This is a genomic window from Gilliamella sp. Fer1-1 (assembly GCF_001690825.1).
Classification (GTDB): domain Bacteria; phylum Pseudomonadota; class Gammaproteobacteria; order Enterobacterales; family Orbaceae; genus Gilliamella; species Gilliamella apicola_C.
This window is the reverse complement of sequence record NZ_LZGX01000028.1, coordinates 57,672-99,855: the sequence shown is the minus strand read 5'-3', so window position 1 is coordinate 99,855 and position 42,184 is coordinate 57,672. Positions and strand designations below refer to the sequence as shown.

Genomic DNA, 42,184 nt, shown 5'->3' with positions numbered 1-42,184 from the left:
ATTTAATGTTTTATAATCGATTGGTTTTTTTATAACCAGAAATAATTAAAGAAAAGGAAATAAAATGAAGAAAACATTAATTGCACTTACAACATTTGCGTGTTTCTCAAATTTTGCTTACGCTGAGACCAATGGATTTTATTTAGGCGGGCAATTAGGTGCTACTATTTTAAAAGTGAGCGACATTGAAGATACTTTACATTATAGAAGTCGTATAGTAAAAGACGATATTTTCGACTCAATGCATAAAACTAAATTAGCAGGTGCTTTAAATTTAGGTTATAACCTTTATAATTATGATGTACCAGCTCGAGTTGAATTATCTTATACTTTACGTGGTAACGCAGAGAAAACAGAAAATAGATATAGCACATATGAGGATTATCGCCTTCGCACTACGCAAAAAGTAAAAGCACGTATGAATACGTTAATGTTAAACGGTTATTATGATATTGAAATAGACTCACCAATTATTCCATTTGTTGGTGCAGGATTAGGTGTTGCATTCACCAAATTAGAGCATAATCATAAAGAAAAATGGAATGTTTCTGTTGATGGTGTTGATTATGAACGTTCATTATCAAAAACAAAAACTAAATTTGCATGGAATGTTGCTGCAGGGGCTGCTTATAAAGTTAATAATAACCTAGCTCTTGATTTCACCGCTCGTTATGTAGATGCTGGTAAAGTAACCATTAAAGAATATAACGAATACTATCGAACTAATGCAAGTGGTAAATTAAGATCAATTGATCTATTAGCAGGTGTTCGTTATAACTTCTAATCAATTGATTAAACTAAAAAGGGCTGTAGTCCTTTTTAGTTGATTAACAAGTGTTGCATCAAAATTAGTTACAAAAAACCTCATAGTTAGTATAAAGCTCATTTAAAAGATTACGCTACCTATGTCAATGCTTCATGTTCAATAGGCGTCATATTTTATAAATTTGTAAAAATATTTAAGAGTCTATGTCGCTTAACCGTAAAGATGATTTATTACAGAGTATTCATATTGCAAATCCTAATAAGAAATATCAGTATTGATTTTCCACATGCTTGAACTGCTAAGCTTACAATGAGTTGGTTATTTACTAAACTATTTGATTAGGTTTTAGTAGTTTGAAAACAATCTTTAACTCTATTTTTCAATTTGTAAACAGCAGATAAGTTTACTTGTCGATATATTTTCTACTTTTCGTCGGGCAATACGTTTTTTACCTTTAGATCAAACTTTAACTCGTAATATGCTTGATATACTCGCTTATAATGCCATTGATATCCTTGCTTTCTGATATACGATTAAAGTCAGTAAAAAAGTGTCAACATAAGCTTATTTTAAAATAATTATAATTTAGTGCTTGGTCATTTTAATGACTGAAGCTTGTATTATAGAGAATTTTATACTTATTGCTGTGCTATTTTAGTCGATAGTTATATTTTTAATAGCCATCTTCGTCGATGAATTATTAACAGTATTTACTATAAATAAACCACAGAAAAATATAAATCAATACAATAAATACATTCTCAAAGTAATAAATGCAAAAAATGTCAATAAAGCTATATGTTTAGGGAAAAATCTGATAATATTTACAAGGATAAGCGATAAGGGAATAAAAATGATTTATGAACTCGCACCAACCGAATTGCATGATGAATTTAAAGCTTTTCATCATAATCTAGAAAAAATAGCATCACAACATGTAGAAGTTTGCCCATTTTGTAAAAATACTAAATTTTATAAAGTTCGGTCAAAACCAACTAAAACATACCGCTGTAAAGCTTGTCATAAATATTTTACTGCTTCAACCAACACCCCTTTCCGTCGTTTAGTGCCATTTAATGAATTAGAAGTTATTTTTATTAACCGTATAAAAAATATCAGTTATAACAATATTGCTAAACAGCTTGATATTTCACTGGCAAAGGTTATTCGTCGGGAATGTGCAATTATTAATTATCTTCAAAACAATTATCCATCATTACATAATTGGTATACTCATAAAAAACAAACAACATTAATTCCAACTTTAGAACAACAATATAAAATAATTAAAGACAAAGTAACGAATTTATTGGGTGAACAAAATCAAACCTGCATATATTGTGGATCTAACGAAACAACTAAAGTTGGAAATCGTGCTTGCTATCGTTGCCGATGTTGTCGACATAGTTTTAATATTTTAAGAGATACCAGCTTAAACCGTATTCCGAAACCTGAATTATGGTTACAATTTATTGATTTGATTGTTTCTGGAGCAAATAATTTGCAAATAGCAAAAACACTTAACTTACACAACGATACCGTGCGTAAATGGCGATCTAATTGGTGCAAAATGATGAAGTATTGGCACTGTGATGCGCTTGCCATTTGGTGTAAATATAAAGAAGAAGGTAATAATTAACAATTAATTTGATAATTTGACGTTTTATTATAAATTTCTCAAACAATAACATAAATGGATATCAGTTCTATGAAAAAAAATAATTTATTTTTATATATGTGCTTAATTAGCAGTGCATTCTTAATCAATGGTTGTGATGGTAAAAAAACACCTGACGATACCCGATTATCACAATTACCAACTGCGGTTATTAATAGTTATCTTTTTCATACTGAGCCAGAACTTTTACCGTTTAGTAAAAAAATTAAACAACAACAAATCCAAGGTTCATCAAATAAAACGATTAACTATAATGAACAAGGCTTTGTCACTAATTATGATTTAGAAGGATTACATGGTGAAATAAACTATGATACGGCTAAATATAGCTATGGCATGAACGACACCAGAAATGTTTATGATATTGTTTTTGATTCATCAAAAAATATTCTTGGTATGAAGAATAATGATAATGATATCGTTGCAAGCACAGAATTTGATGAGCAAGGTCGTTTGGTTGAGACAACCTTATCACATTTTTCCGAAAATAACGTGATATTTAGCAGTAGAATTATTTATGATAATGATCATGTAGAGCTTGTATTATATAATGCTTATGTTCCTGTCGATGCAAACACGAAATTCCCAGTATTATCACAAGAAAAAGATGTCATATATAATGATAACGAGCAAATAGAAAAGACCATTACTAAAACATTTAAGTTATCATCAAATGGTGACATCATCATTAATGAGAATAATGAGCAAGAGGTTGAACTAACAGAAACTTGTACTTACTCGGAATATAATCAAAACAACGACTGGACTAAAGCTGTTTGTATTACTGCAGGTAGCGAATCAAAAACCGTTAATCTAACCAGAACAATTCAATATGATTAGTCACAGCCATATTCGTCATATTGGCGGCAAAGTATAATTGTATCTTCTATTAACCGCCTAGCAATGGTGCCATACTCAGGAATTTTAGGTAATTGCGTGTAATGGTACCAATTTGCTTCAATAAGTTCATTTTTGTCTACCACTATTGCACCACTATCATAATCAGCCAAATAAGCCATCATTAATGAATTTGGAAATGGCCAAGGCTGTGATCCAACATAACGAATATTCTTAATTTTTATTTTTGACTCTTCAAATACTTCCCGTTCAACGGCGGTTTCCATTGTTTCGCCAATCTCGGTAAAACCCGCCAATACGGTGTACAAGTTATCCCGATTATGCCTAACGTGCTTGGCTAATAAAATTTTATTTTTATGGCGAATTGCTACGATAATAGATGGTGAAATTTGTGGGTAGTAACGTTCTTTGCAGTGATCACACATACAGCACCATTCGGTATTACTGATATACATCTCATATCCACAATATCCACAATATTTATGGGAGCGATAAAACTCAGAAAGCTGCACAGCTCGTCCAGCCATATTAAATAAGGATTGATCTGCATTATCAAGTAATGGACGGATTGAACTCATCGCATTTTTTATTTCACTACAAATGAGCCAAGCAGTTTGTCCATTCAACTCACCTATTGGTTGGGCTCGTTTATTCGTAAAACCAAGTTCATCAGCACGCCCTACAGGAACTTCACCATCAGGCAACCATAATCGTCCATTAGTACTTACAAACCAATAACCTATTTCACTGCCAGTTAAATTAAATTGTTGTTGTATATTCATATTATAAATACCAAAAGTAAAAACGAAAAAAGGAGGGGTTCCCTCCTCCTTTTTTAACAATATTATTTTTTTGTTTTCTCGTGAAGCCCTTTTTTCTCAAGTTCCCAGTAGATAAGGCGTTGCTGGACAATTGTGAATAAGTTACTGACGATATAATATAAAACTAAGCCTGATGGGAACCATAAAAAGAACACAGTAAAGATTAATGGCATATAAGTCATTAATTTTTGTTGTAATGGATCGGTAGCCGGAGTTGGTGACATTTTTTGAATTAAGAACATGGAGCCACCCATTAATAAAGGCAAAATATAATAAGGATCTTGCGCAGATAAGTCATAAATCCAAAGTGCAAATGGTGTATGGCGTAATTCAACTGCGCTACTTAACATATAGAATAATGACAAGAAAATCGGCATTTGAATAATTATTAGTAAACAACCGCCTAATGGATTGACTTTCTCTTGTTTGTAGAGAGCCATTGTTTCAACGCTCATTTTTTGTCTATTATCACCATAACGCTCTTTCAAAGCTTCTATACGAGGCTGTAATAATTTCATTTTTGCCATTGAACGATACTGTGCTCGCGTTAATGGGAATAAAAGACCTCGAACAATAAAAGTAATAACAATAATTGAGAAGCCCCAGTTACCAACAAAACTTTGTATAAACTTCAACAAATAAAAAAGAGGTTGTGACAAGAACCATAACCAACCGTAATCGACAATTAAATCAAGATGATTTGCAGTTTCTTTAAGCTGATTTTGAATTTCAGGTCCTAACCATAATTTGGCACTAATGGTTTGTGTACTACCTGCAGGAATAACGGTTGGCTCACCTTTGAAGCCAATTGTTGCTTGTGAGTTATTCGCAGTTGCACGAGAGTAAAATAGATTATTTGTATCCTGTGCTGGCACCCATGCCGAAGCGAAATAGTGTTGCAGCATCGCAATCCAGCCTGTTTGCGTCTCGACCGATAAAGCTTTATCTTTGATATTGTCAAAACTATATTTGCTGTAGTTGCTACTAGAACTAGAGTAAGCTGCACCACGGAATGCACTTTGCCCTAACCCACTACCGCCTTCAGTTGGAATATCATCAGGTAATTTGATAGTTTGTTTTAGTTGTCCATACATAGAAACATCAATAGGCTGGCTACTTTGATTGTTGATGTCATATTGAACATCAATAGCATAATTATTACGATGTAATATGTAATATTTAGTATAGCTTACCCCATTGACTTGATACGTTAATGGAACACGCAACTCATCTTGGCCATCAGCTAAAACATATTCTGATTTCTCAGTTTTATATACTGGGCGTTTTGAACCTTGTTTAGCATTATCTGGGCCATCTTTACCAGTTAAACCACTTTCAGCAATATAGATGAAATCAGGACGTGATGCTAATAACTGAAAAGGCGTACCAGAATGCAGTGTTTGCTCATATTTTAATAATTGTGCAGCTTGTACATCACCACCATAAGTATTAATAGTGAGTGACAACACATCTGATTTTACAGTAATTATTTTACCCTGTGCCAAGCCATCTGTTGAATTATCATCACCTATTTGTTGTGTTAATTGGTTTGTGATCGGCGGCTTAGGTGCGTGATCTTCCTCCCACGCTTTCCAAATAAAAAAAGATACAAAAAGTAAAGCAATGACTAAAATATTACGTTGAGATCCCATTAGTGTTTTTCTCTATTGGTTTTAGTTTTTGGAGGAACAAAATCTTCTCCTCCGTCATGTAAAGGATGACATTTTAATACACGTTTAGCTGTTAGCCAACCACCTTTTATGAATCCAAAGCGTCTTAGTGCAATTATTGCATATTGTGAACATGTCGGCGTAAAGCGGCATTTTGGACCAAATAAAGGACTAATAAAACGTTGATAAATACGCACAAAAAAAACAAAAGTATTAACTATCATGTGGTTACATGCATAAACGTGCAGCTTAATAATTGATATGAATTTATTTAAATATCGATCTTGGCTATGATTCGTTGACATAATTTATTGAGTGTTTCAACGATTTGTTGATTATCTAAATCTATAACAGGCTGTTTAGCCATCAAAATAAAATCAATATTAGGAAGTTGATGTTGATGATGTCGAAAATACTCTTTAGTCAATCGTTTAATACGATTACGCTCATGCGCTCTTTTTACCTGTTTTTTCGCTATAGCAAACCCTAACCGTATATGGTTACAGTTATTTTTACGGGCCACTAAAGTTAAAAACGGCGACCCAGCCCGCACGGACTCTTGGAAGACATGATTAAAATCAAAGGGAGTTAGCAATCGTAACTCCCGAGGAAAAGTGAACTTAATCACCCAACTTTAAATCAGCTAGCAACAGTTAAACGAACACGGCCTTTAGCACGACGGCGAGCAAGAACTTGACGACCGTTTTTAGTTGCCATACGAGCACGGAAACCGTGAGTTCTATTGCGTTTTAATACTGATGGTTGAAATGTGCGTTTCATGACGATTTATATCCAAATCTAATTTATCAACAGGTTGCAGAGTCTAAACTCCACAGCATTAATTAAAGAAGTCGGAATTATAGAGACTATTTTATTTTTCGTCAATGAGATTTTCACCGATTTATTTGAATAAAAACCATTAATAGTTCATTATGGCACAATTGAATAAAATTAAACAAATTCTTATAACATAATAGGTTAAAAAAACAAAAATAAATCAACTAATCCATAAAAGCAAGTACACGCTTACTTTTTTCGCCACCGACTTCGCGTGCTAATTTAGGTACCAAATAACCCGATATCTTTTCGGCTAACTGTTTCATTATGATTTTTGCAACATCATCTTCGACTAAAAAATGGGCGGCGCCTTGCACTTTATCTAACAAATGGATGTAATAAGGCAAAATACCAATATCGAAAAGCCGATTACTTAACTGTGCTAAAACCTTGGCGTTGTCATTAACATTTTTCAATAACACGCTCTGATTCAGTGTTGTCACATCACTTTGTTTTAAAAGTCTAATTGCATTAGCAACATCATTATCAATCTCATTGGGATGATTAATGTGAGTAACTACTACAATTTGCAACCTGCTTTCAAAAAATAATTTGCAAAGCTCAGATGTTACTCGTGAAGGAATAACAACGGCTAAACGGGTATGGATACGCAAACGTTTAATATGTGGGATTTGTTCTAAGGCATTAATCAAAAATGCTATTTCATGATCTTTAGCCATTAAAGGATCACCACCTGATAAAATAATTTCATCAAGTTCTGGATGGTTAGCAATATATTCAAGTGCAAAAGCCAGGTTTTTTTTATTGCCTTGGTTATCGTGATAAGGGAAATGTCGCCTAAAACAGTAACGGCAGTTAATTGCACAGGCTGTTTTCGTTATTAACAATGCTCGGTTATGATACTTATGTAATAGCCCAGGGATAACATTATCTTGCTCTTGTAATGGGTCATTGCTATAACCCTTTACTTTTAATAATTCGTTATCATCGCAAAGCACCTGCAATAAAAGAGGGTCGTTATTGTCGCCTCTTTTCATCCGGTTGATGAAAGCCATAGGTACACGAAGTGGAAACTGCTTTTTTGCCAATTGCATAGAGCTTGAAATGGTTTTTGGGTCTAGATCCAAATAAGCATATAAAACATTGATATCTGTCACAACATTGGCAAGCTCTATAATCCATTTATCTTTATTATTTGGTAGTTCAATTTTTTGCTGTATAATGTGGCTCATTTTTTGTAATTCAGAATTTTAGTTGGAGCTTTTATGGCATCTTATAGTACTAATGAGTTTAAAGCGGGTCTTAAAATAATGCAAGATGGCGAGCCATGTGTCATTGTTGAAAATGAATTTTACAAACCCGGTAAAGGTCAATCAATTAACCGCGTAAAAATTAAAAAATTACTTTCAGGAAAAACTGTCGATAAAACTTTCAAATCTGGCGAATCAGTTGAAGCCGCTGATGTTGTGGATATGAATTTAACTTATCTTTATACCGATGGCGAGTTTTGGCATTTCATGAATAATGAAACATTTGAACAACTTTCAGCTGATGCTAAAGCAGTTGGCGATAATGCCAAATGGCTAGTTGATCAAGCTGAATGTATTTTAACTTTATGGAATGGTCAGCCAATTGCAGTAACGCCACCGAACTTTGTTGAGCTTGAAGTGATTGAAACCGATCCAGGTCTAAAAGGTGACACAGCAGGAACGGGTGGAAAACCAGCAACGCTATCAACTGGTGCTGTCGTACGTGTGCCACTATTTGTACAAATTGGCGAAATTCTAAAAGTTGATACACGCTCAGGTGAATATGTTTCACGCGTAAAATAAAGTAACTTATGATTAATTTTAATTTATCATAAACAAGAGAGGTTTCTTGACCTCTCTCTTACTTACCCAAATCCTGTTGCTTACCTTTGGGAGAAGTCCAACTTTCTACTCGAAAGTTATCATCAATGGTGAATTTTATCCACAAAACTTAAAAAGTGCTAAATTAAATAAGCCCCAAAACAATACATCTAGCACTTAAAAATCATTCAGAAAACCAATTGATTTTATTGGGTTTTTTTATTTTTTACTGAATCTAGTATGTGATAAGGGATCTATATTTTGCAGCTTTTATCTTTGGATGATGGCATGTGGTAAGTATTAATTTTCAAAATACTACTCAATTTTAAATACAATTTGAATAAATTCTAAAGTTTTGTTACGAAGTCGAAATAATCAAATATTTCCCATTAAACCATATTGTTATTAATTTTTATCGTATATTGCCAATAAAAATTAAGCAACATATTGATGTCGTTTTCAATAACCAGAATTGTAGCGTGGTTTTGTTTGTTGCCGTTAGTCGAGTTAGCAAGCTATCAGTGAAAATATTTAGGCAGTGATATAGCCTCATATTAGAGGCTATTATCGTATTTATTAGGCTATATTTCAATTTAAGCGAATTATAAATAAACCATATGAGTACCTTTTTCTGGTTGAAAGGTAGCTTTACCAAATTCATCTAAGAAGTAGGCGATATGATCGGCTTTATCCCCCACTAAACGTCCTTTGACTTTGTTCCATGTCATCAGAGCTATCATCGAATCAGGTTCACAGCAAATTAACATGGGTTGTTCAAACTCTTCATTCCAATAAAACTCACCACCATATAATTTATGGGCGGTGAGTAATAAATAACAGCCATATTCTTGTGAGATCATGTTTAATTGCTCTTCTGAAATGCTGAAGTTCTTTTCAGCCAGTTCACTAATAATCATTTCAACAACGGTGATGCTTTTTTCTGAGTAATCAAGCTGATTAATGCTCCATGTTGGGCTATTCAATATGGCGTTTTGCGCCCATGCTTCAATTTCTTGATATAATTCATTTTTTTGTTCAGTCATTTTTATTCACTTCGCTATTGAGTTTAATCTGTTCTAATTGCTTAACACTTTGCCATGCGGCTTCCATTTGTTCAAGTGTTGCATCAATTAAAGTTATATTTTTTTGTTTGAGTATTGATTCGACTTGTTGAAATCGTCGAGTAAATTTTTTATTGGCTTGCTTTAAGCACTGTTCCGATTTAATTTTTAAATGCCTTGCTAAGTTGACGGTAGCAAATAATAAATCGCCAAGCTCTTCTTCTATTTTTTGTGGATCTTGTCTTGGGTGTTCTAACTCTTGCTCTACTTCGTTAATTTCTTCTTTTACTTTATCAAGTACCGCAATGATATCATTCCAATCAAATCCAACCGAGGCGCACCGTTTTTGAATTTTTTCTGCTTGCATTAGGGCTGGGATTGCCTTAGGGATATCATCTAGTAACGAATATTGCGCTTTTTGATCGCGCTCTTTTTGTTTAAGTTGTTCCCAATTCGGTTTTTGTGTTTGGTTGTCTGTAAAAATATGAGGATGGCGATAAACTAATTTATCTGCTACAGATTGGCAAATATCATCAAAATTAAACAGCTCTTGATCATTGGCCAAATCGGCATAAAAGATAATGTGAAACAGTAGATCGCCCAGTTCTTTTTTTAGTTCATCTGTATCTTGTTTATCAATGGCATCAAGTACTTCGTATGTTTCTTCTAGTGTATAAGATTTTAATGAAGCAAAAGTTTGAACTCGATCCCATTGGCAACCATTAATTGGGTCGCGGAGTTGTTTGGTGATTGCTTGTAAACGCTGTAATTCCTTCACAATATTTCTCATAAAATGAATCATTGGTTGTACCATTGTAAATGGTTTGATAGTAAAACGGTTGTTCTTTTAAATATTAATTTCAATATATTTTGATGCTGTTGATAATAATTTCATCAAAAATCACCATAAAAACAGCTAAAATAAGGCTATTTACGGAACTTCTAGCCGATAAATGTGAATTAAGTATATAATACCCCCTTATTAAATTAACTCTATTAAATAATATGCATAATTTACGTGAACTTACTTTAAGAGGTACCATTCTTGGTGCTTTTATAACTGTCATTTTTACTGCATCAAATGTTTATCTTGGCTTAAAAGTCGGATTGACATTCTCGTCAGCCATTCCTGCTGCGGTGATTTCAATGGCAATATTAAAACTGTTTTCGGGCTCTACCATTTTAGAAAATAATATGATACAAACTCAGGCATCGGCAGCAGGTACATTATCTTCAATTATTTTCGTGCTTCCTGGCTTGTTAATGATTGGATATTGGCATAGCTTTCCATTTTGGCTAACCTTTGCGGTATGCTCAGCAGGTGGAATGCTTGGTGTTTTATTTTCCATTCCATTGCGACATGTCATGGTAGTAAAAAGTAATTTGCCTTATCCTGAAGGGATAGCCGCCGCTGAAATTTTAAAAGCAGGTTCTGAAACTAATAATAATGAGGCGAACGAGGGGTTAAAAGATATTTTATTTGGTGGTGTTATTGCCTCTATTGTTAGCCTATTTACTAATGGTTTTCGTGTGTTATCCGAAAATACAGCCTATTGGTTTTCAGCTGGCAAATCTATTTTTCAACTCCCGATGGGATTCTCATTAGCTTTGCTTAGTGCGGGTTATTTAATCGGTATTATGTCTGGAATTGCTATTTTAATTGGTACCATGATTGGCTGGGTCTTTGGTATTCCAATTTTAAGTGCAATAAGTGATTATGATGCTACTCAGCCTTTATCCAAAATCGCTATGGGGTTTTGGGCTAGTGATATTCGCTTTATTGGTGCTGGCGTAATCGCTATTGCAGCAGTTTGGACTCTACTAACACTAATCAAACCGATGATTGAAGGGTTAAAAATTTCATTTAAAACTATGCGTTCTGATGTGTCAGTAAACGACATCGCACCAACCGAACGAGATTTATCACCAAAAGCGATTTTATTAATTATGGGTAGTATGTTGGTCATTTTATTAGTGACTTTCTATTCATTTATTGCCGATAGTGGACTATCTGCTGGTATTGCATGGACATTAGTTTTTAGCGCTGTATTATTTGCTTTTATTATGGGCTTTTTAGTTGCCGCGGCTTGTGGTTATATGGCAGGACTTGTTGGCTCATCGGCCAGCCCAATATCGGGTATCGCCATTGTTGCCGTGATTGTCATTTCATTAATCTTATTAGGTCTTGGCGAAGTCAATGGTATGCTGGATTCTATTGAAGGTTCCAATTTTGCTACGGCTCTCGCACTGTTTACTACCAGTACTGTTTTGGCTGTAGCTTGCATTTCTAACGATAATTTACAAGACCTAAAAACAGGTCATTTGGTTAATGCTACACCATGGAAGCAACAAGTCGCATTATTACTTGGCTGTGTTGTTGGTGCTATTGTTATTGCGCCTATTTTAGAAATTTTATACAACGCTTACGGTTTTACTGGTGCCTTACCTCGCACAGATATGGACACAACTCAAGTTTTAGCCGCACCACAAGCAACGTTGATGACAACAATAGCTAAAGGTATTTTTGCACATAAACTTGATTGGACTATGATCTTAATTGGACTTGCTGTGGGGGCTATTATTATCGCAATTGATGTAATCCTTGCCAAGAATAAGTCTAATTTCCGCATACCTGCACTGGCTGTTGGTCTAGGTATTTATTTACCACCAAATATCACAACACCGATTATTATCGGTACTTTATTATCTTGGATAATTAAACGTAATGCTTATAAAAAGGCCAAAGCGCAAAATTTAGATCCAGAACAACAATTCAAAAAAGTGGATCGTAAAGCTGCATTAATTGCTTCAGGATTAATTGTTGGTGAAAGTTTAGTTGGTGTTTTATTAGCGGTTGTAATTGTGATTAGTATTACCAATGGTGGCAATGATGCACCACTGGCAGTACCAGTTAATTTAGGCATATTACCTGAACTTTTAGGTCTCTTTGTTTTTGTTAGTATATGTGCACTCTTTATTCGTCGTGCTTTATCGGCTATAAAAAAATAGTCATTTAAGTAACTAATTTAAGCCCTTTGTTTTTACAAAGGGCTTTTTTATCAACTTTTATTGTTTTATGTTATTTTTTATTTTTAATAATTAAAACAATATTTTTATTAACACATTTTTAATAATAGACAAGATATCATGATTGTATTTGATTCAATCCAAGTGCGTCGAGGCATTAATTTGCTTTTAGATAATGCTTCGGCAACCATTAATCCTCAACAAAAAGTGGGATTAGTGGGTAAAAATGGTTGCGGTAAATCCACTCTTTTTTCACTGATAAAAGGCGAAATTCAAGCTGATGCAGGTAAATTAAGTATACCACCTCAATGGCAACTTGCTTGGGTCAATCAAGACACGCCTGCATTGGGTATTCCTGCTATTGAATATGCCATTGATGGAGATCGGGAATACCGTCAATTAGAAAAACAGTTAGATATTGCTAATAAGCAAAATAATGGTGAACAAATTGCGGTTATTCATGAAAAGTTTGATACTATCGATGCATGGACTATTCGTGCTCGAGCTGCAACGCTGCTTCATGGCTTAGGGTTCTCTAATGAGCAATTAATGTCCCCAGTTAAATCATATTCAGGTGGTTGGCGGATGCGGTTAAATTTGGCACAAGCCTTGATGTGCCGTTCTGATTTATTGTTGCTTGACGAACCGACTAATCACCTTGATTTAGACGCTGTTATTTGGCTTGAAAAGTGGTTAAGTAATTATTCAGGCACGTTGATTTTAATCTCTCATGATCGTGATTTTTTAGATCCGTTAGTTAATAAAATTATTCATATTGAACAAAGAAATTTATTTGAATATACCGGCAACTATTCTTCATTTGAAACTCAACGCTCAACGAAGTTGGCACAACAACAATCGCTTTATGAAAGGCAACAACAAAAAGTTGCACATTTACAGAACTATATCGATCGCTTTAGAGCAAAGGCAACTAAAGCGAAGCAGGCCCAAAGTCGTATAAAAATGTTAGAAAGAATGGAGCTCATTGCGCCAGCGCATATTGATAGCCCATTTCATTTTCATTTTAAGCCAGCTGAATTTCTTCCTAGCCCTTTGTTAATGATGGAAAAAGTTGTGGCGGGTTATGATGATAAAATTATACTAGAAAAGATTAAACTTAATTTGGTTCCTGGATCTCGGATTGGATTATTAGGGCGCAATGGTGCTGGAAAATCAACATTAATAAAACTATTAGCAGGTGAGCTTTCTCCTAAAGAAGGACATATTAATCTTGCTAAAGGTATTCAACTTGGCTATTTCGCTCAGCATCAGTTAGAATATTTACGCCCCGATGAGTCGCCACTCTGGCATTTAACACAGCTTGCTGAGCCAAGAAATACCGAGCAAGAACTGCGTAATTATCTAGGTGGGTATGATTTTCAAGGCGATAAAGTCAGCGAACCGATCAAAACGTTTTCGGGGGGCGAAAAAGCACGCCTTGTTTTGGCTTTAATTGTATGGCAAAAACCTAACTTGCTACTATTAGATGAGCCAACCAACCATTTAGATTTAGATATGCGACAAGCATTGACAGAAGCACTGATTGATTTTGATGGAGCTTTGGTTGTCGTTTCACATGATCGTCATTTGTTACGTTCCACGACTGATGAATTTTATTTGGTTCATGATCATAAAGTTGAACCATTTGAGGGAGATCTCGATGATTATCAAAAATGGCTGACGGAAGAGCAAAAAAATGATCGCCAAACTAATGAAGAAAGTGATTTAGTCAAAAAAGAAAATAATAACGTTTCAGCTCAGGATCGTAAAGAGCAAAAGCGCAAACAAGCTGAATTACGCGCTCAAATGCAACCAATAAAAAAACAGTTACAAAAAGAAGAGCAAGTACAGGAAAATTTAGCAAAACAACTACAAATGATAGAGCAACAACTGTCTGATCCAATGATGTATGAAGCCAATAAAAAATCGGATTTAACAAGTTTACTTTTGCAACAAAGCCAACTGAAAAGCGAGTTAGAGCAAAGCGAGTTAAAGTGGTTGGACTTGCAACAGCAACTCGAAGAATTTCAAATAGAATAGATTATCTCGCTTGTAATACAATATTGTAATAAATAAGTTTAATTTTATTGGCTAGAATAAAAAAAATCACAGATTTAACTCTGTGATTTTTTATTTTATCAAATAATTTATTCTAATAAAATTGATTAGTTTTTTTCAACTTGACTAAAATCAAGCTCAACAGGCGTTGAACGACCGAAGATAGAAACCGATACTTTTAAGCGGCTTTTTTCATAATCAACTTCTTCAACAACACCATTAAAGTCAGCAAATGGACCTTCGTTAACACGAACAAGCTCACCTGGTTCAAATAAAGTTTTAGGACGTGGCTTATCGCCAATTTGTTGTAATCGATTCATGATAGCATCAACTTCACGCTGACTAATTGGGGCAGGTCTATCAGAAGTACCACCAATAAAGCCCATTGTTCTTGGCACACTTCTTACTAAATGCCAAGTCGCATCATTCATCGCCATTTCAACTAATACATAACCAGGAAAGAATTTACGTTCACTCTTACGGCGCTGACCGCTTTTCATTTCAACAACTTCTTCGGTTGGTACTAATACTTCCCCGAAAGAATCTTCCATATCATGTAATTTAATATATTCACGTAATGATTGTGCTACACGCGCTTCATAACCAGAATACGCTTGTATAACATACCAACGTTTTTGTTGTGTTTCGCTCATATTAACGCCCTATTGATGTTAAATAAAAGATGGCTGAACCGAATAAAGAATCCATTCCCCAAAGCGCTAAACCAACAATAACTGTGATAGCAGCAATCAGCATGGTTGTTTGTGTCGTTTCTTTACGAGTCGGCCATACAACTTTTCTTAACTCTTTTCGTGATTCTTGTAAAAACAACAAAAATGATTTACCTTTAGCTGTTGTGATCGCAATGAATAAAGTTAATAGCGAAAGCACAACAACCGCTATAATCCGAACGATCGTATTAGGTTGATATATATCATTAGGTTCAGCAAAATAAAAATTTCCCCAAACAACAAACGCAATCAATACTAAAACTAAACACCATTTCAATTTGTCTAGAGCAGTATTTGTATTTTGACCCTCGTTACTTACTAGCATATAAAACCCATGATTATGTTATATTATAATAATATCTACTTTCCAAAATGCTCTTTTAAATAAAAACATTTTGCTAAACAGACTAGATAAGAAAGGGCATCAAATGACACCCTCATCTCATAATTGCAAGCCTTTAAATTATTTAATAACTTTAGCAACCACACCAGCACCAACAGTACGGCCACCTTCACGAATCGCAAAACGTAAACCTTCAGCCATCGCGATAGGGTGAATTAATGATACTGTCATTTTGATGTTGTCACCAGGCATTACCATTTCTACGCCTTCTGGTAATTCAATAGTACCCGTTACGTCAGTTGTACGGAAGTAGAACTGTGGACGGTAACCTTTGAAGAATGGAGTATGACGACCACCTTCATCTTTACTTAAGATATACACTTCTGATTCAAAATCAGTATGTGGAGTGATTGAACCTGGTTTTGCAAGTACTTGACCACGTTCGATTTCTTCACGTTTTGTACCACGTAGTAATACACCAACGTTTTCACCTGCACGACCTTCGTCAAGTAATTTACGGAACATTTCAACACCAGTACAAGTGGTTTTAGTTGTTGGTTTGATACCAACGATTTCAACTTCTTCACCCACTTTGATGATACCGCGTTCAACACGACCAGTTACTACTGTACCACGACCTGAAATTGAGAATACGTCTTCAATTGGTAATAGGAATGGTTTGTCAATATCACGCTCTGGCTCTGGGATGTAGCTGTCTAATGCTTCAGCTAATTCAACAATTTTGTCTTCCCACGCTGCTTCGCCTTCTAATGCTTTAAGCGCTGAACCACGGATTACTGGTGTGTCATCACCTGGGAAATCGTATTGAGATAGAAGTTCACGGACTTCCATTTCAACTAATTCTAATAACTCTTCGTCATCAACCATATCACATTTGTTTAAGAATACGATGATGTAAGGAACACCTACTTGACGACCTAAAAGGATGTGCTCACGAGTTTGTGGCATAGGACCATCAGTTGCTGCTACTACTAAGATAGCACCGTCCATTTGTGCCGCACCAGTGATCATGTTTTTAACATAGTCAGCATGGCCTGGGCAGTCTACGTGCGCATAGTGGCGAGTTGGTGTATCGTATTCAACGTGTGAAGTATTGATGGTGATACCACGTGCTTTTTCTTCTGGTGCGTTATCGATTTGATCGAATGCACGAGCTTGACCGCCGTATTTTTTAGCAAGAACAGAAGTAATTGCTGCAGTTAAAGTTGTTTTACCATGGTCAACGTGGCCGATTGTACCAACGTTAACGTGGGGTTTTGTACGTTCAAATTTTTCTTTAGACATCGATTGTCCCTCAAATGTAATACAAATCGGTGGCGATTCACCACATTAACCAAGTATCATATTTAATATCAACATAATACTAACTTAAAATTAGCTCTGAATAATAACAGATAAAGCTATCTAGTGACAAGCATTAAAAGCAGTCAAATTTGATATTTTTAGAAGTTTAGGAGAATAACAAGAATGGTGCTGATAGGCAGATTTGAACTGCCGACCTCACCCTTACCAAGGGTGCGCTCTACCAACTGAGCTATATCAGCAATTGGAGCGGGCAGCGGGAATCGAACCCGCATCATCAGCTTGGAAGGCTGAGGTAATAGCCATTATACGATGCCCGCATGTTCAAACTCGGCTACCTAAATGCTTCAATTAGCTATTGCTAATATTAGATGATGGTGGTGGGGGAAGGATTCGAACCTTCGAAGTGTGACACGGCAGATTTACAGTCTGCTCCCTTTGGCCGCTCGGGAACCCCACCCCGAATCTTTATAAATTTGTCTACTTAGGAAAATGGTGCCGGCTGCCGGAATCGAACTGGCGACCTACTGATTACAAGTCAGTTGCTCTACCTACTGAGCTAAGCCGGCCTAAGTGCTGCGCATTATGTACTAGAACACTCAACCTTGCAAGCAAAAAAAACAAATTTTATTTTGTTTGATTAAAAAAAAATCAAAAACATAAAAAAGACCTGAAATATGAGCTATTTCAGGTCTTTTTTTAATCAATAAATCAAAAAATTAATTTATATTAATTTTTTGAAGTTAGTTTTTTTTTAGACGTTTGTACACCTTTAGCGGCGGTATTGATAGCAACATCTTCGCTAATATCGCCATTGTCTTGATATGCACGTCCATAATAGGTATCAAGCAAAATTTGTTTTAATTCTGCAATTAAAGGATAACGTGGGTTTGCACCTGTACATTGGTCATCAAAAGCATCAATCGCTAGTTGATCAACTTGTGCTAAGAAAGTGTTTTCATCCACGCCAAATTCTTTAATAGAAAATGGAATATCAAGATCTTTTCTTAGTTGATCTAACCAACCAATTAATTTCTCGACTTTCTTTTCATCTTTGTCAGTAGCTAAGGTTAAACCTAAATGATCAGCGATTTCTGCATAACGGCTAATGGCTTTAGGATAACCATATTGACTAAAAGTACCTTGTTTAGTTGGTTTATCCGTTGCATTAAACCGCACCACATTGCTAATTAACATTGCATTAGCCACACCATGAGGAATATGGAATGCAGCACCAATTTTGTGTGCCATAGAGTGACAAACACCTAAAAATGCTTGAGCAAATGCAACACCAGCTAATGTGGCAGCACTATGCACTTTCTCACGTGCTATTGGATTTTTAGCCCCTTCTCTATAACTTGCAGGTAGGTACGTTTTAAGCATGCTTAGCGCTTGCAACGCTTGCCCATCAGAAAACTCACTAGCCATCACAGATACATAAGCTTCTAAAGCATGAGTAACCGCATCATAACCACCGGCGGCACAAAGTGATCTTGGCATGTTCATAACTAAATTAGCATCAACAATAGCCATATGCGGAGTAATTGCATAATCCGCTAATGGATATTTTTGACCAGTTGCGTCATCAGTAACAACAGCAAATGGCGTTACTTCAGAGCCTGTACCCGATGTTGTTGTGACACAAATTAATTTTGCTTTTTGACCCATATTTGGGAAATGGCAAGCACGTTTACGAATATCCATAAAACGTAATGCTAATTCTTCAAATTTTGTTTCAGGGTGCTCATATAAAACCCACATAATTTTAGCCGCATCCATTGGCGAACCGCCACCTAGCGCAATAATCATATCTGGTTGGAATGATTGCATTGAGTCCGTACCCTTACGAACAACGCTTAAAGTGGGATCAGCTTCAACATCAAAGAAAGTTTCACAAATAACACCTTGTGCTTCTAATTGATCAGTGATTTGTTTTGAGTAACCGTTGTTAAATAAAAATTTATCGGTTACCAAAAATACACGTTTTGCGCCTTGCTCAATCACTTCATTTAAAGCAACTTGAAGCGAGCCACGTTTAAAATAGATAGAACTTGGTAATTTGTGCCATAACATATTTTCTGCTCTCTTAGCGATTGTTTTCTTATTGATTAAATGCTTCGGTCCAACATTTTCAGATACCGAGTTACCGCCCCAAGAGCCACACCCTAATGTTAAAGATGGCGCCAAATCAAAGTTATACAAATCACCAATACCGCCATGAGCTGCTGGTTGGTTAATTAAAATACGGCAAGTTTTCATTTTACTACCAAAATAAGCAATACGTTCACGGTTGCTATCTTGATCAGTATAAAGCACAGAAGTATGCCCCATCCCACCCATTTCAACTAATTTTTCCGCTTTATCAACCGCTTCAGAAAAATCTTTAGCTTTAAACATAGCAAGTGTTGGCGAAAGTTTTTCATGAGCAAATGGTTCAGACAAGTCAACCTTATTCACTTCGCCAACAAGTACTTTCGAACCAGCTGGAACTTTGAAGCCGGCCATTTCAGCAATTTTGGTCGCTGGTTGACCAACAATATTAGCATTTAACGCGCCTTTATCGTTTAAGATAATACCTTGTACTGCTTTAGTTTCTTTAGCGTTTAATACATATGCGCCATATTGGGTTAATAAACTGCGCACTTCATCATATACAGAATCAACCACAACAATTGCTTGTTCTGAAGCACAAATCATACCATTATCGAATGTCTTAGACATAAGAACAGAAGCCACAGCACGTTTTAAATCTGCTGTTTCGTCAATAACAACTGGCGTATTACCCGCTCCAACCCCTAATGCTGGTTTGCCTGAGCTGTAAGCTGCTTTTACCATACCCGGACCACCTGTTGCTAAAATAGCCGAGACATCATCGTGATGCATTAACGCATTTGATAACTCAATGGATGGTTCATCAATCCAACCAATAATGTCTTTTGGTGCACCAGCTTTAATTGCGGCATCTAATACAATTCTAGCTGCTTCAATCGTTGATTTTTTTGCTCGAGGATGAGGGGAAAATACAATTGCGTTACGAGTTTTTAAACTAATTAATGATTTAAAAATCGCAGTTGAAGTAGGGTTAGTGGTTGGAACAATTCCACAAATAATACCAAGTGGTTCTGCTATAGTAATAGTACCAAATGGTTCATTTTCAGCCACTATACCACAAGTTTTATCGTGACGGAATTTGTTTAAAATATACTCTGCAGCAAAAAGGTTCTTTATGACTTTATCTTCAACAATTCCCATTCCTGACTCAGCAACTGCCTGTTGTGCTAGTGGGATACGTGCTGCCGCTGCGGCTGTTGCGGCTGCTACAAAGATTTTGTCGACTTGCTCTTGAGTATAAGTTGAATAAGTCTCCTGTGCTTTTTTCACTCGAGCCATTAACTCATTTAACTCATTCATATTAGTTACTGCCATAGATTTCTCCTTGAAATTAAAAAATAAATCGGGATCGTTTGGCGTCTTCCTTGAAACTATTTAATGCTTAAGCATAATAACAAAACGAAATTAGCACTATCCTAAATCAGATTTTTAATTTATACAATAAGATATTAAACAAAAAAGTAGTTTAATAATAGAACAATGATTTTTAAGAAGAGAAAAAAATTGAATAATAAAAATAGCAACAGATAAACAACTATTTCTAATAAAAAATAGTTGTTATTGAAAGTAACTCATATATAAAAAAGAAGCTGTTTGCTTAGTTCAAAATATAAATCATAAATGACATAATCTATTTAATACATAACTCACAGCAACAAAACCAAAAGTTGCTGTGACTGTGGTAATTGCCCCAAATCCTGATTCGCAGTCCATTTTTTTAGGGCCGTCTGCGTCACTTTTGGTAAAACATATTTGCCCATTTTTAGTTGGATAAGTTAGTTGTTCGGTAGAATAAACACATGGAATGGCAAATTTACCTTTACTGTCCTTATTAAGTTTATAATGATTTTTCAATTTTTCGCGTAATTTAGCGGCTAATGGGTCTTGAATTGTTTTTGCTAAATCAGCAATTTTAATTTGAGTAGGATCTTTTTGCCCACCAGCTCCACCGATGGTAATCACCTTTAATTTCTGTCGCTTACAATATGCAAGTACAGCCGCTTTATCATTTACACTATCGATAGCATCAATAATATAGTGATAACGCGGTGATTGTTTTGTGCCCAAATATTCACTGACATTATCTCCATTAATGAAATCATCAATTTCATTCACAACACATTCAGGATTGATTTGTAAAATTCGCTCAGCCATAACCGATGTCTTTGCTTTACCGATATTGGATTTTAATGCATGAATTTGGCGGTTAGTATTTGTAACGCAAACATCATCCATATCAATTAAGGTGATTTGACCAATGCCACTACGCGCTAGCGATTCAGCAACCCAAGAACCCACGCCGCCAATACCAATCACACAAATATGCGCTTGCGAAAAGCATTGTAAAGCTGATTGTCCATAAAGCCGTGCAATGCCACTAAAACGTTGAAGATAAGATTCTGTATTCATAGATAATTCTTGATGATGGTTATACTCAAATATCAGCTTTTTTGAAAACTTTACAAATTATAACTGCAATATTCTTTTATAAACAAGTTATTAATATGTATTGGTGCTATTATGTTCTTTCAAGAATAAACAACTAAATTTCTAGCTCTCATAAAGATCAACTAAATCATCCCGATGATGCACAATAAGTAGGATATTATTTGTCATTAATTGTATTCGTTTGAGTTATTAATTTTTCCTACAATAAATAATGTTAACAATAATTAATAGAGAGGAAATAAAGAATGCGCAACCCCAAAAAACTGCTTAATGATCCCAATAATGTAAGGCAAGAAGTCATGCAAGGGTTGATCTATGCTTATCAGGGAAAGCTAACAGCAATTTCAGAGCATTGTGCTGTTTATGGTAACCATATTGCCAATGATCAAGTTGTCATTGTATCAGGCGGTGGTACAGGTCACGAGCCGACTTTTGCTGGTTTTATCGGTAAAGGAGGTATTGATGGCTGTGCACTTGGAGAAGTTTTTACATCGCCATCGCCCGATCAAATTATTGAAGTGACCAAAGCTATAGAAAAAGGGAAAGGCGTCCTTTTTTTATATGGCAACTATTCTGGTGATGGCATGAACTTTGATATTTCAGCTGAAATATTAGCAGAAGAAAATATTGTTATCAAAACGATTCGAGCAACTGATGATATTGCTTCGGCACCATTATCTAAGATTTCTGATCGCCGTGGCGTCGCTGGTATTATGTTTTTATACAAAATTGCTGGCGCTGCCGCACAATTTGAAAAATACGACCTTGAAAATCTCTACCAAGTTGTATCGAAAGCAAACAACAATGTTCGTACCATCGGTGTCGCCCTAGATGGATGCGCATTACCTCAATCAAATCATTTCAATTTTGAATTAGATGATAACGAAATTGAAATTGGTATTGGTATTCATGGTGAAGCAGGGTTGCGTCGACAAGCTATAACATCATCTGATGAAGTTGTTAAAGAGATGATAGACAGCCTGTGTAATGATTTACCGTTTAAAAAAGGCGACCGCGTGTGTGTATTAATTAATAATTTAGGCGCACTGAGTAATGCCGAACTGTTCATTGTAACACGTAAAGTCGGTATTGAGCTGGATACACGCGGCATAATCAGCCACGATGTCGTTGTTGGCCATTTTTGTACATCCCTTGAAATGTCTGGTTTTTCAATTAGCTTAATGAAATTAGATGAAGAATTACAACATCTTTATGATTTACCTTGCCAAACACTAGGATGGAGAAAATAGAATGAATTTATTACAAGTTCGTAAAATGATGTTATTTACCGCCCAAAAAATGATCGAAAGTGAACCAACATTAACCGCTTTAGATCAATTAGTCGGCGATGGCGATCACGGCATCGGTATGAAACGTGGATTTACAGCTATCATGGTGCTACTACAAGACGAAAAATTTCAACCAACTAATATAGGTGATTTTTTTACGCAAATTGGTACAAAATTAATGATAAGTATGGGCGGAGCTTCTGGCGCTATTTTTGGTACTTTATTTAGAGCGGGCGGAAAAAGTATTACAGGCGTAACAGAGTTTGATTCTGATGTATTATCAAAACTCCTTAACGAAGGTTGGCAGGCAGTCTATCAACGCGGAAAAGCCAAACCAGGGGATAAGACTATGGTTGATGCCTTAGCCGCTAGCGCAACAACCGCAAGTCAATTAACATCTACGAAGTTAATCGATGCGCTACCTAAAATCGCACAATCTGCTATGGAAGGCGCAGAAAAAACGAAACAGATGATCGCTGTATTTGGACGAACTAAAAATTTAGGTGAACGCGCAATTGGTCACATGGATCCGGGAGCGGCTTCAATGGCGTATATCTTAAAATATATGAATGAATATATCCAAACCCAATAAAACAATAAATCCGCCGATATCATCGGCGGACATCATCATCACAATATCGATAAAATAATATTCTAAGTATCATTGATAAAATGTCTAAGTATTCAAACAACATCTAATTTTTTAATATAAAATTTTTTACTGATTCACTATTTTTCTATTAATTGACTAGGGGCTGTTGATCTTTGCTGTACATAAATTACTCAACAATACATTGGCAGCCACATTAACATAAATGCCAGTGATACCATACTGGCATAATTCCTTTCTAACTTATCGTATCTAGTTGATATTGAACGATATTGCTTGATTCTAGCAAAGGCATTCTCGACTAAATGACGATAGCGATAAAGGCACCTATCCATACTGCTTTTATCTATATCCTTACCATAATTACGTTTAGCAATCACCGTTCGTCCGCCTTTTTGACGAACAAAGCACCGAAAAGGCTCGCTGTCATAACCTTTATCGGCTATCACTGTATTCACTTCATCGAGCTTTTCAACTAGGTTTTCTGCATAAGTGATATCATGTCGTTGTCCTTCAGAAAGCTCAAAAAAATAGGCAAACCACCACTATCAACCGCAAGATGAATTTTAGTTGAATGACCGCCACAGCTCTGACCTATTTGCTCGGAATGCTCCGTTGCAGCGCCTGTACTATGTTGATGAGCCCTGATCCTCGCCAAAAAAGTGGACAAAAGTCGCCTCTATGATATAAACAAAAATCATAGGAGACAAATATCATGGTCAAAAAATTTAGTATCGAATTTAAACAACAATCAGTGGATTATGCGTTATCTAATGCACACCTTTCTATCAGCGAACTTGCCAACCATCTAGGTGTGGGTAAATCAACCCTAGATAAATGGATTAGGCAACTTTCCCCGAATAAAACTAGCCGTCGAGAGTTAACCGCTGAGCAACAGCGGATTATGGCGTTAGAAAAAGAGATTAAAGAACTGAAAATGGCCAATGATATACTAAAAAAGGCGCATGTGTACTTCATCAACAATCCAAGTCGGTGAAGTACGCTTATATGAAAAATCATTTAACTAGCTATCCCGTTACTAGGATATGCTCATTACTTGGTGTCAGTTCATCAGGTTATTATGCTTGGTTAAAAAGAGCAAACAAATCCGCCAAACTCAGCGAGTATATCCAAAAACAGTATTGGCAACATAAAGCCCGTTTGGGTGCACCAAGCCTGCTTCATGATGCAAGGGAAGCGGGCTATCAAGTTTCAGAAAGGACAATTAGCCGTGTTTTGCAACAATTGGGATTACGAAGTAAAGCAGCACGTAAATTCAAGTATAAAACAGACACGGCTCATCACAATATTGTGCCCAACACGTTAGATAGGCAATTTAACCCTGATAAGCCGAATACGACATGGGTAACCGATATTACTTATATCAAAACGGGGGAAGGTTGGTTATATTTGTCGGTGATTATCGATTTATATGGACGAAAAGTGATTGCTAGGCAAACCAGTCGCTACATAGACCGTCATTTAGTGTGTAATACATTAAAACAAGCCTTATTTCGGCGTCACTTTCCTAAAAATGTACTCATTCATAGTGACCAAGGAAGCCAATATTGCAGTGCTGATTTCAAGCAATTATTGTTACAATATGGGCTAAGGCAAAGCATGAGTCGAAGAGAAAACTGGCTAATAAAGCACTATTTGAATATATTGAAATCTATTATAATCGGATACGCCGTCATTCAGCCAATGGCTGGGTATCACCTGAACAATATGAACAACAATATTACCAAAATGAAAAAATGATAGAGGTGGGCACTGTCTAATATTTTGGCGAGGATCACCCTGATAATCGAGCCATCTAGGAACACCCATTCAAAATCCGCTAGTTGTGATAAATGTTTGAAAATATCAACTAATATTCCTTTTTAGACCACAAATTAAATCGCCTATAGACGGTGCTCCATCCACCAAATTCTTCTGGCAAATCTCGCCAAGGAATACCGGTTCTCATTCGGAAAAGGATCCCTTCAAACGTCATCCGATGCTCGGATTTATTATAAACTCGGCCGGTATTTTTCATTATTTGTAGTAGCTTTTCCCACCGTTTATCTGTTAGCATTGTTCTTGGCATGATGAATCGAGTTAGGGTTGTTTTTTGCAGAATTATTATAACTCACATCATGCCGTCTAAAAAACAATCACGAAAGATCAATACACCCTAATTCTTTGAATTATTTGAATTATTTTTGATAGAAAGTTGTAACTAATTTTCCATCCGCTTTAGCAACTACAAAAAGTAAAAACTGAATTCTAAATTGTACCGAATTCAGTCTTAAAAAAGGATAGAAAAGTCATTTATTTTTAGCAAAGAAAATCCCGACTACAACAATAAATATTCCTAGAATCTCTTGGAGAGATAGATTTTCATGAAAAAGAATATAAGCATATAATGCGGAAATAACAGGCTGCATAAGAACTAATATTGATGCAAGGCTAGCAGATATTTTTCCTAGAATATAGCTAAGGCCACCTTGCCCTAGTATTTGGGAAAAAATAGCTAACCCAATAAGAGGCCATAGTTCTCTCCAACTTGTAGGGTAACTAACTCCCTCCATAATTAAACTGGCTAATAAAAGGACAACAACTGAGCCAAAGGCACTATAATACATAACTTGTACGCTAGATACTCTAGTTCTTACTTTGTAAACAATGAGTAAAAATAAGGCATAAAAAATAGATGTCATAAATGCAAGAAAATCACCAAAGACATTTCCTTCGTTAGTATTTTGTTTACCGGTGATCAGGATAAAAAGCCCTAATAAAGCTAAAAACAATCCTAGTAAAAATTTTTTTGATATTTTTTCTTTATATAAAAAATAGCAGGCCGGCACTATACTAAAAGGGACTAAATTTGCTAATAAATTTGCATTTGCGACTGTCGTATATGAGAAAGATATATTCCACAGTATTAAATCCCCTGCTAGAAATCCTCCAGAAATATAGAGTAAAAGTTTATCTTTACAGATCACTTTATTCCTTTTTTCTATTTTAAAAAAAGGATATAGTATTGGAATGCTAAACAGTACCCTATAAAAACCTGTACTAATAGGTCCTAATTCACTTAATTTGACAAAGATCCCTCCAGTGGCTAAAAATGACACAAAGAGTAATGTAAGGAAAAAATATAAATATCTCATTGAACGGCTACCTTAATATATTGTTTAGTATTTTTTATTGTTACAATGTGTAACTATCCCCTAAAATAGTACAGCAAAAAAGTAGAAAATTCTCTATGATACAAGTAAAGGGGATTTAATTATGAAAAAAATGACTGACCATCAAATCGTCGCTATTTTAAAAGAAGCTGAAGCGGGTATTCCCGTTAAAGAACTGTGCCGTAAATAGGGCATGGCAAATTCAACTTTCTATAAATGGCGTGATAAATACGGTGGTATGGAAACCTCTGATATTAAACGTTTAAAGGAGCTTGAGGCCGAAAACCGTAAACTTAAACAGATGTTTGCTGAGCTCAGTTTAAAATCTCAGCTTCAGGAAGAAATCATAAAAAAGCTTTAGTGCCAACTGGGGCACGTAAAACGTGGGCACAGCAACTACAACAAAATCATTCAGTTACTATTGCTATGAGTTGTGCCATTGTTGGCTTAAGCTGTTGTGCTTACTATTATCAACCTAAGTTACAGGATGATTCGGTGATTGTTTCGGTGTTGAATGCTATCACAGACCGGCATTTACGCTGAGGCTTTCCTAAATGCTTTAATCGTATCAGAAAGCTCGGCTATAAATGGAATCATAAGCGTGTTTATCGGGTGTATTGTGAGTTAAAACTTAATATTAGAGCTAAACGTAAAAAACGTATCCCCCAACGAACACCAGAAAAGCTATTGGTTCCTAATAAACAAGGTGAATGTTGGTCAATGGATTTTATGAGTGATAGTAGCTGTAATCAACGTCGCTTTAGGACATTCAATGTCATCGATGACTTTAATCGTGAGGCGTTAGGTATTGATATTGCAGTAAGCTTACCGGCAGGGATAATTACCCGTTACTTAGATAAACTGGCCGAATATCATGGGTATCCATTAAAAATACGAGTCGATAATGGACCAGAATTTACAGGAAAAACCTTTATAAACTGGGCTAAATCCCATGATATAGCCATTGATTATATAGAGCCCGGTAGCCCATATCAAAACGGGTATATTGAACGATTTAATCGCACCTATCGCACAGAGGTATTAGATTTATATTTATTTAATAATCTGGAACAAGTAAGAAAGGTAACCGAAGAATGGCTAACCAGTTATAACACCGAAAGACCGCATGAGGCATTAAATAACATGACACCGCTCGAATATAAAACATTAAAACAGGCAGCTTAATTTTCTACGTAAGTTGTGTACTAAGTTTGGGGTATTTACAAAGTGAACACTTATTTGTTAAAACGTCCCATAGCCATCGTATTAATCAAAAATTCACCAAACCCGCCTGCCCACAAACGAATGGGAAAGCCGAAAGAGTGATACGAACTTTGAATTGCGATGTGGTATAATCAGCATATATTTAGCGATTCACAAGATAGAAAACAAAAACTGAAACGCTTTATTAATTTTTATAATACCGTTAAACCGCATAAAGCGATTTCAGGGAAAACGCCTTATGAGTTTTTAGAGGATTATTTTAACCATGAAGTGTAAACAACTCGGCGTTTTCCTACAATTAACGTATTAAAATAAATAGACTAAAAATTATTTTTTAAATTTAATTTGTGAAGGATAGGCCCAACGCTGTAACTCCTCTGACGGAAATCCACCCGGATCTTTACCGCCATTAATCAGTAAAGCGTGATAGTATATTTCAGCCATTTCTTCAATATATGCAGCTTTTAATACAGCTTCATAAGGATCTTTGTCTACGGCAATAGCACCATGCTTTTCCATTAAAATGGCATCAGCTCGTTTTATGGGTTCTATAACGCTATTTGAAAGGTCTGGTGTACCCGGTCGCCCATAGGGTGCAACAGGGATCACACCATCTTTTAAATTAAGAATTGCACACTCATAAACAACGGCTGGAATAGGTTTTGCTAATACAGCAAATGATGTTGCAAAAATAGAATGCGTGTGTGAAATAGCAAAAACATCTGGACGAGCTTTATAAATTGCAAGATGCATTAAACACTCACTGGTTGGTCTCAATCCTGAATCGGCTTCAATAACGTTAGCATCAAGATCCATCACAACAATATCCCGAATTGTTAACAACTTTTTATCAATTGTTGTTGGCGTGACAAGAACATATCCTGACTCTTTATCACGAACGCTAGAATTACCTGCTTTATGTTTACAAAGTCCCCACTCACTCGATGTTTTAGCCATGTCGACCACATATTGTTTTTGTATCTCTAACATTGTGTAACTCCTATTTTGACAAGATATTCATTGATAATTGGCAAACAACTCCCAAATTTCATTGCTATTTTTGGCATTTCGTATGCGCGTTGCGCCTTCGTGAAATTCTAATAATTCATTTAATTGGGCAAGTGCTTTAAGGTGTTTTTGTGGATTATTTGTTGCTAAAACAACAATTAAATCCGCTTGCATATAACCACAAATAGTGATTCTTTCTGATAGTTTAAGTAAAGACATAGCGACTTTATTTACACCATCATCAATGCCAGCATGGGCAATAATTAACCCATCGACTAGCATAATGTAAGGTTGCTCAAATTGGATTTTATTCACCATTCTTTCAAGATAATCACTTTCTATGGATTGGTTGTTTAACAATGGCTGTGCGGCTAATGCCAATGCGTCCTCCCATGCTATATTCACTTTTTCTATAATGTTGATATGTTCTTTTTGCATTAAGTCGGCTAATGAGGGGATTTCTTGTTGTGTTATTAGTACGGGGTTATCATTCATTTCATCGTTATAAAGATATGCAGTTAACTCCTTTTGCAGTGCTTTTTGATCTTTGATATTGCTATATTTTTCAATAATAAACATCAGCTCATCAACTTGAATAATGCTAGGATCAATACCTTGTAAAGTGCCAATCACTTGATGACGAAAAGCATTTTTATGAAAATTATTCAGTGAAGGATTAACAATAAATAACAATTTATCGGTAGATAAATGTGAGGTAGAAAAAACAATATCATAATAATGATGATATTTTTCAAACTCACGTTTAGACATGGCATCAGAAAAATGTAATTCAGGAAGCAATACTTGTAAAGTCAGGTAAAGATAAGTTGAGACAGTTGCACTATTTTCGCAAACAAAAATTGCGATCTTCTTTGTTTTAATTCGGTTGATCAAACCTTCTCGAGTTAACCAACCGCCCAAAAGTACAGTAATAAAAGCGACTTCTTCATCTGGCATATTACAATGCAATATTTTTTCAAAAGGGGAAATCGCTTTTCGTACCATTTCATGTAAGTGACCAAACTCTTGCAATACAATGTCATATACACTGTTGATATTAGAAATATGATATCGAATACGATAATAAGCAGGTTTCCAATGCTGATAAATGCGTTCAATCAGTTCGCTCTTATCTTTAAAGGTGATACAACTAATCTGTTCAAAATTAGCAATAACCTCAACAACACTTTCTAATAGCACCGCATCTAAATGGAAATATTTATCGGATAGAGTTTGTATATTAGAGCTTTGCACTAATACCATTAAAAAAATTTGCTCATTAAGATCAGTAATACCAAATTTTTCAATGAGCTTTTTCAATAATTGAAAATCACGACCATTTGCAACTTCAGTATAATTTTCTGGCAAAAGCGCAATTTTTTTATCGGTTTCTATGCGCTGTAACATAAAACAAATAAAGTAAGTTAGCTCTTGCAACTGCTCATCAGTAAAAACAATTTTTAATTTCTTTTCTATTTCGCTAAATACCTGTCCTACTTGTTCTAAGCGGCCTTGGGTAATAATCTCATTTTCTCTAAAAATTTTGTCAGCTATTGGCATACTAATAATTCGACGAATTAATTTTAGCAACAAATAACGTTTGTCAATTTCATTACCGATAATACGATAACCATTCTCGCGGTCATAATTGATTTGTAAATGATATTGAACAATCATTGCTTGTACTTTTTTGATATCATTGATAACGGTGTTTTGACTGACAGTAAGCGATGAAGAAAGATGTATTAACGACATCCTTTCCGTTCTAATTAACAGAAAAAAGAGTAGTAAATGAACTCGTTCATCTTCAGAATAAATATAACGTCCAATAGCAAGCGATACAGGCTCATCCCTAAAGGTTTCGATCACTAATTTAGGAACACTAAACTTACCAGTTTTAAATCGTTTAATTAATTCAAGATTAGATGATTCAAGAAAGTCATTAATTTTCTTAATGGTATAACTAAGCTGTTTACGAGTTAACCCAAATTCAGATTGAAGCTCAACGCCACTCATATTTGGATTATGAATTAATGCTTTTAAAACAGCATGAATTCGCTTATCGACAACCATATAATAATTACCTTATTGTTCGTTGTCTGATGGTAACTAACCTTACCACCAGATTTACTGCAAAATATGTTCAACGAATACTTTAGAACTCATTTATTCATTATTTTTTTCTGCTATATCCTGCATAGCCTCTTTACGCAGTTCACGGGCATAAAAGCAATACCCCACACACCAATAAACAGCAAAAAATAATGGAGCAAAATAACCTTTTAAGCATTGCCAAATAAATGAAAATGCATAAGTAAAAATAGGCGCATCAATTGAACTATTTGAAATTAGCTGATTAGCTGGGATATCAATAGCCTTAGTTGTTAATCCTAAATCGGTAATAATCGGTGCAAATTGAGTTCCAACAAATAAGAAGAATGGCACACCAATGATGGCTAAAATCACCATTCTTAATGTGTTTCCTTTAGTTAAAATATATGCAGGAACAATAAGTGCCAAATTGATAATGCCAGCAAAAGGGAGAAGCTTGTTACCAGGTAAAATAACAGCCCAAATTAAGGTAAAAGGAATAGCTGCGATAACTGTAAACCAAATCTCACTTGAACCACCCATAAATGGCCAATCCAAGCCAACAAATAATTTACGTCCAGCAAAGCGTTTATTCATATATTCACTAATTGCTTCAGAAATTGGCGATAATGCCTGCATAAATAACTTAGAGATCATTGGAAATAACATAAGCGCTGTAGCGGCTTGCACACCCAGCATTAGGATAGCAGCAAGATCATAACCAGCAATAAGTCCGAAAGTGACACCTAATAAAAAACCAATTACATGATTTTCAGCAAAAATACCAATTTTTGAGCGTAATGTCGCTGCATCCATTGGTTTATTTAAAATAGGTATTTTGCGAAGGAGTAGATCAAAAGGATAATAAATCGCACTGAAAAATAACATTCTATGAGTACAAGTTACCCCCGGAATGCCCGTTAGTTTTTCAATTCGATGTTGGTTAATATCCCCCGAATTAAGCTCTAATATGATCTGCAAAGTAGCAATAATAAAGGCAAGAGGCAAAGCCACAACAGCACCTAAAATTGGGGTAGCGACAGCAACCACAATAAATGCGGTAAAAATTTTTCCCCACACATTCCATAAGTCTGCGTTAAAGGTATCAGTCTTTTTTAGTACCAACATTAAAATATTGACACCTACTTGCAAAGGAAACATAAGAAAAGCATATGGCCAAGCCCAAGATACGTTCGCCATAGTTGTCCAACCGCCATCGATAATACTCAATTCAATCCCTGTTCGCTCCATCATAGTTTGCGCAGCTAAGCCAATAGCACCCACCATAAAACCAATCAACATACTCATACCAACAAATGCCACACCTAGCGTAATGGCAGCCGAAGCGCCATCTCTAAATTTCATGCGTACAATTAAACCCGCAATGAGCATAATGAATGGTACAAAAACTGGCGCACCTAAATTCAAAATATAATTTATAATTGTTCCTAAAAATTCCATATTTGTACTCCTATTTACAGGCATCAATTATTTTTTGTAGCTCTGCTTCCATATTTATTCCTGTTAGAAACGCAATACCATTGATGACAGGAATAGGGTACTGTTTTTCAATTTTAGTTATCGCTATATAAGCAGCACTATTTTTAATGTGAGTATCGACAGATTTCAGATCTACAACTTCTACTTTTATCTCATCAAGTTTCCGTTCTTTTAATAAACGAGTCACCTTGCTGGCGACGGTTTGTGATGTGGCCACTCCGCTGCCACATGCAACAATAACTTTTTTCATAAAGCCTCCTTATAAATTGATATTGGATGTCAATAGTGTAAAAATTTCATGTTCAGTTTTTGCGTGATAAAGTTCTTCTAAAAAACGCGAATTCACAAAGCAGGACATCAATTTTTGCAATAAATCAATATGCCCATCCTTTTGATTAAACCCTAGCAAAAACACAAAGTTAGCCTTTAACAAATGGTCATTATTTGCCATTTCACGCCATGGAATAGTTCCTTTGGATCGAGTAAAAAAGATAAACGGTCTAATAACATGTTCGACATCAGTATGCGGCATCGCAACCACATAAGGCTCAGTTGGTAATGCGGTAGGAAATGAAGACTCTCTTTGTTTAATTGCATCTAAAAAGGAATGATTCACATAACCACCACTTTTTAAAATAGGAAAAGTAAAATCGAAAAATTGATTTGTATCTTGAAAGTCTTTATCTAAAAGAATCAAATCTTCAAAAAACATTTGGTCGTTAGATTCATTTCCCATTTCATCCTCCCTCATTATGTGATTAGCAAACATCTAAAATATTGCGTATTTGCTATTGCTCGAATTAAAGCAGCATTAATTTAATATCATCAATTGTAGGGAATTAAGATAAAAGAGACGAATGGATTTGATGCCAAATAATATCCATGAAATTGCGCATCATAGGGAGAGTTCAATAGCCACGATTTGTTAAAAAATAGCTCGCCGCAAACGGTAAAAAAATTTTTAGATAATGGATTTATTGCAAGGCTAATTAAAGCCTTTGGATATTAATGATAATCGCTATATCTTAACTGTTAATAGGCGTGGAGCATCAGGTGGCGAATAAAAGCTTAACCTTACGGTAAAGCGTAAAGAGCGTATTGCTAAACGAAGCGCTGAAATGCGCTACCATACATTCAAATTGATAGGTTGAAGGAAAAAGGAATGAATCTAGAAATAATGAAGAGGTTATTGAAGAAACGCGTTTTGCCATTGCTAAGTAAGTTTGGCATTAAAAGTTTAATACTCTGCCAGCTTTAGTGCAGGCAGAGTAGGGGTATCAATTATTTAAAATTAATCTATTAGTTTTTAAATGAATGAATTGGAGCAGGTATTCTTCCACCACGGCGAATAAAATCACATGAGCTAAAGTTATTTACTGGCATGATGGGCGCATGACCTAGTAAGCCACCAAATTCAATGTTATCGCCTACTTTTAAACCGACAGCAGGAATAATTCGAACTGCTGTTGTTTTATGATTAATCACCCCTATTGCTGCTTCATCAGCAATGATTGCCGAAATAGTTTCAGCTGGCGTATCGCCTGGAATAGCAATCATATCTAGTCCAACAGAACAAACACAAGTCATTGCTTCTAGTTTTTCAAGATTCAGAGCGCCATTATTTACCGCATCAATCATACCCGCATCTTCTGAAACAGGAATAAAGGCACCGCTTAAACCGCCCACATGACCACATGCCATGACGCCACCTTTTTTTACAGCATCATTGAGCATAGCTAATGCTGCGGTTGTACCATGAGTGCCAACTGCTTCTAGCCCCATTTCTTCTAAAATATGGGCAACTGAATCACCAATTGCAGGGGTTGGAGCTAACGATAAATCGACGATGCCAAATTTAACGCCTAAGCGCTCAGAAGCCTCTTTACCAACGAGTTGCCCCATACGAGTAATTTTAAATGCTGTTTTTTTTATGGTTTCAGCAACAACGTCAAAAGGTTGCCCTTTGACTTTTTCAAGCGCACGCTTAACAACACCTGGGCCACTCACACCCACATTGATGACGCAATCAGCTTCACCTACGCCATGAAAAGCGCCTGCCATAAATGGATTATCTTCAACGGCATTGGCAAATACAACTAACTTCGCACATGCCATACTGCTGTTATCGGCAGTTAATTGTGCTGCTTGTTTAATAATATGCCCCATTTGCTTAACTGCATCCATATTGATTCCTGTTTGTGTAGAACCAACATTCACTGATGCGCAAACGCGTTCTGTTTGTGCAAGTGCTTGTGGAATTGAATTAATTAAAATTTCATCACCTTTGTGATAACCTTTTTGTACCAGAGCCGAAAATCCGCCAATAAAGTTAACACCAACAGCTTTAGCGGCTTCATCAAGTGTTTTGGCAAATGCAACATAATCTTTATCATCGCTTGCACTAGCAATTAACGATATGGGTGTGACAGAAATACGCTTATTGATAATTGGAATGCCAAATTCTGAGGTAATCTCCTCACCGACTTTTACCAAATGTTTAGCTAACAGCGTAATTTTGTTATAAATTTTTTGACGTGCTTTCTCGCCATCGCTATCAATACAATCAAGGAGAGAAATACCCATGGTTATTGTGCGAATATCAAGCTTTTCTTCCTCAATCATTTTAATGGTTTCGAGGATCTGTTTTGTTTCCATTAGTACTATCCTTTTATACAAAAATAGAGAATTGATATTACAAACGATGCATAGCATCAAAAATTTCTTCTCGTTGAATGTTGACTTTAACTTTTAGTTTTTCACCGGTTTGCGTCAATGTCGTTTTTACCTCATCAAAGGCCACATTGATTTTAGATAAGTCAAGCAACATAATCATCGTAAAATACTCATCCATAATTGTTTGGCTGACATCCAAAATATTAATATCTAATTCATATAATTTCTGACTAATACCGGCAATAATGCCGGTTTGATCTTTACCAATGACGGTTAAAATGGTTTTCATAACTCTCTCCGCACAAAATTCAGACAGTTAAATAATATTTATTGAGCTAGTTATAATAGCATCTTCAAAAATTATCTAAATAGGAGTAGATTGTTTTTTTCATTACATTAAAAAACGATCACAATAAAAAAGAAAGGGCGATATTATGGTAAATTTCCAAAAATCAAACAAATTGGATCACGTTTGTTACGATATTCGTGGACCAATTCTTGAGCATGCTAAAAGGCTAGAAGAAGAAGGTCAAACAATCCTTAAACTTAATATTGGAAATCCCGCTCCTTTTGGCTTTGCAGCTCCTGATGAATTGTTAGTTGATGTCATTAGAAATTTACCTTCTTCACAAGGATATTGTGACTCAAAAGGCCTTTACTCTGCTCGCAAAGCAATTATGCAACATTATCAAGCCAGAGGTATTAACAGTTTAGATGTTGAAGATATTTACATTGGCAACGGCGTATCGGAATTAATCGTCCAGTCTATGCAAGCATTGCTTAATAGTGGTGATGAAATTCTGGTACCTATGCCTGACTATCCACTATGGACTGCGGCAGTGAGTTTATCGGGCGGAAATGCGGTTCATTACTTGTGCGATGAAGAAGCAAATTGGTCACCAGATTTAGATGATATCAAACAAAAAATTACACCTAGAACAAAAGGCATTGTAATTATCAATCCCAATAACCCAACTGGTGCTGTTTATAGTAAAGAAATATTGCTTGAGGTTGCTGAAATCGCCCGTCAAAATAATCTGATTATTTTCGCTGATGAAATTTACGACAAAATTTTATATGATGATGCCGTACATCATTCAATTGCTGCATTGGCGCCTGATTTATTTGTTATTACGATGAGCGGTTTATCAAAAACATATCGAGTTGCGGGATTTAGACAAGGATGGATGGCACTTTGTGGTCCTAAGCATCACGTAAAAGGCTATATTGAAGGTCTAAATATGCTTGCTTCCATGCGCTTATGCGCCAATGTACCATTACAACATGCGATTCAAGGGGCTCTTGGTGGGTATCAAAGTATCAATGAATTTATTGTGCCAGGTGGTCGCTTATATGAGCAATGTATGTTGGCGTGGCGCCTACTGAACGATATTCCGGGTGTTTCATGTACTAAGCCACAAGGTGCTTTGTATTTATTTCCCAAATTAGATCAGAAAAAATTTAACATCCATAATGATCAAAAATTGGTATTAGACTTTTTGTTACAGGAAAAAGTGTTACTTGTACAAGGAACCGGTTTTAATTGGCATAAGCCAGATCACGTTAGAATTGTTGCTTTACCATATTTAGGCGACCTTGAAGATGCAATTGGACGATTTGCTAAATTCTTATCTTCTTATAAACAATAAAAAAGTCATTGTTAAACCTTTGCTTGTTGGTTGATGGATTTTACAATAAATTCATCACCAAATTATTGCTATCAAAAACAATCAATTAGATATAAAAAAAGCGCCATGGATGACGCTTTCATAATGCAATCACAGAACTTATTTTTTTAACTCTGCAAGTTTTTTACGAATATTATCTGCACGCGCTGTTGAAGACGGATGGCTACTTAAGATTGAAGCATCACCACCACCTAACTTATCAAATGCAGTTGCAAGACCAGCTGGATTGATTTTCTTCTTAACTAAATAATCGAAAGAATAGTTATCCGCATCTTGTTCTTGTTTTTGTGAGAACTGAGCATTAATCACTGCTGATGCTAAAGCACCTAATTTAGATTTAGATAATGAAGCTATTTTTGCATTACCTGATGATGCTGCTGCATCAAGTGCCATTTCTGTTGCATAAGCCACTTGTATAGCTTTTTTACTATGACCTAAAGCAACGTGACCTAATTCGTGACCTAAAACACCTTGAATTTCGTTATCAGTCATCATGTCCATTAAACCACTGTAAACACGAACACAACCATTAGCCATTGCCCATGCATTAACATCTTTTGTGATGTATACTTTATAGTTAATAGGTGTTCCATTTAAATTATTACCGAGTGATTTAGCGATTTTATTTAATCGTTTAGTATAAGCACTATTTTTAGGTGCAATTCTAGATTCGGCATCCATTTGAGCACATGATTGTTGACTTAATGCTTTCACATCATTATCACTTAGAGTAGCAGCTTTTAAACCTTTCATGCCAAGACTAGCTAAGTCATCTGCGCCCATGTTTTTACAACCAACTAGCGACATTGCAGCAACTAAAGGAAGTGCAACTAGCAATGTTTTTTGATGTTTTTTCATATTATTTTCCTTATATTTAAATATAACTTGTAATCGGCTAACATCTGTTAGACCGTTTGAATTTTAACGCAACTATTATAATAATCAACAAATAATTACTTGCTTAGACATAATGAGAGCTTTAGACTAATGCCTCATTTTTTGAGGAATACAATTATGCAGCTATCAGATTTTGACTTCTCGCTTCCAAAAAAGCTCATTGCCAAACACCCTTCAGCAACCAGAAGTGCATGTCGACTGCTATCTCTTGATAGTCGTACAGGTAAAATTGAAGATCAGGTATTTACTGATATTATCGATAAAATTAATCCAGGTGATTTATTGATTTTTAATAACACTAAAGTGATTCCTGCTCGTTTGTATGGGAAAAAAACATCTGGAGGTAAAATAGAAATATTAATCGAAAGATTACTAGATGGTAATCGTGCTCTTGCGCATATTAAAGCCTCAAAATCACCAAAAGAAGGAACTGAGTTAATATTAGGTGAAAATGAACACATTAATGTGACCATGATAGCCCGCCACGATGCTTTATTTGAATTACAATTCCCTGATGATGTGCTCAGTATTTTGAATAAAATTGGTCATATTCCTTTACCACCTTACATCGATCGTCCTGACAACGAACAGGATCGTGAAGTTTATCAAACAGTCTATAGTAAAGTGCCTGGCGCGGTTGCCGCACCTACAGCAGGTCTTCATTTCGATAAACCTTTATTAGAAAAATTAAAACAAAAAGGCGTTGAAATGGCTTTTGTTACTTTACATGTTGGAGCGGGAACATTTCAGCCTGTTAGAGTTGAAAATATTGAGGCACATATTATGCATTCAGAATATGCTCAAGTCCCCGATTCGGTTGTCGATGCCGTATTAGCATGCAAAGCCAGAAACAATAAAGTGATCGCAGTAGGGACTACATCGGTTCGTGCTTTAGAAAGTGCCGCACAAAAGACAGGAAAAATCGCTCCTTTTTTTGACGATACCCAAATTTTTATTTATCCAGGCTATCAGTTTAAGGTTATTGACTCACTTATCACAAATTTTCACTTACCGGAATCAACTTTGATTATGCTTGTTTCTGCTTTTGCTGGTTACGAAAATACCATGAATGCTTATCAGCATGCAGTTAAAGAAAACTATCGTTTTTTTAGCTACGGCGATGCTATGTTTATTTCGGCTTCGTGATAATAAATCTTAAAAAGCGGTTAAATAAATAGCCAAATAAAATTGAGCTAAGTGCAAACCTAGTTGGCTATTATTTAACTGATCGCACAAATAGTTATTTACCACTTTTTACCGCTTTAGCCTAGCAATAATATTCTTTATTCGTTTTATTCTTGAAGGATGTGATGTTGGTTTATTGGTTGAGTGAATAGGCAATTTGGCTAGCATGTCAACTAAACTCATCGGATCTATGTTTTTACTTATTAATAAATCAAAAGCATAGTTATCAGCTTCAATTTCATATTGTTGAGCTACGTCTTCTTTAGCAATAACAACAAGTTCGCCAATTTTATCAGTCAATTCGATATAAGGCGCTTGCTTAAACAAGCTAATAGCATGTTTAAGTGCGATATGAGCCTGCTCATGGGCAAGTACTGCCTGTAACTCATTATCATTCAATAATTTCATCAAACCACTATTTACACGTATACAACCATTAGCGGTAGACCATGCATTAGGTTCAGTATTAATATAAACTTGATAATTTATCTCAATATTATTAGCCTTGCTAGGCAGGGTTTTAGCAATTTTATTGAGTCTTTGGCTTAAAGCATGGTAATCAGGAGGAATGACTGCCCGCTTATCTGTTTCAAGGCAAGCCATCTGACTAATTGAAAAAATATCATTTTCAGATAACAATTGAATCCGATCGGAAGTAATCACTTTGGGGTAAGCTTTACTTTGAATTTGACACCCAGTGAGAAAAAACATCGACCAACCTGACAATAGTAGAATAATACGTTTCAAACGATTCAAAGCCCCTTCAAATATTGTTTATTTTAGTCAAGCAAGATAAACTAGGTCCCGCAAATTAATGATGCGATTACGCATTATAACAATAATTCGCGCCAAACTGTTTATTTGGTCGCAAGAGGTTAACAAAAAATGAAATTTGAACTAGATAATACTGACGGGTTAGCTCGTCGTGGGCGAATGAAATTCGATCGCCGTGGAGTTGAATACACTGTTGAAACCCCAGCGTTTATGCCTGTAGGCACTTATGGCACGGTAAAAGGTATGACACCAGAAGAAGTTGCTGCAACAGGTGCGCAAATATTACTCGGCAATACGTTTCACTTATGGCTAAGGCCAGGGCAAGAAATCATGCGTAAACATGGTGATTTGCACGACTTTATGCAATGGAAAGGACCTATTTTAACCGATTCAGGTGGGTTTCAAGTTTTTAGTTTAGGCGATATTCGAAAAATCAAAGAAGAAGGTGTTCATTTTCGTAATCCAATTAATGGCGATTCGATTTTCTTATCGCCTGAAATTTCAATGGAAATTCAATACGACCTGGGTTCTGATATTGTAATGATTTTTGATGAATGTGCCCCCTTTCCTGCTGATTGGGATTATGTCAAAAAATCAATGGAAATGTCTTTACGTTGGGCTAAACGCAGCCGACAACGCTTTGATGAATTAGGCAACAAAAATGCACTATTTGGTATTGTGCAGGGTGGTATTCATCAAGAATTACGGGATATTTCAATTAAAGGATTAACTGAAATAGGCTTTGACGGTTACGCGGTTGGCGGGTTAGCGGTTGGTGAACCCAAGGCTGATATGCACCGTATATTAGAAGGCACTTGCCCACAATTACCCGCTGATAAACCCCGTTATTTAATGGGGGTGGGGAAACCTGAAGATTTAGTCGAAGGCGTGCGTCGTGGTATTGACATGTTCGACTGTGTGATGCCAACCCGCAATGCCCGCAATGGTCACTTATTTGTTACCAATGGTGTGATTAAAATTCGTAATGCTAAATATAAAGATGACACAACACCACTTGATCCTCATTGTGATTGCTATACGTGTAAAAATTACACTAAATCATATCTTCATCACTTAGATAAATGTGGTGAGATTTTAGGTGCACGTTTAAATACCATTCATAATTTACGTTATTATCAACGCTTAATGGCTGAAATTCGTGAGGCGGTTGCTAACAAACGTTACGAGGATTTTGTTGTTGAATTTTATCAACGTATTGGTAAAACACCAGCACCGTTAGCAAAATAAAATCTCAAGCCTATTTTTTGCTATATATTTTTTACTATAAGTATTGACACTTTTCAGGAAGCGCAGTATTATGCGCTTCCTAACGGCGAGTAGCGCAGCTTGGTAGCGCAACTGGTTTGGGACCAGTGGGTCGGAGGTTCGAATCCTCTCTCGCCGACCATCTCCTTTCTGACATATTAAAAAATCTACTTTCCCTTTTATCGCTATAGTTTTATAAAAAGCTAGCCATTTTGATTTTGCATTTTTATTTTTACAACAAAAAATTAAATAAAATCAATGGCTTTTCTGACTGATTTTTCAGTGCAAAATGGCTTATTTTGAGGGCTGTGTGATTTTTGGCGTTTTGCTTTTTGTGGATAAAATAAGCGACTGTTATCACATTCGATTTGGGTAGGCTTTGTGCTAAATCTCTGACTTCATGCATGGCTGTCGTGGTATATTCTGGCGCTAAATCATAACCATCAGTAACCGATTAGTGATTTAGCGATTGAGGATTTTATAGTTTAAAAATCATTCAGAAAAGACATTGATTTTATTGAAGTTTTTCTGGCTATTTTCTGGATTGAAACATGAGGTGTAATTTTAAACTCGGTGAAGTGAAGAAAATAGAAAGGTAATTTATACTCGCTACTTCACACCACCACAGTTTGGGGATTGCTATGCATGCTTCATTATTTTAAGCCTTGCTAACTAGTCGATTGGATGTATATGCAAAATATCATGACAGCTAAGTATTTAATATAACCTAGGATTTAATATAACTTGGCACTCAATGCAACTAAGTACTGTTTCTTAAACGAAGTATAGGGGCGAACGTTGATAAATCTGGTTTATGGCAATGAGTTTGAGCTTTTAACTTACTTAATAGTTGCATCGCCAAATGTTCCCCTATTTTTACAGCAGGTAAGGAGACTGTTGTTAAAGGTGGAAAACTCACTTGGCAAAACTCGTTATCACCAAATCCACTCACTGCTAATTGATGTGGCACACGGATATGCCGTCGTTGGCACTCATAAAGCACACCACAGGCTAATTCATCAGTAGTGCAAATTAAGGCATCGATTTCAGGCCAATTCAATAAGATGTCAGGCAGTAATAAGCTACCTGTACTAAAATTAGCGGGCTTGGCAGCATTGATAACTCGATGGGTAGGTAGATGATAATCCAACATCGCCTTATGCCAACCATGTAAACGTTGTTGAAAGAGATAATTTTGTTGGTTGGCACACAGTAACCCAATATTTTGATAGCCTTTTTTTATTATATGTTCGGTTAGCATA

Annotated in this window: 36 protein-coding genes, 5 tRNA genes and 4 pseudogenes (1 of these 45 running past the window's edge); 15 read left to right on the top strand and 30 right to left on the bottom strand. The window is 35.7% G+C overall.

Annotation, left to right across the window (positions count from 1 at the left end; all coding sequences use genetic code 11):
• Positions 1-64: 64 nt before the first annotated feature.
• The 3 genes from A9G28_RS03755 to A9G28_RS03745 all read left to right on the top strand — a co-directional run bounded on the left by A9G28_RS03755 (position 65) and on the right by A9G28_RS03745 (position 3,284).
• Positions 65-784: an outer membrane protein gene (locus A9G28_RS03755; RefSeq protein ID WP_065566359.1), complete on the top strand. Its 720-nt coding sequence runs from the start codon at positions 65-67 to the stop codon at positions 782-784.
• Between the two features lie 835 nt (positions 785-1,619).
• The gene (locus tag A9G28_RS03750) at positions 1,620-2,405 is read left to right on the top strand and encodes a transposase (protein ID WP_065579803.1); all 786 of its coding nucleotides are present in this window, start codon (positions 1,620-1,622) and stop codon (positions 2,403-2,405) included.
• A gap of 69 nt (positions 2,406-2,474) precedes the next feature.
• On the top strand, positions 2,475-3,284 hold the full coding sequence (locus A9G28_RS03745) for a hypothetical protein (RefSeq protein ID WP_065579802.1): 810 nt from the start codon (positions 2,475-2,477) through the stop codon (positions 3,282-3,284).
• On the opposite strand, the gene nudC is transcribed toward A9G28_RS03745, so the two are convergent.
• The 6 genes from nudC to epmB all read right to left on the bottom strand — a co-directional run bounded on the left by nudC (position 3,281) and on the right by epmB (position 7,823).
• Entirely contained in the window at positions 3,281-4,084 is an 804-nt protein-coding gene (nudC, locus tag A9G28_RS03740) for an NAD(+) diphosphatase (RefSeq protein WP_065579801.1), read from the bottom strand. The genes A9G28_RS03745 and nudC overlap by 4 nt on opposite strands.
• 62 nt (positions 4,085-4,146) lie before the next feature.
• On the bottom strand, positions 4,147-5,775 hold the full coding sequence (yidC, locus tag A9G28_RS03735) for a membrane protein insertase YidC (RefSeq protein ID WP_065579800.1): 1,629 nt from the start codon (positions 5,773-5,775) through the stop codon (positions 4,147-4,149).
• Entirely contained in the window at positions 5,775-6,017 is a 243-nt protein-coding gene (yidD, locus tag A9G28_RS03730) for a membrane protein insertion efficiency factor YidD (RefSeq protein ID WP_065566364.1), read from the bottom strand. The genes yidC and yidD overlap by 1 nt, the downstream gene beginning before the upstream one ends.
• Before the next feature lie 47 nt (positions 6,018-6,064).
• The gene (gene rnpA / locus A9G28_RS03725; protein WP_081301496.1) at positions 6,065-6,421 is read right to left on the bottom strand and encodes a ribonuclease P protein component; all 357 of its coding nucleotides are present in this window, start codon (positions 6,419-6,421) and stop codon (positions 6,065-6,067) included.
• Positions 6,422-6,432: 11 nt separating this feature from the next.
• Positions 6,433-6,573 carry a 50S ribosomal protein L34 gene (gene rpmH, locus A9G28_RS03720; protein WP_025314679.1) on the bottom strand — a complete coding sequence of 47 codons (141 nt, stop codon included), beginning with the start codon at positions 6,571-6,573 and terminating at the stop codon, positions 6,433-6,435.
• Between the two features lie 221 nt (positions 6,574-6,794).
• Positions 6,795-7,823, bottom strand: coding sequence for an EF-P beta-lysylation protein EpmB (gene epmB / locus A9G28_RS03715; protein ID WP_065566366.1), 1,029 nt, complete (start codon positions 7,821-7,823; stop codon positions 6,795-6,797).
• 33 nt (positions 7,824-7,856) lie between these two features.
• Here epmB and efp point away from each other — a divergent pair, with 33 nt between their 5' ends.
• Positions 7,857-8,423: an elongation factor P gene (gene efp / locus A9G28_RS03710; protein ID WP_065566367.1), complete on the top strand. Its 567-nt coding sequence runs from the start codon at positions 7,857-7,859 to the stop codon at positions 8,421-8,423.
• Between the two features lie 620 nt (positions 8,424-9,043).
• On the opposite strand, the gene A9G28_RS03705 is transcribed toward efp, so the two are convergent.
• Positions 9,044-9,484, bottom strand: a complete 441-nt coding sequence (locus A9G28_RS03705) for a hypothetical protein (RefSeq protein WP_065566368.1) — start codon at positions 9,482-9,484, stop codon at positions 9,044-9,046.
• Positions 9,477-10,292: a nucleoside triphosphate pyrophosphohydrolase gene (mazG, locus tag A9G28_RS03700; protein ID WP_065579807.1), complete on the bottom strand. Its 816-nt coding sequence runs from the start codon at positions 10,290-10,292 to the stop codon at positions 9,477-9,479. The genes A9G28_RS03705 and mazG overlap by 8 nt, the downstream gene beginning before the upstream one ends.
• Positions 10,293-10,507: 215 nt before the next feature.
• On the opposite strand from mazG, the gene A9G28_RS03695 reads away from it, so the two are divergent.
• Together A9G28_RS03695 and A9G28_RS03690 are read left to right on the top strand one after the other, a co-directional pair.
• On the top strand, positions 10,508-12,511 hold the full coding sequence (locus A9G28_RS03695; protein WP_065579798.1) for an OPT family oligopeptide transporter: 2,004 nt from the start codon (positions 10,508-10,510) through the stop codon (positions 12,509-12,511).
• Positions 12,512-12,649: 138 nt separating this feature from the next.
• Positions 12,650-14,569, top strand: coding sequence for an ABC transporter ATP-binding protein (locus tag A9G28_RS03690; protein WP_065579797.1), 1,920 nt, complete (start codon positions 12,650-12,652; stop codon positions 14,567-14,569).
• A 125-nt stretch (positions 14,570-14,694) separates the two neighbouring features.
• On the opposite strand, the gene nusG is transcribed toward A9G28_RS03690, so the two are convergent.
• The 9 genes from nusG to tcdA all read right to left on the bottom strand — a co-directional run bounded on the left by nusG (position 14,695) and on the right by tcdA (position 21,505).
• On the bottom strand, positions 14,695-15,240 hold the full coding sequence (gene nusG / locus A9G28_RS03685) for a transcription termination/antitermination protein NusG (protein ID WP_065579796.1): 546 nt from the start codon (positions 15,238-15,240) through the stop codon (positions 14,695-14,697).
• A 1-nt stretch (position 15,241) separates the two neighbouring features.
• Positions 15,242-15,643: a preprotein translocase subunit SecE gene (secE, locus tag A9G28_RS03680; RefSeq protein WP_065566372.1), complete on the bottom strand. Its 402-nt coding sequence runs from the start codon at positions 15,641-15,643 to the stop codon at positions 15,242-15,244.
• Between the two features lie 138 nt (positions 15,644-15,781).
• Entirely contained in the window at positions 15,782-16,966 is a 1,185-nt protein-coding gene (gene tuf, locus A9G28_RS03675) for an elongation factor Tu (RefSeq protein ID WP_065572358.1), read from the bottom strand.
• Between the two features lie 184 nt (positions 16,967-17,150).
• Positions 17,151-17,226 (bottom strand) — tRNA-Thr (locus A9G28_RS03670).
• Positions 17,227-17,229: 3 nt separating this feature from the next.
• Positions 17,230-17,304 (bottom strand) — tRNA-Gly (locus A9G28_RS03665).
• Positions 17,305-17,359: 55 nt separating this feature from the next.
• Positions 17,360-17,444: transfer RNA gene (locus tag A9G28_RS03660), tRNA-Tyr, on the bottom strand.
• Between the two features lie 33 nt (positions 17,445-17,477).
• A tRNA-Thr gene (locus tag A9G28_RS03655) sits at positions 17,478-17,553 on the bottom strand.
• A gap of 160 nt (positions 17,554-17,713) precedes the next feature.
• On the bottom strand, positions 17,714-20,410 hold the full coding sequence (gene adhE / locus A9G28_RS03650; protein WP_065566493.1) for a bifunctional acetaldehyde-CoA/alcohol dehydrogenase: 2,697 nt from the start codon (positions 20,408-20,410) through the stop codon (positions 17,714-17,716).
• 300 nt (positions 20,411-20,710) lie between these two features.
• A complete protein-coding gene (tcdA, locus tag A9G28_RS03645; RefSeq protein WP_065579795.1) occupies positions 20,711-21,505 on the bottom strand; it encodes a tRNA cyclic N6-threonylcarbamoyladenosine(37) synthase TcdA in 795 nt (264 codons plus the stop codon).
• 284 nt (positions 21,506-21,789) lie between these two features.
• On the opposite strand from tcdA, the gene A9G28_RS03640 reads away from it, so the two are divergent.
• Positions 21,790-22,794 carry a dihydroxyacetone kinase subunit DhaK gene (locus A9G28_RS03640; RefSeq protein WP_065579794.1) on the top strand — a complete coding sequence of 335 codons (1,005 nt, stop codon included), beginning with the start codon at positions 21,790-21,792 and terminating at the stop codon, positions 22,792-22,794.
• Between the two features lies 1 nt (position 22,795).
• Complete coding sequence (gene dhaL, locus A9G28_RS03635) at positions 22,796-23,425, top strand: dihydroxyacetone kinase subunit DhaL (protein WP_065566496.1); 630 nt, start codon at positions 22,796-22,798, stop codon at positions 23,423-23,425.
• 191 nt (positions 23,426-23,616) lie between these two features.
• Here dhaL and A9G28_RS03630 read toward each other — a convergent pair.
• Positions 23,617-24,092 (bottom strand): annotated as a pseudogene (locus tag A9G28_RS03630) (IS5 family transposase); the annotation flags it as partial.
• 66 nt (positions 24,093-24,158) lie between these two features.
• Between A9G28_RS03630 and A9G28_RS03620 the strand changes: the two are divergent.
• A pseudogene (locus tag A9G28_RS03620) lies at positions 24,159-25,224 on the top strand (IS3 family transposase).
• An 18-nt stretch (positions 25,225-25,242) separates the two neighbouring features.
• Here A9G28_RS03620 and A9G28_RS03615 read toward each other — a convergent pair.
• Together A9G28_RS03615 and A9G28_RS03610 are read right to left on the bottom strand one after the other, a co-directional pair.
• Positions 25,243-25,532: pseudogene (locus tag A9G28_RS03615) on the bottom strand (transposase); the annotation flags it as partial.
• A gap of 220 nt (positions 25,533-25,752) precedes the next feature.
• Positions 25,753-26,598: a DMT family transporter gene (locus tag A9G28_RS03610; RefSeq protein ID WP_065579792.1), complete on the bottom strand. Its 846-nt coding sequence runs from the start codon at positions 26,596-26,598 to the stop codon at positions 25,753-25,755.
• 121 nt (positions 26,599-26,719) lie between these two features.
• Between A9G28_RS03610 and A9G28_RS12980 the strand changes: the two are divergent.
• Together A9G28_RS12980 and A9G28_RS13260 are read left to right on the top strand one after the other, a co-directional pair.
• Positions 26,720-27,801, top strand: a pseudogene (locus A9G28_RS12980) (IS3 family transposase).
• A 159-nt stretch (positions 27,802-27,960) separates the two neighbouring features.
• Positions 27,961-28,116, top strand: coding sequence for an integrase core domain-containing protein (locus A9G28_RS13260; protein ID WP_141673618.1), 156 nt, complete (start codon positions 27,961-27,963; stop codon positions 28,114-28,116).
• Between the two features lie 51 nt (positions 28,117-28,167).
• Here A9G28_RS13260 and A9G28_RS03585 read toward each other — a convergent pair whose 3' ends face one another.
• The 7 genes from A9G28_RS03585 to A9G28_RS03555 form a co-directional block, all read right to left on the bottom strand.
• Complete coding sequence (locus A9G28_RS03585) at positions 28,168-28,830, bottom strand: class II aldolase/adducin family protein (RefSeq protein ID WP_065579789.1); 663 nt, start codon at positions 28,828-28,830, stop codon at positions 28,168-28,170.
• Positions 28,831-28,857: 27 nt separating this feature from the next.
• The gene (locus tag A9G28_RS03580; RefSeq protein ID WP_065579788.1) at positions 28,858-30,921 is read right to left on the bottom strand and encodes a BglG family transcription antiterminator; all 2,064 of its coding nucleotides are present in this window, start codon (positions 30,919-30,921) and stop codon (positions 28,858-28,860) included.
• Between the two features lie 93 nt (positions 30,922-31,014).
• On the bottom strand, positions 31,015-32,400 hold the full coding sequence (locus A9G28_RS03575) for a PTS galactitol transporter subunit IIC (protein ID WP_065579787.1): 1,386 nt from the start codon (positions 32,398-32,400) through the stop codon (positions 31,015-31,017).
• A gap of 10 nt (positions 32,401-32,410) precedes the next feature.
• Positions 32,411-32,689: a PTS sugar transporter subunit IIB gene (locus tag A9G28_RS03570; RefSeq protein ID WP_065579786.1), complete on the bottom strand. Its 279-nt coding sequence runs from the start codon at positions 32,687-32,689 to the stop codon at positions 32,411-32,413.
• Between the two features lie 9 nt (positions 32,690-32,698).
• Complete coding sequence (locus A9G28_RS03565) at positions 32,699-33,175, bottom strand: PTS sugar transporter subunit IIA (protein ID WP_065579785.1); 477 nt, start codon at positions 33,173-33,175, stop codon at positions 32,699-32,701.
• Between the two features lie 563 nt (positions 33,176-33,738).
• Positions 33,739-35,094 carry a PFL family protein gene (locus A9G28_RS03560; protein WP_065579784.1) on the bottom strand — a complete coding sequence of 452 codons (1,356 nt, stop codon included), beginning with the start codon at positions 35,092-35,094 and terminating at the stop codon, positions 33,739-33,741.
• 37 nt (positions 35,095-35,131) lie between these two features.
• Positions 35,132-35,401 (bottom strand): ACT domain-containing protein, encoded by a 270-nt coding sequence (locus A9G28_RS03555; RefSeq protein ID WP_065566504.1) that lies wholly within the window; start codon positions 35,399-35,401, stop codon positions 35,132-35,134.
• A 145-nt stretch (positions 35,402-35,546) separates the two neighbouring features.
• Between A9G28_RS03555 and A9G28_RS03550 the strand changes: the two genes are divergently transcribed.
• Positions 35,547-36,761 (top strand): pyridoxal phosphate-dependent aminotransferase, encoded by a 1,215-nt coding sequence (locus A9G28_RS03550; protein WP_065566505.1) that lies wholly within the window; start codon positions 35,547-35,549, stop codon positions 36,759-36,761.
• 138 nt (positions 36,762-36,899) lie between these two features.
• Here the strand turns inward: A9G28_RS03550 and A9G28_RS03545 are convergent, their stop codons facing one another.
• Positions 36,900-37,658, bottom strand: a complete 759-nt coding sequence (locus tag A9G28_RS03545; RefSeq protein WP_065566506.1) for a M48 family metallopeptidase — start codon at positions 37,656-37,658, stop codon at positions 36,900-36,902.
• Positions 37,659-37,814: 156 nt separating this feature from the next.
• On the opposite strand from A9G28_RS03545, the gene queA reads away from it, so the two are divergent.
• Positions 37,815-38,843 carry a tRNA preQ1(34) S-adenosylmethionine ribosyltransferase-isomerase QueA gene (gene queA, locus A9G28_RS03540; protein WP_065579783.1) on the top strand — a complete coding sequence of 343 codons (1,029 nt, stop codon included), beginning with the start codon at positions 37,815-37,817 and terminating at the stop codon, positions 38,841-38,843.
• A 108-nt stretch (positions 38,844-38,951) separates the two neighbouring features.
• Here queA and A9G28_RS03535 read toward each other — a convergent pair whose 3' ends face one another.
• Entirely contained in the window at positions 38,952-39,629 is a 678-nt protein-coding gene (locus A9G28_RS03535) for a M48 family metalloprotease (RefSeq protein ID WP_141673619.1), read from the bottom strand.
• Positions 39,630-39,767: 138 nt separating this feature from the next.
• Here A9G28_RS03535 and tgt point away from each other — a divergent pair, with 138 nt between their 5' ends.
• The gene (tgt, locus tag A9G28_RS03530) at positions 39,768-40,904 is read left to right on the top strand and encodes a tRNA guanosine(34) transglycosylase Tgt (protein WP_065566509.1); all 1,137 of its coding nucleotides are present in this window, start codon (positions 39,768-39,770) and stop codon (positions 40,902-40,904) included.
• A gap of 83 nt (positions 40,905-40,987) precedes the next feature.
• Positions 40,988-41,064: transfer RNA gene (locus tag A9G28_RS03525), tRNA-Pro, on the top strand.
• Between the two features lie 618 nt (positions 41,065-41,682).
• On the opposite strand, the gene A9G28_RS03520 is transcribed toward A9G28_RS03525, so the two are convergent.
• Positions 41,683-42,184, bottom strand: partial view of a LacI family DNA-binding transcriptional regulator gene (locus tag A9G28_RS03520; protein ID WP_065566510.1) — the 3' end only. Its footprint extends 530 nt past the window's final position; only the last 502 of its 1,032 coding nucleotides appear in the window; the start codon falls outside the window, past its right edge — the gene reads right to left on this strand; its stop codon occupies positions 41,683-41,685.

What these genes read in the sequence shown, in the direction of transcription:
- A9G28_RS03550 (WP_065566505.1), top strand. Translation starts at nt 35,547, where the DNA reads ATGGTAAATTTCCAAAAATCAAACAAATTGGATCACGTTTGTTACGAT.
- nudC (WP_065579801.1), bottom strand. Translation starts at nt 4,084, where the DNA reads ATGAATATACAACAACAATTTAATTTAACTGGCAGTGAAATAGGTTAT.
- epmB (WP_065566366.1), bottom strand. Translation starts at nt 7,823, where the DNA reads ATGAGCCACATTATACAGCAAAAAATTGAACTACCAAATAATAAAGAT.
- A9G28_RS03695 (WP_065579798.1), top strand. Translation starts at nt 10,508, where the DNA reads ATGCATAATTTACGTGAACTTACTTTAAGAGGTACCATTCTTGGTGCT.
- A9G28_RS03580 (WP_065579788.1), bottom strand. Translation starts at nt 30,921, where the DNA reads ATGGTTGTCGATAAGCGAATTCATGCTGTTTTAAAAGCATTAATTCAT.
- yidD (WP_065566364.1), bottom strand. Translation starts at nt 6,017, where the DNA reads ATGATAGTTAATACTTTTGTTTTTTTTGTGCGTATTTATCAACGTTTT.
- A9G28_RS03570 (WP_065579786.1), bottom strand. Translation starts at nt 32,689, where the DNA reads ATGAAAAAAGTTATTGTTGCATGTGGCAGCGGAGTGGCCACATCACAA.
- nusG (WP_065579796.1), bottom strand. Translation starts at nt 15,240, where the DNA reads ATGAGCGAAACACAACAAAAACGTTGGTATGTTATACAAGCGTATTCT.
- dhaL (WP_065566496.1), top strand. Translation starts at nt 22,796, where the DNA reads ATGAATTTATTACAAGTTCGTAAAATGATGTTATTTACCGCCCAAAAA.
- mazG (WP_065579807.1), bottom strand. Translation starts at nt 10,292, where the DNA reads ATGAGAAATATTGTGAAGGAATTACAGCGTTTACAAGCAATCACCAAA.
- A9G28_RS13260 (WP_141673618.1), top strand. Translation starts at nt 27,961, where the DNA reads ATGTGGTATAATCAGCATATATTTAGCGATTCACAAGATAGAAAACAA.
- A9G28_RS03575 (WP_065579787.1), bottom strand. Translation starts at nt 32,400, where the DNA reads ATGGAATTTTTAGGAACAATTATAAATTATATTTTGAATTTAGGTGCG.
- secE (WP_065566372.1), bottom strand. Translation starts at nt 15,643, where the DNA reads ATGCTAGTAAGTAACGAGGGTCAAAATACAAATACTGCTCTAGACAAA.
- queA (WP_065579783.1), top strand. Translation starts at nt 37,815, where the DNA reads ATGCAGCTATCAGATTTTGACTTCTCGCTTCCAAAAAAGCTCATTGCC.
- A9G28_RS03745 (WP_065579802.1), top strand. Translation starts at nt 2,475, where the DNA reads ATGAAAAAAAATAATTTATTTTTATATATGTGCTTAATTAGCAGTGCA.
- adhE (WP_065566493.1), bottom strand. Translation starts at nt 20,410, where the DNA reads ATGGCAGTAACTAATATGAATGAGTTAAATGAGTTAATGGCTCGAGTG.
- tuf (WP_065572358.1), bottom strand. Translation starts at nt 16,966, where the DNA reads ATGTCTAAAGAAAAATTTGAACGTACAAAACCCCACGTTAACGTTGGT.
- A9G28_RS03750 (WP_065579803.1), top strand. Translation starts at nt 1,620, where the DNA reads ATGATTTATGAACTCGCACCAACCGAATTGCATGATGAATTTAAAGCT.
- A9G28_RS03705 (WP_065566368.1), bottom strand. Translation starts at nt 9,484, where the DNA reads ATGACTGAACAAAAAAATGAATTATATCAAGAAATTGAAGCATGGGCG.
- A9G28_RS03565 (WP_065579785.1), bottom strand. Translation starts at nt 33,175, where the DNA reads ATGGGAAATGAATCTAACGACCAAATGTTTTTTGAAGATTTGATTCTT.
- A9G28_RS03555 (WP_065566504.1), bottom strand. Translation starts at nt 35,401, where the DNA reads ATGAAAACCATTTTAACCGTCATTGGTAAAGATCAAACCGGCATTATT.
- A9G28_RS03560 (WP_065579784.1), bottom strand. Translation starts at nt 35,094, where the DNA reads ATGGAAACAAAACAGATCCTCGAAACCATTAAAATGATTGAGGAAGAA.
- rpmH (WP_025314679.1), bottom strand. Translation starts at nt 6,573, where the DNA reads ATGAAACGCACATTTCAACCATCAGTATTAAAACGCAATAGAACTCAC.
- A9G28_RS03585 (WP_065579789.1), bottom strand. Translation starts at nt 28,830, where the DNA reads ATGTTAGAGATACAAAAACAATATGTGGTCGACATGGCTAAAACATCG.
- yidC (WP_065579800.1), bottom strand. Translation starts at nt 5,775, where the DNA reads ATGGGATCTCAACGTAATATTTTAGTCATTGCTTTACTTTTTGTATCT.
- A9G28_RS03690 (WP_065579797.1), top strand. Translation starts at nt 12,650, where the DNA reads ATGATTGTATTTGATTCAATCCAAGTGCGTCGAGGCATTAATTTGCTT.
- tcdA (WP_065579795.1), bottom strand. Translation starts at nt 21,505, where the DNA reads ATGAATACAGAATCTTATCTTCAACGTTTTAGTGGCATTGCACGGCTT.
- A9G28_RS03545 (WP_065566506.1), bottom strand. Translation starts at nt 37,658, where the DNA reads ATGAAAAAACATCAAAAAACATTGCTAGTTGCACTTCCTTTAGTTGCT.
- A9G28_RS03610 (WP_065579792.1), bottom strand. Translation starts at nt 26,598, where the DNA reads ATGAGATATTTATATTTTTTCCTTACATTACTCTTTGTGTCATTTTTA.
- A9G28_RS03755 (WP_065566359.1), top strand. Translation starts at nt 65, where the DNA reads ATGAAGAAAACATTAATTGCACTTACAACATTTGCGTGTTTCTCAAAT.
- efp (WP_065566367.1), top strand. Translation starts at nt 7,857, where the DNA reads ATGGCATCTTATAGTACTAATGAGTTTAAAGCGGGTCTTAAAATAATG.
- tgt (WP_065566509.1), top strand. Translation starts at nt 39,768, where the DNA reads ATGAAATTTGAACTAGATAATACTGACGGGTTAGCTCGTCGTGGGCGA.
- A9G28_RS03640 (WP_065579794.1), top strand. Translation starts at nt 21,790, where the DNA reads ATGCGCAACCCCAAAAAACTGCTTAATGATCCCAATAATGTAAGGCAA.